Source organism: Psychrobacter pocilloporae, assembly GCF_029872915.1.
In the GTDB taxonomy this organism is placed as follows: Bacteria; Pseudomonadota; Gammaproteobacteria; order Pseudomonadales; family Moraxellaceae; genus Psychrobacter; species Psychrobacter pacificensis.
Genome location: NZ_PGFT01000001.1, coordinates 2,191,515 through 2,249,185 on the forward strand (window position 1 = coordinate 2,191,515; position 57,671 = coordinate 2,249,185).

The 57,671-nt window shown below is 44.3% G+C and carries 49 protein-coding genes, 1 tRNA gene and 1 pseudogene (2 of these 51 cut by a window edge); 30 read left to right on the top strand and 21 right to left on the bottom strand.

Annotated elements, in window-relative coordinates; genetic code table 11:
* The 7 genes and pseudogenes from rlmKL to CUR83_RS09340 all read left to right on the top strand — a co-directional run.
* Window positions 1-1,139, top strand: partial view of a bifunctional 23S rRNA (guanine(2069)-N(7))-methyltransferase RlmK/23S rRNA (guanine(2445)-N(2))-methyltransferase RlmL gene (rlmKL, locus tag CUR83_RS09310; RefSeq protein ID WP_093068083.1) — the 3' portion only. Its footprint begins 1,156 nt before the window's first position; 1,139 of the gene's 2,295 nt are visible here — the last part of the coding sequence; its start codon lies off the left edge, out of view; it ends in the stop codon at window positions 1,137-1,139.
* Window positions 1,140-1,398: 259 nt separating this feature from the next.
* Complete coding sequence (locus CUR83_RS09315) at window positions 1,399-1,974, top strand: TerD family protein (RefSeq protein ID WP_058024753.1); 576 nt, start codon at window positions 1,399-1,401, stop codon at window positions 1,972-1,974.
* A gap of 222 nt (window positions 1,975-2,196) precedes the next feature.
* Window positions 2,197-3,258, top strand: a complete 1,062-nt coding sequence (locus tag CUR83_RS09320; protein WP_284719526.1) for a DUF475 domain-containing protein — start codon at window positions 2,197-2,199, stop codon at window positions 3,256-3,258.
* Between the two features lie 368 nt (window positions 3,259-3,626).
* Window positions 3,627-4,408: pseudogene (locus tag CUR83_RS09325) on the top strand (glutaminase).
* Window positions 4,409-4,891: 483 nt separating this feature from the next.
* The gene (locus CUR83_RS09330) at window positions 4,892-5,467 is read left to right on the top strand and encodes a TerD family protein (RefSeq protein ID WP_284719527.1); all 576 of its coding nucleotides are present in this window, start codon (window positions 4,892-4,894) and stop codon (window positions 5,465-5,467) included.
* 209 nt (window positions 5,468-5,676) lie between these two features.
* Window positions 5,677-6,429 carry a TIGR00266 family protein gene (locus tag CUR83_RS09335; protein ID WP_093068073.1) on the top strand — a complete coding sequence of 251 codons (753 nt, stop codon included), beginning with the start codon at window positions 5,677-5,679 and terminating at the stop codon, window positions 6,427-6,429.
* Between the two features lie 57 nt (window positions 6,430-6,486).
* A complete protein-coding gene (locus CUR83_RS09340; RefSeq protein ID WP_058024749.1) occupies window positions 6,487-7,095 on the top strand; it encodes a TerD family protein in 609 nt (202 codons plus the stop codon).
* 281 nt (window positions 7,096-7,376) lie between these two features.
* Here CUR83_RS09340 and CUR83_RS09345 read toward each other — a convergent pair whose 3' ends face one another.
* Window positions 7,377-8,624, bottom strand: a complete 1,248-nt coding sequence (locus tag CUR83_RS09345; protein ID WP_284719528.1) for a TerD family protein — start codon at window positions 8,622-8,624, stop codon at window positions 7,377-7,379.
* 293 nt (window positions 8,625-8,917) lie between these two features.
* Between CUR83_RS09345 and CUR83_RS09350 the strand changes: the two genes are divergently transcribed.
* The 7 genes from CUR83_RS09350 (at window position 8,918) to CUR83_RS09380 (ending at window position 17,161) form a co-directional block, all read left to right on the top strand.
* On the top strand, window positions 8,918-10,063 hold the full coding sequence (locus CUR83_RS09350; RefSeq protein WP_284719529.1) for an ATP-grasp domain-containing protein: 1,146 nt from the start codon (window positions 8,918-8,920) through the stop codon (window positions 10,061-10,063).
* A 66-nt stretch (window positions 10,064-10,129) separates the two neighbouring features.
* Window positions 10,130-11,353, top strand: coding sequence for a S1 family peptidase (locus CUR83_RS09355; RefSeq protein ID WP_071001915.1), 1,224 nt, complete (start codon window positions 10,130-10,132; stop codon window positions 11,351-11,353).
* A gap of 60 nt (window positions 11,354-11,413) precedes the next feature.
* Window positions 11,414-12,502, top strand: coding sequence for an NYN domain-containing protein (locus tag CUR83_RS09360; protein WP_186474207.1), 1,089 nt, complete (start codon window positions 11,414-11,416; stop codon window positions 12,500-12,502).
* A gap of 48 nt (window positions 12,503-12,550) precedes the next feature.
* Window positions 12,551-13,867: a phosphoribosyltransferase domain-containing protein gene (locus CUR83_RS09365; protein WP_284719530.1), complete on the top strand. Its 1,317-nt coding sequence runs from the start codon at window positions 12,551-12,553 to the stop codon at window positions 13,865-13,867.
* Window positions 13,868-13,909: 42 nt separating this feature from the next.
* Window positions 13,910-14,728 carry an HAD hydrolase family protein gene (locus CUR83_RS09370; RefSeq protein WP_284719531.1) on the top strand — a complete coding sequence of 273 codons (819 nt, stop codon included), beginning with the start codon at window positions 13,910-13,912 and terminating at the stop codon, window positions 14,726-14,728.
* A 102-nt stretch (window positions 14,729-14,830) separates the two neighbouring features.
* Complete coding sequence (locus CUR83_RS09375) at window positions 14,831-16,012, top strand: cysteine protease StiP domain-containing protein (RefSeq protein ID WP_240366182.1); 1,182 nt, start codon at window positions 14,831-14,833, stop codon at window positions 16,010-16,012.
* 69 nt (window positions 16,013-16,081) lie between these two features.
* Window positions 16,082-17,161 carry an HpcH/HpaI aldolase/citrate lyase family protein gene (locus tag CUR83_RS09380; RefSeq protein WP_186474202.1) on the top strand — a complete coding sequence of 360 codons (1,080 nt, stop codon included), beginning with the start codon at window positions 16,082-16,084 and terminating at the stop codon, window positions 17,159-17,161.
* Window positions 17,162-17,290: 129 nt separating this feature from the next.
* On the opposite strand, the gene CUR83_RS09385 is transcribed toward CUR83_RS09380, so the two are convergent.
* Window positions 17,291-18,103 carry an alpha/beta fold hydrolase gene (locus tag CUR83_RS09385; protein ID WP_186474200.1) on the bottom strand — a complete coding sequence of 271 codons (813 nt, stop codon included), beginning with the start codon at window positions 18,101-18,103 and terminating at the stop codon, window positions 17,291-17,293.
* Window positions 18,104-18,475: 372 nt separating this feature from the next.
* Between CUR83_RS09385 and CUR83_RS09390 the strand changes: the two genes are divergently transcribed.
* Window positions 18,476-19,273, top strand: coding sequence for an enoyl-CoA hydratase/isomerase family protein (locus tag CUR83_RS09390; protein WP_093068033.1), 798 nt, complete (start codon window positions 18,476-18,478; stop codon window positions 19,271-19,273).
* A gap of 120 nt (window positions 19,274-19,393) precedes the next feature.
* On the opposite strand, the gene CUR83_RS09395 is transcribed toward CUR83_RS09390, so the two are convergent.
* Both CUR83_RS09395 and acnB read right to left on the bottom strand, forming a co-directional pair.
* Entirely contained in the window at window positions 19,394-19,837 is a 444-nt protein-coding gene (locus tag CUR83_RS09395) for a PACE efflux transporter (RefSeq protein ID WP_201587712.1), read from the bottom strand.
* Window positions 19,838-20,066: 229 nt separating this feature from the next.
* Window positions 20,067-22,670, bottom strand: a complete 2,604-nt coding sequence (gene acnB / locus CUR83_RS09400) for a bifunctional aconitate hydratase 2/2-methylisocitrate dehydratase (protein WP_284719532.1) — start codon at window positions 22,668-22,670, stop codon at window positions 20,067-20,069.
* A 334-nt stretch (window positions 22,671-23,004) separates the two neighbouring features.
* On the opposite strand from acnB, the gene CUR83_RS09405 reads away from it, so the two are divergent.
* The gene (locus CUR83_RS09405) at window positions 23,005-23,415 is read left to right on the top strand and encodes a carboxymuconolactone decarboxylase family protein (RefSeq protein ID WP_186474196.1); all 411 of its coding nucleotides are present in this window, start codon (window positions 23,005-23,007) and stop codon (window positions 23,413-23,415) included.
* Between the two features lie 117 nt (window positions 23,416-23,532).
* Window positions 23,533-24,576, top strand: a complete 1,044-nt coding sequence (gene lipA, locus CUR83_RS09410; protein WP_093068020.1) for a lipoyl synthase — start codon at window positions 23,533-23,535, stop codon at window positions 24,574-24,576.
* A gap of 128 nt (window positions 24,577-24,704) precedes the next feature.
* On the opposite strand, the gene CUR83_RS09415 is transcribed toward lipA, so the two are convergent.
* The 4 genes from CUR83_RS09415 to CUR83_RS09435 form a co-directional block, all read right to left on the bottom strand.
* On the bottom strand, window positions 24,705-26,747 hold the full coding sequence (locus CUR83_RS09415) for a TRAP transporter permease (protein WP_201587703.1): 2,043 nt from the start codon (window positions 26,745-26,747) through the stop codon (window positions 24,705-24,707).
* Window positions 26,719-27,279, bottom strand: a complete 561-nt coding sequence (locus tag CUR83_RS09420) for a DUF1850 domain-containing protein (RefSeq protein ID WP_093068016.1) — start codon at window positions 27,277-27,279, stop codon at window positions 26,719-26,721. The genes CUR83_RS09415 and CUR83_RS09420 overlap by 29 nt, the downstream gene beginning before the upstream one ends.
* Window positions 27,257-28,276, bottom strand: a complete 1,020-nt coding sequence (locus CUR83_RS09425; protein WP_284719533.1) for a TAXI family TRAP transporter solute-binding subunit — start codon at window positions 28,274-28,276, stop codon at window positions 27,257-27,259. Before CUR83_RS09425 ends, CUR83_RS09420 begins: the two co-directional genes overlap by 23 nt.
* A gap of 547 nt (window positions 28,277-28,823) precedes the next feature.
* Complete coding sequence (locus CUR83_RS09435) at window positions 28,824-29,963, bottom strand: alkene reductase (RefSeq protein WP_284719534.1); 1,140 nt, start codon at window positions 29,961-29,963, stop codon at window positions 28,824-28,826.
* Between the two features lie 164 nt (window positions 29,964-30,127).
* Between CUR83_RS09435 and CUR83_RS09440 the strand changes: the two genes are divergently transcribed.
* The 3 genes from CUR83_RS09440 (at window position 30,128) to dapD (ending at window position 33,403) form a co-directional block, all read left to right on the top strand.
* Window positions 30,128-31,012 carry a LysR family transcriptional regulator gene (locus tag CUR83_RS09440; protein ID WP_075106643.1) on the top strand — a complete coding sequence of 295 codons (885 nt, stop codon included), beginning with the start codon at window positions 30,128-30,130 and terminating at the stop codon, window positions 31,010-31,012.
* 365 nt (window positions 31,013-31,377) lie between these two features.
* Window positions 31,378-32,334 carry an alpha/beta fold hydrolase gene (locus CUR83_RS09445; protein ID WP_093068004.1) on the top strand — a complete coding sequence of 319 codons (957 nt, stop codon included), beginning with the start codon at window positions 31,378-31,380 and terminating at the stop codon, window positions 32,332-32,334.
* Between the two features lie 247 nt (window positions 32,335-32,581).
* Complete coding sequence (dapD, locus tag CUR83_RS09450) at window positions 32,582-33,403, top strand: 2,3,4,5-tetrahydropyridine-2,6-dicarboxylate N-succinyltransferase (protein WP_058025115.1); 822 nt, start codon at window positions 32,582-32,584, stop codon at window positions 33,401-33,403.
* 13 nt (window positions 33,404-33,416) lie between these two features.
* Here dapD and CUR83_RS09455 read toward each other — a convergent pair.
* A protein-coding gene (locus CUR83_RS09455) for an IS5 family transposase (RefSeq protein WP_201587701.1) occupies window positions 33,417-34,165 on the bottom strand; the annotation gives its coding sequence in 2 pieces (ribosomal slippage) (window positions 33,417-33,835 and window positions 33,835-34,165; 750 coding nt in all).
* Window positions 34,166-34,455: 290 nt separating this feature from the next.
* On the opposite strand from CUR83_RS09455, the gene queE reads away from it, so the two are divergent.
* The 4 genes from queE to CUR83_RS09475 all read left to right on the top strand — a co-directional run bounded on the left by queE (window position 34,456) and on the right by CUR83_RS09475 (window position 38,006).
* Window positions 34,456-35,187, top strand: coding sequence for a 7-carboxy-7-deazaguanine synthase QueE (gene queE, locus CUR83_RS09460; RefSeq protein WP_093068799.1), 732 nt, complete (start codon window positions 34,456-34,458; stop codon window positions 35,185-35,187).
* Between the two features lie 240 nt (window positions 35,188-35,427).
* Entirely contained in the window at window positions 35,428-36,528 is a 1,101-nt protein-coding gene (locus CUR83_RS09465) for a multidrug resistance efflux transporter family protein (RefSeq protein WP_093068796.1), read from the top strand.
* Window positions 36,529-36,633: 105 nt separating this feature from the next.
* A complete protein-coding gene (locus CUR83_RS09470; protein WP_058025112.1) occupies window positions 36,634-37,269 on the top strand; it encodes a trimeric intracellular cation channel family protein in 636 nt (211 codons plus the stop codon).
* A 71-nt stretch (window positions 37,270-37,340) separates the two neighbouring features.
* On the top strand, window positions 37,341-38,006 hold the full coding sequence (locus tag CUR83_RS09475; RefSeq protein WP_075106649.1) for a trimeric intracellular cation channel family protein: 666 nt from the start codon (window positions 37,341-37,343) through the stop codon (window positions 38,004-38,006).
* Window positions 38,007-38,074: 68 nt separating this feature from the next.
* Here the strand turns inward: CUR83_RS09475 and recJ are convergent, their stop codons facing one another.
* On the bottom strand, window positions 38,075-39,913 hold the full coding sequence (gene recJ / locus CUR83_RS09480) for a single-stranded-DNA-specific exonuclease RecJ (RefSeq protein WP_284719535.1): 1,839 nt from the start codon (window positions 39,911-39,913) through the stop codon (window positions 38,075-38,077).
* Between the two features lie 353 nt (window positions 39,914-40,266).
* Between recJ and CUR83_RS09485 the strand changes: the two genes are divergently transcribed.
* Entirely contained in the window at window positions 40,267-40,782 is a 516-nt protein-coding gene (locus CUR83_RS09485; protein WP_186474184.1) for a hypothetical protein, read from the top strand.
* A gap of 181 nt (window positions 40,783-40,963) precedes the next feature.
* Window positions 40,964-41,353 carry a hypothetical protein gene (locus tag CUR83_RS09490; protein WP_071001935.1) on the top strand — a complete coding sequence of 130 codons (390 nt, stop codon included), beginning with the start codon at window positions 40,964-40,966 and terminating at the stop codon, window positions 41,351-41,353.
* A gap of 122 nt (window positions 41,354-41,475) precedes the next feature.
* On the opposite strand, the gene CUR83_RS09495 is transcribed toward CUR83_RS09490, so the two are convergent.
* The 3 genes from CUR83_RS09495 to uvrB form a co-directional block, all read right to left on the bottom strand.
* Window positions 41,476-41,853, bottom strand: coding sequence for a hypothetical protein (locus CUR83_RS09495; protein ID WP_071001936.1), 378 nt, complete (start codon window positions 41,851-41,853; stop codon window positions 41,476-41,478).
* Between the two features lie 222 nt (window positions 41,854-42,075).
* Window positions 42,076-42,348 (bottom strand): hypothetical protein, encoded by a 273-nt coding sequence (locus CUR83_RS09500; RefSeq protein ID WP_237182787.1) that lies wholly within the window; start codon window positions 42,346-42,348, stop codon window positions 42,076-42,078.
* A 180-nt stretch (window positions 42,349-42,528) separates the two neighbouring features.
* Window positions 42,529-44,640 carry an excinuclease ABC subunit UvrB gene (gene uvrB, locus CUR83_RS09505; protein ID WP_284719536.1) on the bottom strand — a complete coding sequence of 704 codons (2,112 nt, stop codon included), beginning with the start codon at window positions 44,638-44,640 and terminating at the stop codon, window positions 42,529-42,531.
* A gap of 455 nt (window positions 44,641-45,095) precedes the next feature.
* Between uvrB and dps the strand changes: the two genes are divergently transcribed.
* Complete coding sequence (gene dps / locus CUR83_RS09510; protein ID WP_284719537.1) at window positions 45,096-45,578, top strand: DNA starvation/stationary phase protection protein Dps; 483 nt, start codon at window positions 45,096-45,098, stop codon at window positions 45,576-45,578.
* A 189-nt stretch (window positions 45,579-45,767) separates the two neighbouring features.
* Here dps and CUR83_RS09515 read toward each other — a convergent pair whose 3' ends face one another.
* From CUR83_RS09515 to CUR83_RS09530, 4 genes are all read right to left on the bottom strand, one after another.
* Complete coding sequence (locus CUR83_RS09515; protein WP_284719538.1) at window positions 45,768-46,856, bottom strand: cation diffusion facilitator family transporter; 1,089 nt, start codon at window positions 46,854-46,856, stop codon at window positions 45,768-45,770.
* Between the two features lie 171 nt (window positions 46,857-47,027).
* The gene (locus tag CUR83_RS09520; protein WP_071001939.1) at window positions 47,028-47,579 is read right to left on the bottom strand and encodes an acyl-CoA thioesterase; all 552 of its coding nucleotides are present in this window, start codon (window positions 47,577-47,579) and stop codon (window positions 47,028-47,030) included.
* A gap of 154 nt (window positions 47,580-47,733) precedes the next feature.
* Entirely contained in the window at window positions 47,734-48,144 is a 411-nt protein-coding gene (locus CUR83_RS09525; RefSeq protein ID WP_071001940.1) for a DUF2177 family protein, read from the bottom strand.
* Between the two features lie 39 nt (window positions 48,145-48,183).
* Window positions 48,184-49,071: a LysR family transcriptional regulator gene (locus CUR83_RS09530; RefSeq protein WP_284719539.1), complete on the bottom strand. Its 888-nt coding sequence runs from the start codon at window positions 49,069-49,071 to the stop codon at window positions 48,184-48,186.
* Window positions 49,072-49,179: 108 nt separating this feature from the next.
* Here CUR83_RS09530 and CUR83_RS09535 point away from each other — a divergent pair, with 108 nt between their 5' ends.
* Complete coding sequence (locus CUR83_RS09535) at window positions 49,180-50,352, top strand: MFS transporter (RefSeq protein WP_284719540.1); 1,173 nt, start codon at window positions 49,180-49,182, stop codon at window positions 50,350-50,352.
* A gap of 116 nt (window positions 50,353-50,468) precedes the next feature.
* Here the strand turns inward: CUR83_RS09535 and CUR83_RS09540 are convergent, their stop codons facing one another.
* The 4 genes from CUR83_RS09540 to CUR83_RS09555 all read right to left on the bottom strand — a co-directional run bounded on the left by CUR83_RS09540 (window position 50,469) and on the right by CUR83_RS09555 (window position 55,659).
* Complete coding sequence (locus tag CUR83_RS09540; protein ID WP_284719541.1) at window positions 50,469-51,923, bottom strand: class I SAM-dependent methyltransferase; 1,455 nt, start codon at window positions 51,921-51,923, stop codon at window positions 50,469-50,471.
* An 82-nt stretch (window positions 51,924-52,005) separates the two neighbouring features.
* A complete protein-coding gene (locus CUR83_RS09545) occupies window positions 52,006-53,094 on the bottom strand; it encodes a DUF1365 domain-containing protein (RefSeq protein WP_284719542.1) in 1,089 nt (362 codons plus the stop codon).
* 60 nt (window positions 53,095-53,154) lie between these two features.
* Window positions 53,155-54,861 carry an NAD(P)/FAD-dependent oxidoreductase gene (locus CUR83_RS09550; RefSeq protein ID WP_284719543.1) on the bottom strand — a complete coding sequence of 569 codons (1,707 nt, stop codon included), beginning with the start codon at window positions 54,859-54,861 and terminating at the stop codon, window positions 53,155-53,157.
* A 60-nt stretch (window positions 54,862-54,921) separates the two neighbouring features.
* A complete protein-coding gene (locus CUR83_RS09555) occupies window positions 54,922-55,659 on the bottom strand; it encodes an SDR family NAD(P)-dependent oxidoreductase (RefSeq protein WP_093068775.1) in 738 nt (245 codons plus the stop codon).
* A 522-nt stretch (window positions 55,660-56,181) separates the two neighbouring features.
* On the opposite strand from CUR83_RS09555, the gene CUR83_RS09560 reads away from it, so the two are divergent.
* Window positions 56,182-57,384, top strand: a complete 1,203-nt coding sequence (locus CUR83_RS09560) for a pyridoxal phosphate-dependent aminotransferase (RefSeq protein WP_240366165.1) — start codon at window positions 56,182-56,184, stop codon at window positions 57,382-57,384.
* 258 nt (window positions 57,385-57,642) lie between these two features.
* Window positions 57,643-57,671, top strand: a tRNA-Asn gene (locus CUR83_RS09565) (it continues 47 nt past the right edge of the window).

Below are 57,671 nucleotides of genomic sequence, written 5' to 3' on the forward strand. Positions count from 1 at the left end.
ATCCAATGCTTGGCATATTGGCTGCTCGTGTCGAGCAAGTAGATATCCTACCGATTAAAGAACCAAAAACGTTACGCTGTCATAATGGCGCGATCACCGTCTATTTCCGCTACGGAACGCTTATCGCTGGACAGACAGGCAATCTTGTCAGCCGTTTTGAAAAGCGTGAGATCGACGTAGAAGACGGACAAGATTTTGTCAATCGTCTACAAAAAAACCTGACCAAGCTTAAGAAACTGGCGAAAAAAGACAATGTCAGTAACATTCGTGTCTATGACGCCGATTTGCCTGACTTCAAGGTTGCTATCGATTTATACGGCGATTATGCCCACGTGCAAGAGTATGCACCGCCTAAGACTATTCCACCTGAAACAGCCAAAAAACGCTTTAATCTCGCGCTGATGGGTATCCGTGAAGTGTTTGATATTAATCGTGAGCAAATCTTTATCAAAACGCGTGCCCGTCAGTCTGGTAACGATCAGTACAGTAAACAGAACACCACAGAAAAACGCGGCAAGTTTCATGTCGCCCGCGAAGATGGTGCTTATTTTTACGTTAACTTTACCGACTATCTAGATACGGGTCTGTTCATCGATCACCGTAATATGCGCGCCCGAATCAAAAACAACAGTCACGGCAAATCTGTCTTGAATCTGTTTGCTTATACTTGTACAGCGAGTGTCCATGCTGCACTTGCTGGTGCCAAAAAAGTCACGAGCGTTGATTTGTCACAGAATTACCTAGATTGGGGCAAACAAAACTTTGCCTTGAACGGTCTAGACGTCAGCCGCAATAAATATCAATTCGTTGCCGCCGATATTTTTGAGTGGATCAAGGACAATACCGAGCAGTTTGATATTATCTTTATTGATCCACCGACGTTCTCAAACTCGAAGAAGTTCCAAGGCACCTTTGATGTGCAGCGTGATCATGCAGCTCTGATCAATCGGGCCATGAACCGCTTAACCTCTGATGGCGTCTTGTATTTTTCTAATAACTTCACTCGCTTTGAGCTAGATGAGCAGTTAGTCGAGCGCTACGATATTATTAATATCACCCAAAAGACGATCGGCTTTGATTTTAATATCAAAAAACCTATTCATCAAAGCTTTGAGATTCGTCATCGTCAGAGTCTATAGATAAGCATTTATGAGTGAGCAATGCTGCTATACTGGCAAATGCCATGAACAAGGTAGCTATAATGAGTAACGTAACTGCCTGAAACTTAAGTTTTTTGGCCAATGTATATGAAATATAACCATGACCCAATCGGCTTTGATTGGGTCATTTTTTGTTGTTATGATAGAGCATTACTAGGCGATGGATTTGCGCAGTGATAGCGTAAGCATCGCCTTTTATGTCATTAAATCTCTAACGTCTAATAATAAGGATAACACTATGGCTCTATCACTTAACAAAGGCGGTAACTTATCGCTAACGAAAACTGATCCAAATTTGACCAAGCTACTAATCGGTCTAGGCTGGGATGAGCGCGCCACCTCTGGTGCTGAGTTCGATCTTGATGCCAGCGTATTTTTGCTAAATGGTGCAGGTAAAGTGCGCGGCGACCATGATTTTATCTTCTATAATCAGCTGAAATCTGATAATGGCGCGGTCGAGCACACAGGTGACAACCGTACTGGCGAAGGCGATGGTGATGATGAAGTTATCAAAGTAAACTTAACCCAAGTACCTGCTGACGTTGATAAAGTAGTCGTGACGGTGACTATCCATGACGCTGCTACTCGCAACCAAAACTTCGGTCAGGTAGCCAATGCCTTTATCCGCGTTGTTAACGAAGAAACCGGTACTGAAGTGGTACGTTTTGATCTAGCAGAAGATTACTCTGTTGAGACAGCCATGGTATTCGGTGAAGTATATCGCCATAACGGTGAATGGAAGTTCCGCGCGGTAGGTCAAGGTTATTCAGGTGGCTTACAGGCGATGTGTCATCAGTACGGCGTTGATATCTAGAGCCTTATTTTTATTGGCATTTGGGCTATCAGCCATTCCGATTATCACGTCCAAGATATCAAGCGAGCATCGTTGCAAATAGTCACAATTTTTAATGCCCCAATGACTAGTAATGCTTTACGTTTCGTTTAAAATTATGCATAAAAAGTGGTTAGCAATAACCACTTTTTTGCGGCTTGTGTCTATAATAGACCAGCTTTACGCAACCAGATAGGATGTGTCATGAGACATTTTTATTTAGATATTATCTTCACAATCATTGCCTTAGCAATAGCGGCATGGTGGGGATATTCACATGGCGGTATGGGTGGGATGATAACCACGCTATCGATTACCGCTATTTTGGCCGTCATGGAGATTTCGTTATCTTTTGATAACGCGGTGGTCAACGCTTCAGTCCTTAAGGGCTGGGACGAATTTTGGAAAAAGATATTTTTAACCGTAGGTATTTTAATTGCGGTATTCGGTATGCGCTTGGTCTTCCCTATTGTCATCGTTGCGGTTACCGCTGACCTTGGTATGATGCAAGTGATCGATTTGGCCTTGAACAATCCTCAAGAGTACTCAGCCAGATTGATGGCACATCATGCTGAAATTTCAGCATTTGGTGGTATTTTCTTACTATTGGTTTTCTTGAACTTTATTTTCGATGACAAAGATGTCCATTGGTTTGACTGGCTTGAGAGCCGTTTGGTCAAGTTAGGCAAAGTCGATGCGATGAGCGTATTTGTTGCGCTTATCGTCTTAATGATTGCGGTATCATGGGCCAGTGCAGAGCAGTCAAGTGCTGTGCTCATTGCTGGCGTTTGGGGCATTCTAGTATACCTTGGTGTACAGGTTGTCTCTGGTATGCTAGAAGGTGACCTCGAAGAAGACCTAGAAAACGACGCAAGTGGCGCAGCCGCAACCAGCGCTATCATGAAAGGCGGTATCATTGGTTTCTTATACTTAGAAATCCTCGATGCTTCATTTAGTTTCGATGGTGTGATTGGCGCATTTGCCATTACCAATGATGTCATTGTTATCATGCTTGGTCTTGCCATTGGTGCGATGTTCGTACGTTCGATGACTATCTTCTTGGTAGACAAAGGCACGCTTGATGAGTTTATTTATCTTGAGCATGGCGCACATTACGCCATCGGTGCCTTAGCCATCATTATGCTGTTGTCAGTGAAGTTCCATGTACCAGAAATCATTACTGGTCTTATCGGTATTGCCTTTATTGGTTTTGCATTATGGGCGTCGCTGAAACATCGTAAAGCGGAAGCAGCAAGGCTTAATTAGCACCTGTTGTTCGCATGATGCTGTATAGCTTTGAGCAGGTCGTATCATCAGATATGGCCTGCTTTTTTGCGTTATAATGGCAGGGCAGTAGTCACACAGTGAATCCTTACCTATCGCTAAAATACATGCGTATTTTGCTTCACATACAATTTTTTCATCACTACTATACGTTATTCGGTTAGAATCTTCGTCCTTTAATTGCTCACCAAAAATGAGACCCTTCAAGCACTATGCAACAGATTCTTGATGATATTGCCGCACAGATGGCACTTGAAACCGATCGTGGAAAAGTAGCGGACTATATCCCGCAACTGGCCCATGTAGATCCAAACTAGTTTGGTATTGCAGTAGCGACACCTGACGGAAAGATGTATACAGCAGGCAATGCGAGCACTCTGTTTTCGATCCAAAGTATCTCCAAGATATTTACTCTAACCATCGCACTTGGCAAATTGGGCGATGGGCTTTGGACACACGTTGGTCGTGAACCCTCAGGTGATCCTTTCAACTCAATCGTCATGCTAGAACATGAAACTGGTCGACCACGCAATCCATTCATCAATGCTGGTGCCATTGCGGTGGTCGATGCGATCATGATGGGTACGAACCTAGAGAAATATTGGCTGAGATTCTACAGTTTGTGCACTTTATTACGGACGATGAGTCCATCCGTTTTGACCACAAAGTGGCAGCGTCTGAGATGGCGCACAAAAACCGCAACGCCTCGCTTGCGTACTTTATGAAATCCTTTGGTCGTCTCAAGCATGATGTGGATAAGGTGTTGGGTACTTACTTTCATCAATGCTCGATTGAGATGAATTGCCAGCAATTAGCCAGCGCTGGTCTATATTTGGTCTCTAACGGAGTTGATAAGCACTCAGGGGTACGTGTAATTAACGAGCACCGCGCAAGAAGGATTAACTCGCTAATGATGATGTGCGGTCATTACGATGGGTCTGGTGAGTTTGCCTATCGCGTCGGTTTGCCTGGTAAAAGTGGGGTTGGTGGCGGTATTTTGACCATAGCTCCCGGCAAAGGCTCTATCGCTGTCTGGTCGCCAGGGCTGGATCATATCGGAAACTCCAAGCTTGGGTTGAAAGCATTAGAGCTGTTTGTACAAGAAACAGGCTGGTCGGTTTTTGCCGAATAAAACCTTTATCTAAATACTTTTATTAATGGATTATTCAGTACAATATTACGTTTAAATTTTATTGAGTTGTCAAGCTTATAGCGGGTCGTACCAACATATCTGGTACGACCCGCTTTTTTTGGTTATGTCTTTGCAACCTAGGGTAGGTTTCTCTTCATTCTATGGCTTAATCCAAAGGAAACAGTCATTAAATAATTTACCTTTGCATAACAATACGTTAACCACTATTGCTAAGATGATTAAAAAGTATCAAAAATGCAGGGTTATTATGTCGCTTAGTAAGCATATAGTAAGCATATAGTAAGCGCACAAAATACGCCTTGCTTAGTGAGCAAACGCTTAGTATAGTAAAACGTAATGATATGCAGAACGTGGTATACAGCTAGGTTCTTTACCAGTTGCCCTTTCATATCAGTCACTGCACAACTTTTAATTTATTTTTTCGACCCAATCCACTTAATTATTAATCCAAAGGGTATTTGTATGGCTATTAGCTTAACAAAAGGCGGCAACGTAAACTTATCAAAAGAAGCACCAGGTTTAACCAACATCACAGTTGGTTTAGGCTGGGATCCACGCGCAACTGACGGTCAAGAGTTTGATTTGGACGCTATTGCCTTCTTAATCAACGAAGCAGGCAAAGTCCGTAACGATCAAGATTTTATCTTTTTCAATAACTTAAAGTCAGACAATGGCGCCGTTGAGCACACTGGTGATAACCGTACTGGCGAAGGCGATGGCGATGACGAAAAAATCAAAATAAATCTTGCGAGCATCCCAGCTGATGTAAACAAAGTTGCCATTTGTGCCATCATCTATGAAGGCCAAGCACGTAACCAAAACTTCGGTCAAGTTGGCGATGCTTATATCCGTGTTGTAAACGATAATGGCGCAGCTGAAATTGCCCGTTACGACCTATCAGAAGATGGCAGCACTGAAACAGCTATGATCTTTGGTGAGCTATATCGTCATAACGGTGACTGGAAATTCCGTGCCGTCGGTCAAGGTTTCAGCGGTGGTCTTGGACCATTAGCAGCGTCTTACGGCGTAAACGTGTAACGTTAAATTGACGTAAATATCTAGCGAGCCAAGCGTTGCTATCAGTTTTCTGATAGCAACGCCTATGAGCCATCAAGTGTGCCCTTTTAACGCATTTGATGGCTTTAAATTTAATAGGCTCATCAATATAAAAACGCTAAAACACATAGGTCTATTCCCCCCACATTAAGAGCACCTATTAAAGATATCAGAATAAGGATTTGCACCCCATGGCCGCAACATTCAGTTTAATCGGTACTATTGAGCCTTTTTTGCATTGTAATCTCAAAAAAGGTGATTCAATTTATTGTGAAGCCAATGCAATGGTAATGATGGAGTCTAACCTTGAGCTAAAAGGTAAGCTACAAGGTGGACTGATGCAATCGCTTATGCGCCGTTTTGCCAATGATGAATCGTTATTTCAACAGCAGATTGAAGCAGTCCATGGCGAAGGCGACTGTTTGCTTGCTCCCACACTAGATGGCGATATGCAAATCATCGAGGTGGGATCACAGCAATATACCTTGAGTGATGGTGCTTTTGTCGCGGCGCAAACTGGCGTTGATATCAGAGCCAATATTCAGCGTAATCTAGGCGGCGCGGTATTCGGTGATACTGGTGGCTTTATGGTCATGCAGACGCAAGGAAAAGGTCAGGTTGTGGTATCTGGTTTTGGCTCATTGTTTGAGATTGAGGTCACCCCAGACAAAGATGTCATTATTGATAATGGTCATGTGGTTTGCTGGGATTCGAACCTCGATTATAAACTGTCAGTCTCGACCAGTAAGAAAAAAGGCATCATGAGTAATATCATCAATTCCGTCACCAGTGGCGAGGGTATGGTGCTAAACTTCTCAGGAAGCGGTAAAGTCATTATTTGCTCGCGCAATCGTGACAGCTATCAAGGATGGCTGCAGAGTGTCTTAGGAACGAGCTCAGGTGGACGCGGCGGCGGCGGTGGTTTTTTAGATAATATCTTATAGCGTTTTTTAGAACTATGTTTAAGCAGTTTTACTCACAATTATTATAAGGATACTCACATGGCAGTTAGTCTACAAAAAGGGCAGAAGATCTCCCTAAGCAAAGAAGCAGGCGGCGAGCTGACTCAAGTCAAATTAGGTCTAGGCTGGGATGTTGCTCAAAATCCACAAGACAAAAAAGGTGGCTTTTTAGGTAAATTATTCGGCGGTGGTAGCGGCGGCGATTCTATCGATTTGGATGCTTCGTGCATTATGTTTGACGCAAACAAACAAGCGGTCGATGCTATCTGGTTCAGTCAGCTTAAATCAAAAGATGGCAGTATCGTCCATACAGGCGACAACCGTACTGGCGACGGCGATGGCGATGATGAAGTCATCAACGTTGATCTCTCAAGAGTCCCAGCCAACGTGACTTCGCTAGTGTTTACGGTCAATAGCTTTACGGGTCAGACGTTTGAGACAGTCGAAAACGCGTTTTGCCGTATCGTTAATGCCAATAACAACAGCGAAGTAGCTCGCTACAACTTATCAGCGCAAGGTGGACATACTGCCATGGTGATGGCAAAAGTCTATCGGCATAATAATGAATGGAAAATGCACGCTATTGGCGAGACTGCGTCTGGTCGCACCTTCCATGATTTAATGCCTGCAATTACGCCGCACGCATAATTGAGTTGAGCCTTTAACTGGAGTATTACTAGGGCGTGTTGAATAATTTATTTCAAAAAAGAGCGGCCCATCTATCAATAGATGGGCCGCTCTTTTTATCAATGGGTTTTTACACTATAGCCAATCCTAAATAAAACAGATACATTATATATCAAGGTGGAACTGGTCTAAATTTTCCTTGCGTGCTGTGCCTGCGCTGCTCGATGCTGCGAAAAATTTATCCCAGTCCCACTGTATCGCTTTTATACTGAATTCACTATAAAAGAGTATTATTAACGCTGTTATTTACGACCACGCTTCCAGCTAAAGCCCCAGTTAAAGGCCTTATCCATCTCCTGATGCCCTTTAAAATACTGATTGATACGCTCGACATTGATACTGCCTTGCTGATTGACCAAACGCGCGATGGCACACATCGGCAAGTTACTAGCCCCTTCTGTTAAACGGGTCTCAATCGGTGACTGATCGGGTACATGAATGGTCACGACGCCATCGGTTTTTTCCCAGTTTGGCGCGCCCTCATAAATAAAGGCAAAGATAAATACCTCCTCAATCTGTGACCACTGCTTACCATTGATATCGAGCCACTCACCGCCACTCACCTGCCCCGTTCTATCATCGGCTCGCAAGCATACATAAGGCGCTGATTGCAGGCTACCAAAGCGATTACCCAGTGCTTGAATCAGGGTTTTTTCGCCGTTTTTTAGATGAATCATCGCGCCAACATCCAGATCGATACCGCTTGATTGATGCTGTTTGAACAGATCACCCAATAGGCCTTTCTTGGGAGCGGCCTTATTACCATCTGAACGTTGGTTCCAGTCTAAGTTCACTGAGATTTTGCCAAAATCATCGCGCTTTTTCAGATTGATGCTGGACTGATTTTTGGTTAAAGTGATTTTGTTTAGGTTGACCGACGGGGTCGCAGGAATCGGTGGCGGAGTACTCGCTTGAGAGGTATTGTCTGCTTTTTGCGTATTAATCAGCTGAGCCTGATTTTGCGTTGTATTTTGGGGTGCTGGCGCATCATCAGCAATCTCAACGCCAAAGTGCTCCGACAACGGTTTTAGGCCGCCATTAAATCCTTGCGCGATAAAGCGAAACTTCCAGTTGCCTTGTCTGCGATAACACTCCGCCAAAATAATGGCTTTTTCATTACGCCCAGCACTGCTCAGCTGACAAGTCATCAATACCTGACTGCCTTGTAGTACCTGAATATCGACATCGCCGACTTGTGCCAGCGTTTGCTCGCTAGAGAATGCCAAAGCGATTTTTTCAATACTCGCAGGCTGCGCGGGCAAATTGATATCAAAAAATCCGTCACTGTCGTGACCACGAAAACTAACATTGCCATCATCGCTACGTTTCTGACCATAAAATATCATGTCACCATCGCCGCGTACTTTGCCATCAGTCGTCAGACGATAAGCGGCGCAATCAATGGCGTTTTGGCTTAAGATGCGGACACTAATATTATCAGTTGGTAATGGTGCATTGGCACCTGCGATCAGTTGCTGAGGTTGATTCATCATACGTCCTTTAGATTCTTTATTATGTTGTCGTTGTTGTCATTGGCATGCTCACTATCGTCATATAGTAGCATGAATATTATGAACATTTTAAACCGACCAACCGCGCTACTAGCTACAAGATCACTCTTACAAATCCTTTTGCCTATTTCATCAGGGGCATTTATAACCTGTGCCATTTGTATATAATATATGCTGCTGAATGATCAAATTTTGACTATACTGCCGCCAGTTTTCAATAACCGTATCCACTCATCCAACTCCCTACATATGATAATAACGCTGAGAGAATTATGACTAACCTTGCTAACGATAGCGTCCACTCCACATCAATAGCTGCTTGGTTAGCTGAGGGTCAATCCAGCCAGCGCGATATGTTAGAGAGCTTACAGAACTTAAAAAGCAAATCTAGCACCCCTTTTAATATTATTGCCTCACACCGTCATAACCGACCTGAGATTTTTGAATTTGCTGATAGGGTCTATCGCGAACCATATCCAGAAAAAGCAGCCATAGAGGATGAGGCACAAGAGACAACTGAGCCTGTTATACCTCGCTGGCAATTCGTCTTGGAACACGCCAAAGAGCACAACGTCAAAGTATTATTAACGGGGCGCAATGGGGTCGATTATGAAGCGCATCGTGAGGCGTTTGATGCCGCTGGTATTCGTTTGCTTACAGGCGCAACCAGCGTAGCAGCACTAGAGTCGATCGAAGATAAGTTTGCCTTTATGCAGCAGTGTCACCAACACAATATCCCTGTCGCTGATGCTTGGCGCTTTGATAATGTGACAGAGCTGGAAGCATTACTTGCCGAACACGGTCATCAGCCCCTATGTGTCAAACCAGTTGTTGGTATTTTTGCTCAAGGATTTTGGCGCTTGGACTCAGGTAAAGAACCTGATGAACACTACGATAGTTTTGAGCATTTGTACTTTACCGAAGAGAAAAAAATCAATACCGCGCAGTTTATCAATGCGTATACCAACAGTCTAATGGTACGTGAGCGCCCTATTCCTATGCTGCTTATGCCTTATCTATCAGGGCAGGAATACTCTATCGATGTGGTCTGCGAATACGGTGAGGTCTTGGCCGCCGTCACGCGTTATAAAACCGGCAAAATCCAGCATATTGGCTATGAGCAATCCGTCATGGATGTGGTGATTCCATTGATTAAAGCCTTTGGCTGTGACGGTATCGTCAGTGTGCAGACCAAAGCTGATGATGACGGTCAGCACCGTGTGCTTGAGATCAATAGCCGCCCGTCTGGTGGTATTGGTTACACAACGCATAGCGATGTGGATTTGACACAGGTCGGATTTGGCTATTGGCTTGGCTTGACCGATAAGCCACAATTGACTGATATCATACAGCAAATAACGCCCTGTCAAGTACGCTCTATTATGGTCAGCGTGAAAATTGAAGATACTGCTGAATAAGTAAAAATAAGCAGGCAACATAAAGAACGACTGACAACCGAGTATATATCCAATAAAAGGTAGACGATGACAGCACAGACCACACTCGTGTTAGGCGCTAATGCTGTTATCGCAGACGTGCGCTGCTCGGTCGCATTTTCTAGCACTTCTCCGCTTAAGTTTGGACAGCAGCTTGGGCTACTTTGGTTGCCATTAGATGCCAATCGTCAGGCTGTTTGTAGCCCTGCTTATTTACATGAGCCCAAAGACTGGGCAACGATAGATGATGCCAATAACCCAAGCAAATGGCAGCTTAATCTACCCAAATTGTTTGAGCAACAAGGTGTGCATTTTTTACAGCTGATTGCTTATGCTTACGATGAGCCTAGCCTGAACTTGCCTGCGGTTGAGCTAAGCAATGTTTGCTTAACACTGAATGATGGCGCACTTCGCTACGACTTTACAGCGCGCGAACGCCACGTCAAAGCTGCGATTATATTAGAGATATATCAGCGGAATGGACAGTTTAAATGTCGGGCGCTTGACGAAGCTTCGACCCAAGGTTTGACGAGTCTTGAGCAGCGAGTACAAGTCAGTCTTGATGTTCGTCCACCCAACACACATGCACGTATCCAAGCAGCACAGCAACAGCAAGCCTGCCCTCACAATGAAATGCGTCCGCCTCGTCACGTGCAGGCAGGTGAGACATGGACAGGGACGGCGTTTGCCATTGATCCGCACCACTTGCTCACCTGCTATCATGTGATTGAGTCCGCTCAAATGATTGGCATACGCCAGCAAGGTCAGCCTGATCGCGAGGCACAAGTCGTGCTCAGTGATATCGGTAGCGACTCCGCTATTATCAGAGTCAGTGACCCCCTGCCCAGCCATATACCATTGGCACAGCAATGCAGTGACATATTGGGTGAGACCATTACTACATTAGGATTTCCATTATCAGGGCTAAGCAGTCAACTACAAGTCACACAAGGCTGTATCTCAGGGCTAACGGGCTTAAACGATGATATTCGTTATCTTCAGTTTACCGCACCCATTCAGCCTGGCTCTAGTGGTAGTCCTTTACTACTACCAACCGGTGAGGTCATCGGCATGGTGACTGCCAGTCTCGTTCATGAACACGCCCAAAACATGAACTATGCGGTGAAATTTCAGTTATTATCTGCCTTAATTGCGAGCGCTGGGATCAGTTTGGAGAGTAAGGCTGATTCGTCAAGCGCCACGCTTCTGACCACGCCGCAACTGAGCAAGCAAAGTCGCAGTGCATTATGGCTGGTAGGCTGTCAGGGTTAACGACATACTACAATGATAAGATCAAAAGAAAAACGGTATTAATCAAGGACTGTTATATCAATGAAACTCAACAACATAGCCGTTCTTATCGATGCCGATAATGCTTCAGCTAATAACATTAATTATATTTTACGTAAGATAGAGAGTATCGGTAATGTTACTTGCAAAAAAGTCTATGGTGACTGGGGCAATGTACATATTCAAGGTTGGCAAGAAGCACTCTTAAAACACGCTATCGACCCAATACAACATTTCGCCTATGCTAAAGGTAAAAATACGACTGATATTGGTCTAGTTATTGAAGCTATGGACTTATTACATAGTGGTCATTATGACGGTTTTTGCTTAGTATCTAGTGATAGTGACTTCACTGCTTTGGCGTTACGCATACGAAAAAATGGTATCAAAGTCTTTGGTTTCGGTAAAAAGCAGACCGTTAAAGCATTCACACAAGCCTGTGACAGTTTTTACTACGTGGAGGATCTAGTACCTTTACCAAAAGCACTGCCCATTAGCGAGCACAAAGACACGCCTAGCTTTGATACTAAGACAAAACCATTGCTGCCTGTCGCCGAATCCAAAACATCACCCGAAAAATGGACAACCAAAGCACTTCAAAAGCAGACACATCTTATTAGCATATTAAACAAGCTGATAAAAGAAGACCCAAATTCTGCCAAAGGCTGGTCAAATTTATCTTATCTTGCCAGCCAGATTAAACAACACCATACAAATATCAAGTTAGATAGATATGGCTATGCAAAGTTTTCAGAATTAATTATAGCAATGGCGTTATATGACATCCGTACTGTGAACAAAGTCATTTCTATTAAACTAAAAAATGGTACATTGCCAATTTCCAGTGTAGCACCAAACGGCAATGTCACGTCAACATGGAATGAGAGTCGCCTAAAATGTGATACAAAATTATTAAATAGTCTGCGTGCTTCCATTATCGATCACCCGAAAGCCGACCACGAGCGCTGGGTGAATTTCGGTTTGATTGGCAACGCCATAAAAACACACTACCCAAATTTCGATCCTAAAAATTACGGTTATGCCAGACTCTCTAGCATGATTAGAAATATCGGAATATTTGAAACCAAAACGGTAAACTCTACGCTCTATGTACGTCATAAAGCTAAGTAAACACTAGCAACAAACAAAATCTGATAATACATAGGACAACAAGAAATAATGAATGATACAAATCAAGATATAACTTCTAACAAAACCTATAAACGCAGCATCACCCTACCTCGCGGCACCCTTGATCTGACCTATCAGACCAACTCAATGGCTAACAAAAATAGCCTGAAACAAAACGACAGTTATCAATTAGAAGATCTGCTTGGTTTTGCTCAGCGTATTAATCCAAAACGGGCGTTTTTGTTTGTCTCAAAAGTATTGGGCCGTCATATCCCCGTGGCACCCAGCACGATGCGAGATGCGTTTACTGACTTGGCCAATTTAGTTCCTAGCGATTTGCCCAAGCCAATTTTAGTTATTGGTATGGCAGAGACAGCAGTGGGTCTATCCGCTGGCGTGCATCAAGCGCTACAAACACGTTATCCAAATGCGTTATTGCTAAACTCTACGCGTCACACGCAGCATAGTGACAATAACTCCGAAGCGTTACTAACAACGTTTAATGAAGATCACAGTCATGCCAGCCAGCATTTAATTTATCAAAGTACAGATAGCGTCACGCAAGAGCAGCTACTCGCTAGCAAAACGCTGATTATGGTCGATGATGAAGCATCAACAGGCAATACTTGTGTCAATGTCGTCACGGCCTTACGTGATGCAGGGCTCACTCAGCTAGAGCAAGTACATCTAACGACTTTGGTTGATTGGTCATTGGATCAAGAAAATACAAACCAGCAGACAGATGACATTATGCCTGCGCGTATGGCAGATCGCTTAACTGGTATTGAGTTTCATCGCCATCACTTACTGTCTGGCGCTTGGCAATGGACAGACGCGCCCAACCCAGAGCCTATCACCATGCCATCGGTTGATACCACTGCCGCTGGTAGTCAAACGCTTGGATTTACAGGTAACTGGGGACGTTTTCCCACATTAAATAGCACAGATGGCTTTAATAACTATCTTTCGAGCTTTCAGGCTGCATTTGCAAGCTTCCATAATCAAGACAGCTTTGATGTCACTCAATTGCCCAAAAAAATATTGGTGTTGGGTAGCAATGAGTTTGTTTGGTTGCCGTTTTTGTTGGCGGAATGGCTTGAGACAACATCTCAAAACCTCAAAGCTGACACAAATGCTATCGTGAAATTTAGTGCATTAACTCGCTCACCGATTGCGCTTGGCGCCGCCATTACTACCATGCTGAGCTTTCATGATAATTATGGGCTGGGCATGACCAACTTTGCTTATAATGTTGACCCTGACGAGTGGGACTTGATTGTGTTGTGTGTGGAGACAGCTGCTGATAGCGTCGATGCGATGTGGCGCGGTTTGAATAATGTGTTGGTGGTAAGTCCGACAATTTAAACCATTCTTTAACTTTCATACTTACTGTTTATGGACGACGTCATGACTATCCCATTTTTCAAGCCCAGCGCCGATATTATAAAACCCTATGCCTTAATGGATTTGGACGATACACTTTTTCAAACCCAACGCAAGATTGATGCTTGGCAAGTCCCGACTGCAGAGCCAGAATACTTAATTTGTGCGACGGTCAATAAGCAAAACGAGCCACTAAGCTTTATGAGTCAGCGCCAAGCGACTTTTTTTAATTGGCTACTCAATAGCACTGAATTAATCGTAGTAACAGCACGTGACCGCAGTGAGATCAAACGCGTGAAACTGCCATTCGACAGTTGGCAAGTATTGACCCATGGCGCCATTATTTTAACGGCTGATGGGCAGTTACTAAGCGCGTGGCAGCAACATATGCATAGCAAGCTTGCACCGTTGCAAGATAAGTTAAACCAACTAAGCGAGCTGTTTGCTAGTCATAGCAAAAGTGAGCAGAGTCATTTGGTATTTACGCCGCATGTCGATAGCTTTAATAATGGGTCTGTAAATGAAGAATTAACGATTTATCTAGCGATCAAACACGCGCAAAAAGACCATCAAGCATTAGTTGAACTGGCCAAAAAACTGCCCACGTTAATACGCGATTTTGAGCAAGATTTTTATGTGCATGTGAATGCCAATAATCTAGCGATATTACCGCACGCGGTACACAAGCGCCATGCTGTACAGTTTTTGTTAGACAATCATTTAGACCATCAGCGTCCCAGTTTTGGCTTTGGTGATAGCTTAGCAGACTTGCCTTTTTTGCAGCTGCTTGACTGGTACGGTATGCCAAGCCGCGGTCAGATGCATGAGCAGTATCAGCCTTAGCCATCTGTCTAATTATTTGGGCTAGAACATCAGCCCAGAAAATCAGCCAAAAAGCAGACACAGAACCTCTCTTTTATCATCACGAGTGCTATTATTCATACTATGACTTTACCTAACATACAGACCAACAGAGCCAATCTAAACAATTACGGCTCAGGTAGCTACCTTGCCAGCGATGTGACCGTCCTGCTCGATATCGTCGATAAAGACGCTGTTGCTGATGTGCCCGTCAGTCAAAAAGAGGCACTCATTCAAAGTGGGCAACGTCACTACTCTGATATGTTGACCTTGGAGCAAGCGCCTACCGCGATGCATGAAGAGCTATACCAACAGGCACTAGCGCAAGGTGGTAAGAGAGCCGCAACTGATATCGCACGCTTAGCGCATACCCTACATCATGTCTTTTGTCATGATGTCAGTGACGAGCATCCGCTAGTCTTGATTAGCTTGGTACGGGCAGGTCTACCGATTGGTGTGCTATTGCAGCGTGCGTTATCTGACACAGATAGCAGCTATCATTTGCCAAGTATACATTATGGCATCAGTATCATTCGTGATCGCGGGCTAGATCCTGTGGCGCTGCAAATGCTGCTTGACGCTTACCCAAACAGTCCGATTGTATTTGTCGATGGCTGGACAGGTAAAGGCGCGATTTATAAGGAGCTGGCTCGTAGCTTAGAGACATTTAGCGATCCCATTCACACCAGCTTTGCCAATATTTTTCATCAAGGTGCTGATGTCATTCCACTACTGACCCTTGCCGATCCGGCGGGCGTTGCTTGGCTCGCCGCGAGCGCGGAAGATTGGTTAATTCCATCGGGTTTGTTAAATAGTACCGTATCAGGACTGATTTCACGCAGCTTATACACCGAGCCGTCATCTGGTCTACACCGCAGTGTCTTTTATGAGGATTTGATAGACGCAGATCATAGTTTGGCATTTATCGATCATGTTGATGCAGCCAGACGCTCATTGACTATGCTGCCAGAGCATTTGCCAACCTATCAGCAGCCGCGCTACCAGACGGCAGCATTAATAGATGCGCTCGCCACGGACTATGACATTACCAATCGCAACCGTATTAAGCCGACTATCGCCGAGGCGACGCGCGCGATACTACGCCGCGATCCAGAGCGTATATTGCTCGCGACCGCGGCGCATCCCGATACCGCACTACTGCGTCATTTATGTGCGCAGCGAGGCATCACTATTGAGGTATTAGGTGATAAAATACACCCTTATCAAGCCATCACCCTTATCAAGCAACGAGCCAAAGACAGTTAATGCTTTTGGCTTGAGCACCACTAGCGCGATTGAACGCTTGCCCTTTACACTCTATTTATGATGCCAATTATGTCAGATATAACAAACAACGAGTCAGCGACTTACCTTGACACTCAGTCCTATGATACCCTGTCTTATGCGCATCTGATTACTGAGCGTCATGCGATGGTCAGACCGCACACGCACCATCCCTACCAACTAGGGGCGAGCCTCTATATGCCTGCCACTCGCCAAGACATCTGGCAAGTGATTAAGCGTGACAAACTACCAACGATCAATAGTATTATTATCTGTTTAGAAGATGCCGTCAGTCATGAGGATGTGGAGTTGGCGCTTGAGCGTTTGCGCACGCTGCTGGGTACGTGGGCTGAGCATGTCAATAGCATCAATGATCCATCCCGAGCCGCTGCTATTCACGCACAGCACCCAACGCGTCCACTGGTTTTTATACGTCCGCGTAGCCCAATGATGCTACAGCAATTGGCTGATTATGCGCATATTGATCTCATTGATGGTTTTGTCATGCCAAAAGTCGATATGTATAGCTTATCCAATTGGCGCATGGCTTGTCAGAACCTCAGCGTTGATCATCTGCTGATGCCGACGCTCGAAACGGCTGCATTATTCAATCCGCATCATAATCAAGAGCTGGCGATTGCCTTTAAAGAAGCGTTTAGTCAGCCAGTATTTGCGCTACGTATCGGGGGTAATGACTTATTTGCCGCATTGCGCCTGCGTCGTCCAAAGAATAGCATTGTCTATGATACGCCTATCGGCACCCTTGCCTATCAGCTGCTTGGCTGCTTTGTACCGCATGGTTTTTATCTCACCGCACCTGTATTTGAGTATTTAGATCAGCCAACCCTTTTTATGCAGGAGCTAAATCATGATGTCAGTTTGGGACTGGTCGGTAAAACGGTCATTCACCCAAGCCAAATTGCACTGGTGCAGCAAGCCTACTGTGTGCCGCTAAGTACATTGGATGAAGCACAAGCGATTCTACATAGTGAGGCCAAGGCCGTATTTAAGTACAACAATACCATGCTAGAACCTGCGACCCACCGGGCATGGGCAACCGAAATCGTCAATCGTGCAGAAGCATTTGGCACTATCGATGATGGCCACAGCCAATATAGCTCACGGATGTAATCGTCAGTATTGAGCATAATAGGATAAAAAAAGCCGCTATCAATGACTGGTAGCGGCTTTTCTATGAATTGTTATAACCTACTGCCAAAACAGTCTGACTTTATGCGAATTTGCCTCAGCAGCTTAGCATTACACACAGCTTGTCAAAAACTGACTGAGCACTCGGTTCACTTGATCAGGCTCTTCCACTGTCGACGTATGGCCAGCGCCTTTAATAATAGCAAGCTTCGACCCAGCGATAGCAAAATGCATGCGCTCAGACTTTGCGTAAGGCGTTGCGGCATCTTCATCACCCACGACAATAAGTGTCGGTGTCGTGATATTACCCAATTGCTCATAAGTGCCAGTGCGATCGATGACCCCCATTGTCGCCTTAACGACACCACCCTTACGATTACTTTGTAGCATCGTCAGCCACTGTTTGCGATCAGATTTGCGCAGCTTGTCGGCCAAAAAAGTACTGCCAAACATAATGGGCATGACTTTTTTGCTCACACGCTTCATCCCTAGCCAACGAATGGCTTTGACCAGTTTGCGGTACTCAGGAATGTTTTTTGGGTCTTCAGGATCAGCTGATGTCTCAAGTAGCGCGAGTGATAACAGCAAATCCGGTCGCTTAAGCGCAATACGTTGAGCGACAAACCCGCCCATGGATAACCCAACAAAATGACATTTAGCAATAGCGAGTGCGTCAATTAGGCCAAGTGTATCCTCAGTCAATGTCTCCATATCATAGCCAGATTTGGTAATCTGTGACTGACCCTGCCCTCGAAAATCAAACGCAATGCAGCGATAATCGGTTTGAAAATACTCTACTTGCTTGTCATACATCTGCGAGCTCCACAGCAGACCATGGGCAAACACGATAACGGGTTTTTGCGTGTCATTGGGCGCGCTGTCTTCATAATAGATATCGACATCGTTGACTTTTATCGTTGGCATAATCACTTCCTTGTTTGGTGAAAACTTTGATTAATCAGTTGGGCTGCGCATGACCTAGCGCGCTACCTGCATAGTAGCATAATCTATTAATAAGTCAGGAACTCACCTTTTTATGAACCATGCGTATTATCTGTATCTTATTCATACACTCTTTTTGTTCATACAGGCGCGGCAGTTTATACGAGCAACTCAAAGAGCTAACCGCCATGTAGATGTGTCCTAAGCGCCCACAAAACCTGCTTTTATAATGCGCGCAAGCTGCTATAGTAATCAGCATTGCGTTATTTATTACCATCAATTTGTCCCGCTGTCTTTTATACGGGTACCAAAAATCGCTGCTTAACACAGTCATTGAAAATAAGGAAATCTCAAATGTCACAGTCTATCGTTGATTATCAAGTGAATAATCACATTGCCACCATTACGTTTAACGATCCAAAAAGCTTAAATGCGTTTGGCACGCCACTAAAAAACAACGTGTTAATAGCGCTAGATAAAGCAGCGGCTGATGATCAAGTACGAGTCATTATCTTGCAAGGCGCTGGTGGTAATTTTTCAAGTGGCGGCGATATCAAAGAGATGTTATCTGAAGGATTGGACAAGGACATTATTTCAAACAAACTAAAGGGCATGGTAGAAGGCGCAGGCGAAGTCAGCTTAAAGCTACGTAATGTCCATAAACCCATCATTGCCAAATTAGAAGGTGCCGTAGCAGGGGCTGGCATGAACTTAGCGCTTACCTGTGATTTTCGTATCGCAGCGGATAATGCAAAGTTTGTCCAAGCCTTTGTCAATATTGGTTTAGTGCCAGATGCAGGCGGTATTTATTTATTGAATCAATTGGTTGGTACAGCAAAAGCCACTGAGCTTGTGATGCTGGGTGATAAGCTAAAAGCAGAAGATATGGCACGCTTAAATCTCGTCAATCAAGTGGTTAGTGCAGAAGAGCTAGACGCCACCGTTCAAGCATTGGCTCTAAGATTGAGCCAGCTGCCAGGTAAAGCCCTAGCCTCTATGAAACATATGTTCAATGTGCACGCGTTTATGGGTTTGAACGAGGCATTAGATATGGAAGTGGAGCAGCAGACCATGATGGCAAAAACCGATGACTTTATCGAAGGCGTCAGCGCCTTTATTGAAAAGCGCAAACCAGTTTATCAAGGTAAATGATTGAGTAGTAAGCGGGTTGATTTGACGGCTAAATTTATTCATAACCAAATAACTCGCTATTTATAGTATCAAAAAAAAGGGCTGCCAATATGGTAGCCCTCTTTTCGTTTATGTCTGCGGTTAAGAAGCAGATACTGACTTATAGTGATACGGTAAGGTAAATATCTTGTCAAAAATAAAGGTGAATACGAAATTATAAATTAAGAAAAACACTAGCAAGGCAGCTTCCATCATAAACGCTTGGAGCAAGCCAACGTGATACCAAACCATATATAGTGGCAAGCAGATCAACACCAGCCCACCTTCAAAACCAAACGCATGAGCACTACGTATCCATAACGTACGACACGCAATATGCCTGCGACGCTCCCATGCTTCAAAAGCAGTATTATATAGAAAGTTCCAAATAACGGCTGCTAGAGAGACCATCATCGCAACGGGCAATGATTCTGACGCATCGCTATTGCTCAGCTTCATTAATACAAAGGTAGACAAGATGATTGCGACAATCTCGAAAACAGCCACATAGACAATGCGGCGTTTGAGTGGGGATAAAGTAATCAACCAAAACTCCAAAGCACCTGTATTTAAACAAAGAAGTGCGTATCAAAGTATCGGTCCGTCCCGAGATAGAAAAGATAAATTGAGTGCAGAGCCACGGTTTCCGCCTGCACTTATATTATACATAAGATAGTATAAAAAATCAGCTGGTGCCTTCATAACAAAAACCCCGCATCATGACGATACGGGGTTTTGTTTACTTAAAAACGGCTAACTCAATTTTTAACCAAAATTAGGTCAACTGAGCAACGTTGATTTTGTCTGCTTCTTCCGTATAGTCTTCCATACGGTCGAAGTTCATGTATTGATAGACTTCATCACCCATGCTGTTTAGCATGCCAGCGTACTGCTGATATTCATCATTGGTTGGCAGTTTACCGAGTACTGCAGCGACTGCTGCAAGCTCTGCAGATGCTAGGTATACGTTCGCGCCTTGACCCAGACGGTTCGGGAAGTTACGCGTTGATGTTGATACCGCAGTCGATTTCGGTGCGATACGTGCTTGGTTACCCATACATAGTGAACAACCTGGCATTTCAGTACGAGCGCCGGCTTGTGCGTAGACGTTGTAATAACCTTCTTCCATCAACTGGCGTGCATCCATCTTAGTAGGCGGTGCAATCCATAGACGAGTCTTGAGGCTACCTGCTGGTACGTCTTGTAGCAATTTACCAGCGGCACGGAAGTGACCGATGTTGGTCATACATGAACCAATGAATACTTCATCAATGGTATCACCAGCCACGTCTGCCAAGGTCTTGGCATCATCTGGATCGTTCGGGCAGCAAAGGATAGGCTCTTTGATCTCGCTCATATCGATAGTGATGTCGATAGCATATTCAGCATCATCATCCGCACGCATGAGGCTTGGGTTCGCAAGCCAGTCTTGCATTTGCTCGATACGGCGGCTGATGGTACGCGCGTCGCCATAACCTTCAGAGATCATCCACTTAAGTAGGGTGATGTTTGAGTTTAGGTACTCAGTCACCGACTCTTCAGATAGCGTGATGGTACAACCAGCAGCACTACGCTCAGCTGAGGCATCAGATAGCTCAAACGCTTGCTCAGCCGTTAGGTCTTCTAGACCTTCGATCTCAAGGATACGACCGTTGAATTCGTTGATTTTGCCTTTTTTATCAACCGTCAAGTAACCTTCTTTGATGGCTTGATAAGGGATGGCATGCACCAGGTCACGTAGCGTGATACCAGGCTGACGCTCACCGACGAAGCGGACACGCACAGACTCAGGCATATCTAGTGGCATCACACCAGTGGCTGCAGCAAAGGCTACCAGACCAGAACCCGCTGGGAACGAGATACCCATTGGGAAACGAGTATGCGAGTCACCACCAGTACCCACAGTATCTGGAAGGAGCATACGGTTAAGCCATGAGTGAATGATACCGTCACCTGGACGTAAGCTCACGCCGCCGCGGTTCATGATAAAGTCAGGTAGTGTGTGCTGAGTCTCAACGTCAACTGGCTTTGGATAAGCAGCGGTGTGACAGAATGACTGCATGACGAGATCCGCTTGGAAACCTAGGCACGCCAAGTCTTTTAGCTCATCACGCGTCATTGGACCTGTAGTATCTTGAGAGCCAACGGTAGTCATTTTTGGCTCACAGTACATACCTGGGCGTACGCCTGGTAGACCACACGCTTTACCGACCATTTTTTGCGCAAGGGTGAAGCCTTTACCAGTATCAGCTGGCTCTTCAGGTTTTGCGAATACGTCTGAATGACCCAGACCCATGTACTCACGCGCACGGTTAGTCAGACCACGACCAACGATCAATGGAATACGGCCACCAGCGCGCACTTCATCAAGTAGCGTTGGCGAGTTTAGTTTGAACTCTGAGATGATCTCGTCTGAGTCATGCTTGGTGATTTTGCCGTCATGCGGATAGATGTCAAACACATCACCCATGTTTAGCTTATCGACCGCTACTTTTTCGATTGGCAAGGCGCCAGAGTCTTCCATGGTGTTAAAGAAGATCGGTGCGATGTTGTTACCCAGTACCAGACCGCCGCCGCGTTTGTTTGGTACGTTCGGAATATCTTCGCCCATCAGCCATAGCACTGAGTTGGTCGCAGACTTACGGCTAGAGCCGGTACCGACGACGTCACCAACGTACGCAAGTGGGTGGCCTTTTTCTTTGAGCTCATCAATAAGCTTCATTGGACCGCGCACGCCCTCTTCGTCAGCAGTAATGCCGTCACGAGAGTTTTTGTGCATAGCAAGTGCATGCAATGGGATATCAGGGCGGCTCCATGCGTCTTGGGCTGGTGACAAGTCGTCAGTGTTGGTCTCGCCTGTGACTTTAAACGTCGTATAAGTTGATTTCTTTGGTACTTCTGGGCGATTCAAAAACCACTCAGCGTCAGCCCAAGACTGAATTACTTCTTTTGCAAAAGCGTTACCCGCTTCGGCTTTTTCGGTGACATCGTTGAATGCATCAAACACGAGCAAGGTTTTCTTTAGCGCATCAGCTGCTTCTTGAGCAACCTCTTCGTCATCAAGCGCGGCGACCAATGGCTGTACGTTGTAGCCACCTTGCATCGTACCTAGGATTTCGACCGCTTTTTTCTTACTGATAAGTGGTGATGAGGTTTCGCCCTTTAAGATAGCAGCCAAAAATGCAGCTTTAACGTAAGCAGCTTGGTCAACGCCAGCAGGAATACGGTTTTCTAGCAGGTTCATTAAGAACGCTTCTTCGCCTGCTGGTGGGTTTTTTAATAGTTCAACCAATTCTGCTACTTGCTTTTCATTCAGTGGTAGCGGTACAGTTCCTAGCTCGGCACGTTCTTCGACATGTTTACGATAAGCTTCTAACACAATAGTCGTCCTCGTCAGTTGGGGTTAGCACAATACGTGGGTAGTCAGCATGACCGCCTGCGTCTATATACTATAGAAAATAATTATCCGTGCAATCATAGCTTAAAACGCTCTAAATGTTAATGGCTGAGCCTTCAAAAGGCTCATAGTAAGGCCATATCCAACATTTATTATAAAAATAGTCCCATCAATAATATGATTGCACACCTTATAATCGCTCGTATTTACGTACCTGCACTGATTGATAAAAACTTGCTTTATGAGTGCGCAGACACCATATGACTGTTATACGCTTTTATCAGACATTTCTATAAGACATCAAAGGACAGCCAATATGGATAGCAACACCAACTATGATAATGGCCTCAGGGTACGCACAGAAGTGATGGGTGAAGCACATGTCAAACGCTCGCTTGATACGGCGACTGGATTTACTCAGCCGCTGCAAGACTGGATTATAGAGCACGCGTGGGGCAGCACATGGCAAGATGAGTCAGTACTACCACGCAAATATCGCTCACTGATTACCATTGCTTTTTTAATTGCGCAAAAAAGCCCAAATGAGTTAAAAGGACATATCCGAGGTGCCATCAACAATGGCGCTAGCGTCGCTGAGATTCGCGAAGTGCTGATGCATAGCCTCCCATACTGCGGCGCACCTGCCACGCAAGAAGCGTTTCGCGCGGCTATCGAAGTGTTTAATGAGATGGGTATAGATATTGACAACTTAAACAAAAAGCCATAGCACAAAAGGTTGAATAATAAACCCTGAGCGCAATATCTGTTATAATAAAGACACCTATAAAGCATGCTGATAATTCCATAAACCCTTATACTATAAAGGGTTAAGAGATCATTGATTATGACTACTGCCGTACAAACCCATATTCCTGCGCCAAGAGTAAAACCAAAAAAAGCCATTCAAGGTGAAAAGCTGCGTGGCTACGATAAAGTCGCCCGCATCCCAATTAAAGTAATCCCGACAGTCGAAGCGAAGAAAAAGCCGGATTGGATTCGAGTAAAAATGTCCTCACCTGCCGAGGTGGCGCGTATCAAAGCCAAACTACGCGAACAAAAGCTCTATACTGTTTGTGAAGAAGCTGCTTGCCCGAATCTTGCGCAGTGCTTTGGTGACGGCACCGCCACCTTTATGATTATGGGTGATATCTGTACTCGCCGCTGTCCGTTCTGTGATGTCGGTCATGGTCGCCCGAACGAGCTAGACAAGGATGAGCCACGTCATACCGCTGAGACCATTCAAGGCTTGGGTCTTAAATACGCCGTGATTACGTCTGTTGATCGCGATGATCTAAAAGATGGCGGTGCTGGACATTTTGTAGAAGTGCTAAACGAGTCAAGAGCGCTTAGCCCAAATTGTTTGATCGAGATCCTTGTACCCGATTTCCGTGGTCGTATGGATATTGCATTGGACTTACTGACAGAGACTGCGCCAGATGTGTTTAACCACAATATTGAAACCGTGCCACGTCTATACAAAGCCTTCCGTCCAGGTTCTGATTATCAGCATTCACTCGACTTGCTTAAGATTTATAAAGAACGTCGCCCTGATATCGCGACCAAATGCGGCTTTATGGTTGGCCTCGGCGAGACCGAAGAAGAGGTCTATGCGCTACTTGATGATCTAAAAGCGCATGACGTCGATATGATCACGATTGGTCAGTATCTACAGCCTAGTAAGAACCATGCCCCTGTTGACCGTTATGTCCATCCAGACGAGTTCCAACGCTATATGGACTACGGCAAAAAGATTGGCTTCTTTAACATTTGGGCAGGCCCAATGGTACGCTCAAGCTACTTTGCTGATCGTCAGTACTATGGCGAAGATTGCCCAGCACCTATCCGCAGCAAAAAAGCATTAGAAGCGGAAGGCAAACTTGGCTGCTAATTGCTGATTTGATTGTTGTTAAACCAATATCAAAGTACTAAAGATAATAGCTAAAAATATAAAAGGGTGAATAACATATTTTGTTATTCACCCTTTTTTATGACTTACTCTAATATCAGTGGCTAAAACTAAACACTCACTGTCGGCGTTGGTGCCGCACTTGTCTTTATATTGAATACCGCAATGCTAAGTACAATCACACCGCCTACGATACCTGTCATCAACTCAGGATAAATCAATAACAAGGCACCAATCGCTAAGATGATACGGGTTATGGTATTCATCTCACCTCTGAAGTACCCCTCAAGCGCTGAGCTTAATGCAATCACACCTGTCACTGAGGTCACAACGACTGTGATAATATCCAAAATAGGCGGTAGCGGGAAATCTTTTGCCGTGACAGCCAGCCCCGTCGGATCTATCATGAGCATCGTCGGACTATAAATAAACATAAATGGTACGATAAATCCGGCAAGTGCCAGTTTGAGCGACAAGAACCCTGTTTTCATCGGGTCGCCACCGGATATACCCGCACCAGCAAAAGCAGCCAGACACACAGGCGGAGTAATATTGGCAAAGATACCAAAGTAGAAGACAAACATATGCGCTGACAAGATTGGAATATCAAACCCTGCCAATGCCGGGGCTGCCATGGTCGCGGTAATGATATAGGCAGGAATAGAAGGTAGCCCCATACCCAAGACCATTGATGCGAGCATCGTCAAAATAAGCGTAAAGAACAATGACCCTGCGCCTAAGGTCACGATAGAAGATGTCATTACCGTACCAAAGCTGGTCAGACTGACCACACCAATGATAATACCGACGACTGCACAAGCCGCCATAACCGCGAGCGACTGGCGCGCACCGTCTTCTAATGCACCCAAAATATCAGAGAAGCTCATACGTGTTTCAGCACGTAGCATACTGATTACCACGGTAAAACCAATCGTATAAGCAGCTGCATATCCCACAGGTACATTTCTGATTAATAAGAAAATCAAAAAGACAATCGGTAATAGCATGTGACCGCGAGCTTTTAACACTTCTTTTACCGCGGGTAAGCTCTCTTTGGCGATACCTTTTAGGTCACGACGTCCAGCGCGAAAGTGCACTTGTGCAATGACCCCTAAGTAGTACAATATCGCAGGCAATAAAGCGGCAAGCGCAATCGTACTATACGGCAGACCAGTGGTCTCCGCCATAATGAACGCACTGGCTCCCATAATCGGTGGCAAAATCTGTCCGCCAACCGAGGCACTGGCCTCAACCGCGCCTGCAAAATCTTTATGATAACCAACCTTTTTCATCAATGGAATGGTAAAGGCACCCGTACTTACCACGTTTGATAATGCAGAACCATTAATACTGCCCATAAAGCCACTAGAAATCACCGCGACTTTTGCAGGTCCTCCTTTTTTGTGACCTGCGATGGCTAATGCCAAATCATTAAACAGCTGTCCCATTCCTGAGCGTGCCAAGAATGCACCAAAGAGAATGAACAAAAAGATAAAGGTCACTGACGCGCCAATCGCAACAGAATAAAGACCTTCGGTTTTTAGGAATAATTGACCAAAAATATCGCCCATGTCATAAGGACGAGTCAGCAATCTATCAGGCATGAAATCCATGTGACTGACAAACGGATAGGCCAAAAATATCCCTGCCAATATTGGCAAAATCCAACCGGTGATACGGCGACTGCCTTCTAGCACACAGACCACCGTGATCAGCGAAAATATCACGTCAAGCGGATTGGCCATGCCACCACGTGAGGTCACAATGTCTTGATATTCGTAGATCAAATAGCTCATACCAGATAAAGACAATAAAAACCAAATCCAGTCATACCAAGCGACTCGACTGCGACTGCTATTTTTACTGGCGGGAAAAATCAAGAAAATTAAGGCAAAACCAACACCGACGTGTACAGAGCGCTGTAGCAATGCAGGCATCGGGTTAAAGGTAATATAAAGATGAAAAAGTGAATAGAGTATACAAATACCAGCAATGAAATACTTTACTGGCCCTTGCGTAATATGACGTGTGATTGACTCTCGGTCATATTTTTCCAGTACTGCTTTGTTGATCGCATCTGCATCAGCATCTTTATCAACATTGGCATCTGGCGTGGTATTCACGCTACCGTGATCCGTCACTTGGGAGTTCATGACACAAGTCCTTTTTAAATCTATCAATTAAACCATACGTCTTAGGCATGATCACCACTTCAGAATAATCCGGCACCCACTGATGAATCAAAAAACGGTGACCAGTATAATCGATCTCGCCTTTGGTCAGTCTAGAGACTACCCAATTTAGGCTAGGTAGTTTTTCATTGATTTGGTAACCCAGATAGCCAAGTTTTTGTATGGGGGCCAGGGGTTCGGTCGAAGGCGTACCAGCACCAAATGCTTCAAAGTATGTGGTGGTGAGGAGTAGCATAGCCTCTTCTGTGCTGCTTTTTTCTATGCGTTGGTACTGCTCTTCCCACCACTGCTTTTCTACAGAATGTATCCAGCGCAGCTGAAAGTCAGGGTCAGTGAAATAACATACCTTGTCGTCGCTACCCGCTATCGCAACACGCACTTCGACCACAGACTGACGCGCGACACCTATCCATAGGGTCAAAAAAACCAGCGCGGCAAGTCCTGCAGCGCCAGTCGATAACCATAATAAATTATTTGGCGGCTTGTTCGTCATAGTACTTTTTAGCGCCAGGATGGATTGGGGCAACCATACCGTCACGAGCGGTTTCTAAACTGATATCGTTGGCCGCTTGGTGTGCCGTTTTTAGACCGTCCAGATTATCAAATAACGCCTTAGTCAATTTGTAGCCATCAGATTCAGACAGATCAGAGTTCACCAATAGCGCATTCATGATTGCGGCAGTTGGAATCGCAGCATCATTGCCATAAGTACCAGCAGGAATCTCAAAGGTATTGAAATAAGGCTTGGTTGCAATGATTTCTTTTAGCTTGTCTTGATCAATAGTAACCAACTGCAAATCCACGCCTTGCTCTAGCTCCATAAGCGATGAGTTTGGCAGACCACTACTAAAGAATGCGGCTTCAATCTTGCCCGCTTTCATACCATCAGCTGCTTCAGCAAAGCCCAAGTAATCGACAGTGATGTCATCATAAGTGATACCAAACCCTTCTAGTAGGGTTCGCGCATTGACTTCGGTACCAGAGCCTTGATCACCAACTGCGATGCGCTTGCCTCTCAAATCTTCAATATTTTTGATACCCGTGTCTTTCGTGGTCACGATTTGCACGACGTTAGGATACAAAACGGCAATTTGCTGGATGTTGTCAATAGGCTTATCGAAGTTATTTTTGCCTTCGACCGCGTCCGTGACCACATCACTGAGCGCCAAGACCATATCGACTTTGCCTTGGGTCAATAGATTGACGTTTTCGACCGATGCGCCCGTGGTTTGTGTCTTTGAGTTAACGCCAAAGTTTTTTACATAGACTTCGGACAATGCAGTGCCGATGATGTTATAAGGGCCAGACGCACCGCCTGTGGCAATGGTTAGGAACTTAGTATCGAGTGTATCGGTAGCCGCATCAGCTGACGTACTATCCGCAGCAGCCGTCTCATTGCCTTCTGAGCTTGGCGATGAGCAGGCGGTTAAGCCTAGCATGGCGCTTAATATCGCTGAAAAAAGTAAGGGAGATTTTAGAGAAGTGAGCATTAAGTTCATCCTTGAAATAATCGATTTAATACAATAAACGGCATTAATATATAGGTATTAATCCGTTACACCTGAGTAATAATATAGCAATTTTTGTGATAAATAAACAAAAGACTGTTTTCTCTTTTGCTTTCAATGCCTTATATTTCAGGCTTTTTGAGAAAATACTTGCATCTTTTATCATAGCCAAAACTTATATTGTTTCGCTATGTGAAACTTAGTTTCAACTTTATTTAACCAAATTTCGATGCTGTTGTAAACCTTTATCACGGTTTATGTGCATGCATTACGCTGTATATAGTCAATCCACTATAAAAGCGTTACAGCGTTAACCTCGCTTGAAGTATGACATAGATATTAAGTTCTAGTAATATAGGTTTCAGTCTTGTCCAGTGTTCATCTTTGAACATGGTGCGAGGCATAGCGAACGATATCTTTTTTGTGTGAGAACTTAAAGATTAACCGTTCGCCATTTTCGATTATTTTCATAATCCAGTATTCACTTTATAAAAAAATAAGGCCACGAATGGCCTTATTTTTTCAATAGCTACTTTTGATAATAAGGATAATCGCTATAGCCTATTTCCGTGCCACCATACATTGTGGCTGGATCTACCTCATTGAGCGGCCAATGATGAGCTATGCGCTCCGGTAAATCAGGATTAGCAATAAAAGGACGACCAAAAGCAAATAAATCACCATAACCTTTAGATAACATATTGAGCGATTTCTCTACAGTGTATTTTCCCGCATAAATAATACGTCCTGAAAACTCAGCTCTAACCGCTTGATAAAAGGACTCTGGTAAATCAGGTGCATTATCCCAATCAGCTTCTGCAATGGACAAATAAGCGATGCCCGCTTTCTCAAGTACTTTAACCGCTTCAATATAAGTATGATGAGGATCTGATTCTACCAGCCCTAAGTACACACGATCCTCACCGGTACTAGCAAACAAAAGCGCAAAACGGACGCCTAAACGATCAGCACCGACCACATCACTCACAGCAGCAACCACTTCTTTTAGGAACCGCAAACGATTCTCTAGCGAGCCACCATACTGGTCATCACGTTTATTGCTATGCTCAGAGATAAACTGGTTCACTAAATAACCATTGGCACAGTGCAGTTCTACCCCATCAAAACCCGCTTCTAAGGCGTTGCGAGCGGCTTGAGCGTACATCGTTATCAACTCGCTCACCTCTTCTGTGCTCAGTGCCCGCGGCTCACTTGGATCAGCTAAAGCACCTTCGCCTGGACCTGTTTCAATGAATACTTTGACATTATCAGCAGTAATAGCAGAGGGCGCTACAGGCTGATTTTGGTTGGGTTGTAAGCTAGTATGAGACACACGGCCAACGTGCCATAGCTGAGCAAAAATAATACCGCCCTTGGCATGTACCGCTTGCGTGATTTTTTTCCAGCCTTCAATTTGTGCTTGCGTATGAATACCTGGCGTCCATGCATAACCTTGGCCTCTAGGTTCGATCTGTGTCCCCTCCGTCACCATAAAGCCTGCAGAAGCACGCTGGGCATAATAACTTGCCATTAAATCATTAGGAATATTGCCAGGTTGCGTGCTACGAGAGCGCGTCAATGGTGGCATCACAATACGATTTTTAAGCGTATAAGGCCCAAGTTTTACAGGCGAAAACAGTGCACTGGTATTAGGAATAGTTTGTTTCATAATATTCTCTTTTATAGCAAACAGATAGGCTTATTACTTGAAATTTATCCGTTGTTTTAAGGTTTTATTGATCACTTAAGTAATATGAGTAATCATAAAGTTTTAGAGGTACAATTAGAAACAACGTTTTCTTGTTGAAGATACAATTATTAATGGTACAGATGATGAATGGTATAAATCGGCTTGATATCAAACAGCTCAGAGTGCTACAGGCATTGCTTGATCTAAAGAACCTATCAAAAGTTGCACGCAAAATGGGCTTAACCCAACAAGCTATCAGTGAGCAGCTGCGTAAGCTACGTGATCTATTTGATGATCGTCTGTTTATTCGTCAAGGAAATAGCATGGTGCCCACACCAAAAGCACTATCGATGCAGCAACCTATTAACGATATATTAAGACAGTTAGAGGTGCTCTTGGAGCCGGATGTGTTTACGCCGCAAACCTATAAAGGTGTTTTTACGATTAGTGCGACCGATTATGCGACGCAGGCATTATTACCGCAGTTGTTTAATCTAACGCGCCGTGAAGCGCCTAACTTAAAATTGATAGTGCGAGATTTTGCCTCAGACAACATCAATCAGCTTATTGCGGCAGGCGAACTTGATTTACTGCTTACCTTTCCAGAGTTTATCCCTGATAATTTATCTTATGTCACTTTGTTTGAAGAACAACATTTATGCATTACAGGTTATAAAAACGAGTTCGCAACAAAGGTGTTAACACTGGCACAAATTGCAGCACACCCGCAGCTGGTGGTATCGCCTTCGCGTGCCAACTTGCGCGGTTCTCATGATCAGTGGTTTGCCGAAAAAGGGCTTAAGCGAAACATTGTGATGTCAGTGCCTAGCTTTTCAGCTGTGCCAGATATTTTGCATACCACTGACATGATTGCTTTTTATCCCGCGCGACTACTGCCAAACAGTAAAGTTAAAGCGCTTAAAGTAGAAGCCCTACCGCCTACCTTTAAGATAATAGCCGCTTGGCATCCACGTACCAATGACAGTGGCATTCACCGTTGGCTAATCGAGCAATTACGAGATTTATAATGGGTAGGAGTAGTTAGTATAGCCAATCCCACTTAAAAATGGCGTAGAGAATATTGATCACATTCATTTTTGTCGTTAAATGGTGCTAGCAAATATAGATTTCATTACCCTGTCACGTGACACAAAAAAATAAGGTAAAATGGTCGACCAATCAGCGCCTAGTAAAATAAAATCATAACGACGCCACCTAACTGATCGACATTTTTGAAATAACGATCCATAAAAAATATATAGTTGATCCAATTTAAGAGCGGTACAAGGCAACCGAGTGCAGATGTATCTGTCATAATTCAAGCAAGGTTAACGCTGTAACGCTTTTATAGTGGATTGACTATAGACCATTAAAACCTGTCAAGGAAGCTTATATGAGTAACACTCTCGATACCAGTAATGATAACATTCTCTCCTCCGACAACACTCACTACTTGCACCACAACTTTTTTGAGCCAAGTGACAAAAATATTGCCATCAGCGCGACGCTATTGATTGTGCATGGGATGGCAGAGCACAGTGGTCGCTATGCAGATTTTGCACAGTTCTTGGCGGACAATGGCATCGCTGTCGCAACCTATGATCATCTTGGTCATGGTCAAACCATCAAAACCAAAGCAGATTTAGGGTTTTTTGGTGAAGAGCATCCCGTGCAGTCGCTGCTAAAAGATGTGATTGTCATGGCAGATAGCCTAAAAGCACGTCACCCCGATGTACCGCATTTTGTGATGGGCCACTCCATGGGCTCGTTTATCGTGCGTAACGTACTTAAGCATCATGCGCATAATTTTGCAGGCGCAATATTAATGGGCTCAGCAGACGTCAATCCATTGACCAAAGTTTTGCTACCTATCAATAAAGTATTGGCAAAAGTAGCACCTAGACAGCCGAACTCAGTACTTGCCAATACCATGAATAAGGTATTGAACAGTCAACTAAAGGAACGCACCGCATCCTCACAGTTTGCTTGGTTGAGTGAAAATACTGCAAATATTGAAGCCTATGAAGCTGATCCAAAGACTGGTTTTGACTTTACCAATAATGGCTTTATGACATTATTTACTTTGATGGATACTGGACTAAATAAAGGCTGGGCCACCACCATTGCCAAAAACTTCCCAATGCTATTTATCAGCGGTGAAGATGATCCTATTGGTAACATGGGACGCGGTATTCGCCGCGTGGTCAAACGCCTACATAAACAAAAATTTAACCATGTTGACATTCAACTGTATTCCAATATGCGCCATGAAGTATTACACGAAACAGACAATCAAACGGTTTATCAAGACATTTTAGCGTGGATAAAAAACATTGCACCAGACGCTTAAAGCACGATAAACAATTCATCTTGAGCAGTCTTGTGAGCGCTTTTCCTCAAGCACTGCCATAATGAAATACTGAACTTGTTTGCTAAAAGTGGTCAAATTAGCGACAATATGGCAAGCAAGTTTTTTGGCCCAGTTATCTTGTACAATCGTCCATATTTTACAAGTATTGTATTTTAAGCGGGTCCGCCCAAGTTATGTCACTATAAATACGAGTCACCTCTCCCTTTTACTTATTTTAGGAATCTTTATGTCATTACAACAAACCATCGAACAAGCTTTTGAAAACCGCAACGAATACAGCCCAAGCAACATGCCACAAGACGTGCGTGACGCAATTGAGCAAGTACTCGAGCAGTTAGATAACGGCAGCCTACGCGTTGCCGAAAAGAAAGATGGCGAATGGGTCGTCAATCAGTGGGCCAAAAAAGCAGTACTGCTATCGTTCCGTTTGAACGACAACTACGTTCAAGCAGCGGGCGAGCATGTGCAGTTCTATGACAAAGTGCCAACGAAATTTGCAGATTGGACCGAAGCACAGTTCAAAGAAGCAGGCGTCCGTGTGGTACCACCAGCCGTTGCTCGCAAAGGTTCATATATCGCAGCGGGTGCGGTATTGATGCCTTCTTATGTCAACATCGGTGCGTATGTCGATCAAGGCGCGATGGTTGATACGTGGGCGACCGTTGGCTCATGTGCGCAAATCGGCAAAAACGTGCATCTATCAGGCGGTGTTGGTATTGGTGGCGTATTAGAACCGTTACAAGCCAACCCAACCATCATCGAAGACAACTGCTTTATCGGTGCGCGCTCTGAAATCGTTGAAGGCGTGATCGTCGAAGAAGGCGCTGTCATCTCTATGGGTGTCTATATTGGTCAATCTACACGCATCTATGACCGTGAGACTGGCGAGATCCATCGTGGCCGTGTACCAGCAGGCTCTGTTGTCGTACCAGGTAGCTTACCATCAGAAGACGGCACACACAGCTTGTACGCTGCCATCATCGTGAAAAAGGTAGACGCGCAAACGCGTGCAAAAACTGCTGTGAATGAGCTATTACGTTTAGACTAGGGTGTGTTGACAATTACCGTAAATGGATAATCGTCGCTGCTAAATAGATATTAGCAGCAAACGACTCATCCGTTTTTTCAGCACGCATGGCAATTTTCTTGAAATCTTTCAGCTTACAGAAGAAGTTCTCGATTAAGTGACGCCACTTGTACATTTCTTTATCGAAATCTCGTTGCTTTAAACGAGAGCTTTTAGGGGGTATGACCGCTTTGCTACCACGCTCTTCTAAGTCTAGCAGTAGCCAATCCGTGTCAAAGGCTCTATCAGCAAGCAATGTACCAAACTCTTTGTCTTTAATTAAAGGTTTAACGCCAGCCATGTCATGCTGTTGTCCTTTCAATAAAGTAAAATCAACAAGGTTGCCTAATGCATCAACCATTGCCATGATTTTAGTGGTCATACCGCCTCTTGATTTGCCAATTGCCTGATGACAAGCCCCCCTTTTGCGCCTTGTCCATGACGATGTACCTTAACAATAGTGCCATCAATCATGGCATACTCTAAATCTGAGTCATTCAGAGCATTAAATAGCTTGCTGAATCTATCGCTTTTTACCCATCGACGGTAGCGCTTATAAACACTGTTCCAGTTACCAAATTCAGGGGGTAAATCTCGCCACGGACTACCTGTTCGGACAATCCATAGAACAGCTTCGATAAATAGTCGATTATTTACCGCTGTTCTACCAACATCGGTCTCTTTACCTGCACAATACGGTGCTATCTTTGCCCACTGGGCATCACTTAGGGTTAATCTAGTCATAACACTATGATTATCAATTATTCTATATATGTCAACACACCCTAGTATTTTTAATATTTATAGCCTCGTACCTGAACGGTACGGACGTCGATAAATCATAGTTACTAAAGACGCTGAAGAAAACTTCAGCGTCTTTTTTGCACCCTAATGCAGAGCGTTGCGTTATAATCCGTTTTTTGGTTTTGTTTTATCCAAACATAAAACGACAAATACCACAGCCTGCCTTCTTCTTTATTACGATTGATAACCGCTTGATCGCCTTATCAACCTTCAACTGTATTTGACATATTATGAGTGAATCACTGTTGCGCACCGCCGCTATCCCCGTCACTGACCCTGAAGCGGGGTTACGTTTGACTGAGATTTTTTATTCCTTGCAAGGTGAGGCGCTGACTTCTGGCTTGCCGACGATATTTGTACGTCTAACGGGCTGTCCGCTGCGCTGCGTCTACTGTGATACCGAATATGCCTTTACGGGCGGCGAGCGTCAGTCATTAGAAACCATCATAGACACGATCAAAAACTATCCATGTAAGCGCATTTGCCTGACTGGTGGTGAGCCATTAGCACAGCCAAATGCGATTGAGTTGATGAAACGTCTGCTCAGCGATGGCTATGAAATATCCCTTGAAACCGCAGGCGCGCTCTCGGTACAAAATGTACCACCAGCCGTCAGCAAAGTGATGGATCTCAAAACACCAAGCTCAGGCGAAGTGGACAAAAACTTATGGTCAAATCTCGATCATCTTACCGAGCACGACCAAATCAAGTTTGTCATCATGAATCGCACAGATTACGACTGGGCAAAAGAAAAATTAGTCGAGCATAAGTTAAATGAATTGGTCGGTACCGTTTGGTTTTCGCCGATGTTCAACGTGGCAGATGATGTCGATGAAGCGCTCAGCCCTGAGGTACCTGTGTTGGCAAGAGAGCTTGCTGAATGGATGCTGGCAGATGCCTTGCCCGTTCGTTTTCAGCTGCAACTACACAAAATTATTTGGGCAGATGCCAAAGGCAAATAAAAAGACAAACCATACGCTAGTCACTGATAGAACATCCATTTAGAACAATAAATATAAATATAAATACGCCAATCTCAACTTATCGTAGGCCTTTGATTTTTATAGAATTTAAAATTCTAATTGTTTTAACTGAAATTTTAAAAACTAAGTAAACCAATACCTTAGAAAAATAAGTTGAGAGTGGGGTATATAAATATAAATACAAATCCATATACAGGCACGTACTTTCAAGGAGGAAACATGATTCGGCTGATCTTACTAGGGTTACTATCAGGTGCGTTTTTTAGCTCAACCTTTGTATTAAATGAGCTGATGAGCGCTGCTGGTGGGCATTGGTTTTGGTCAGCGAGCTTGCGCTACGTATTTATGCTACTACTACTGACGGCAATGATTGCTGTTCAACACGGTATGGGACGCATCAAAGAGCTTTGGACGATTTTTCGTCAACATATAGGCTTCTGGTGCATTACTGGTAGTATTGGCTTCGGCGTGTTTTATACTGGCATCTGTTATGCAGGTGATCACGCCAGTGGTTGGGTTGTGGCGGCGACCTTTATGTTTACCGTCGTGACCAGTTTGCTTGTCTTACTGGCATTCGGACAACGCTTTGATAAAAAATTCATTTTTTATGCCCTGATTGTCTTCGTAGGCGTGGTACTGGTCAACGTCAGTGAAGGTTTGCACGCGCCTAGTGATGCCAATGCCATACCACTGACGCAAATGCTACTGTATGGCGCGCTGCCAGCACTGATCGCGGCGTTTAGCTACCCTATTGGCAATCAGTTGGTTTGGCAGGCCTCTTACAATGCCAAGCAGCACAAGGCCAAACTTCAAGACAGTGAGCCGCATTCTCAGCCGATGCGTGCAGAAACAGCGCTATTGGCCAGTGCTCACGATGCTACTGATACGCATAGCGCTGACCGTGATACTGCGAACAACTCCACACTGCAAACCCTGATCAGACGTATTCCTGTTATCGAGACGGATCTGTTACAAAATGCCTTTAACAAAGTGTGGTTGATGACCGTAGGGAGTTTGCCATTTTGGCTCGTTTTAGGCATCATGGTGCGCCCTGAGTTACCGGGCAGCGCGCAGGTGTTTAACACGCTACTGGTCGCCTTGTTATCAGGGGTGGCCGCGACCAGTCTGTTTTTATATGCGCGTGAGCAAGCGGTGACCTCAAGCGAGGTTGCGGGCGTTGACTCGACCCAAGCCAGTGAAATCATTTTTGCTTTGATTGGTGGTATGATCCTGCTGGGAAATCCACTACCCTCAGCCTTAGGTCTGGTCGGTATTGTACTGATTATCATCGGCTTGATACTGTTTGCAAAAGATGGCTAGACGACAATTTAACAATGGGCTGATTTTGTTTGGCTCATCTACAAAACACCCATTTAAAACGAGAATACCCATCATTTTTTATGATCAAGAATTGGCAATATAAGTATGGTTAATGATTTAATTTTTCCTGATATTCTATTATATTTATTGGACATGGTGGGTATCATCGCCTGCGCAATTGCAGGGACATTGCTCGCTCAGCACAAAGGCTTCGATATTGCTGGCTGCATCTTGGTTTCGATGGTCAATGCCATTGGCGGCGGTACGCTACGTGACATGGCACTAGATCGTCACCCACTATTTTGGATGACGGATCTCAACTATGTGATCGTCATTACCGTGACGTCTCTTATTCTACAAATATTCTTTCATCTATATCACAAGATCGACAATGCGCTTAAGCTTTTTGATGCCATTGGTCTCGCGGCATTTAGCGTGATTGGCTTTAAGGTCGCATTGACCCAAGGCATGTCACCTCTTATTGCTATTATGATGGGCGTCTGGACAGCCATTATTGGTGGGATGCTCCGTGATATTATCTGTAATGAGATACCATTAGTATTGCAGCGTGAGATTTATATCACGGCCAGTATCGCAGGATCTGTAACGTATTTATGCCTACAGTATGTCGGTGTCAGCGCTGGCATCAATGAGTTTATTATGTTGTTTGTCATCTTTGCGGTACGCATGCTGGCGCTCAGATTCGACTGGCATTTGCCCTCTATCCGTTTGGTTGCTTAAATAGCTGATCAAAAATGCAATGCTTTTTGTACATAAAAGCTGACAATCATCAAAAATAGTGAGAATGGCTTATGTTGGCTATCGCGTTGGATCCTACAGCTCTAATCACTACTTTTGACCCGCGCTCTTTGATCTATTTTTTTGATATGATTGGGATTATCGCCTGTAGCGTTTCAGGGACGATACTGGCCAAGCATAAGAACTTTGATGTCTTTGGTTGCCTACTAGTCTCTATCGTCACAGCCATCGGTGGCGGCACCGTACGCGATGTGATTTTGGATCGTCATCCGCTGTTTTGGATGGTAGATATGAGCTATCTGACGCTCATTACGCTCTCTTCGCTTGTGATGCAGATATTTTTTCATCCAAACTCAAGACGCGTTGATAAGTTCCTCAAACTGTCCGATACCATCGGTCTATCCGCCTTTACGCTTATAGGTATCAAAGTCGCTGATAGTATGGGTACCAATGTGCCAGTGGCACTGTTATTGGGCGTGATCACCATCATCGTTGGTGGCATCATTCGCGATATGATTTGTAATGAGATTCCACTGGTATTGCAGCAAGAGATTTATATCACTGCGGCGTTAACTGGGGGTATTCTATACTTTGCTCTAAAGAACTTAGGCGTTGCTGATTGGGTTGCTGATGTTTCTGCAATGAGTACGATTTTTACCTTGCGTATGCTGGCTATTCGTTATGATTGGCAGTTCCCCACTCTTGAGTGGAAGTACTGATGTTAAGTCAAAAAGTAGCAAATAGTATCAGCACACTCAAACTTGACTGTACTGATAGCATTTAAGCCTTAACCTTGCTCTACCACAGCCAAGTCTTTTACCATCAGCTGTAAGCTTTGTTTGCCATTCCATTCATTGATATCTAGCTGAAATAGTAAATGCACTTTTTTGGCACGATAATCCCAAGCGTCATTATCAAAGTTAAAACAGATTGCCTCGATTGGATATTGGACGTCTGGATAACGCAGCGATAGTTTAAGATGCTTGTCTTTTAATATCTTAAAACTCAATACCTCAAACACACCGTCAAATATCGGCGGTGCAAATCCATGACCCCAAATGCTAGCATCTGCTAAATGTTCAGCAAACCACAAGCTAAAATCTCCCGCTTGCAAAGGTCCATCAGTGAATTTCTGCTCTGCAAACACGTCATCATCCATTTGTGCCATAACTTCGTTAAACGCGGCGACAAATGGCTCAAAATTACGACGCTTGAGGGTCAGACCTGCTGCCATCGCGTGACCGCCAAAATGACTGATGAGATCAGGCTGACGCTCAGCGACTTGCTCAATCGCATCACGAATATGCACGCCAGCAATTGACCGTGCTGATCCCTTAATCGCATCGTCTTCACCAGTCTGCTCCGTATCTGCTGGCGCAAAAACAATGCTAGGTAGGTAATGACTTTCTTTTAAACGTCCAGCGACAATACCAATCACCCCTTGATGCCAATCATCCTGATACAGAACGATACTACGAGTGTCTGTATGGCTTGTCTTATGAGTAGTGGCGAATTGAGTATTAACTTCCTGAGTAATGTCATCGCCACTGTCGCTTGTATTTTCATCGACCTCAATATCAGTTTCAGTAGCCAATGTCTGTACAATACTATCTGCCTGCGCACGCATCTCGCCTTCTACATGACGGCGTGTACGGTTTAGTTGCTCAAGCTCTTGCGCCAAACGCTGGGCGGTGCTCCAGTCTTCGGTCAATAGGCACTCAATCCCGATACGCATATTATCCATACGTCCAGCCGCATTGATACGTGGCCCTAACACAAAGCCAAAATCCTGTGCGTGTAATTGCTTGGGGTCACGGCCTGCTTGCTCAAGTAGCGCCAATATACCCATACAACAGCGACCTTGACGAATAGCAGATAGCCCGTGATGTACTAAGATACGATTGTTTTTATCGAGTACGCCGACATCTGCGATCGTACCAAGCGCTACCAAATCTAAATACTGACTAACCTGTACCGTAGACTTGCCAGCGTCGCGGCGCAGCTTTGCCAATCGTCCGAGCACATAAAACGCGACCCCTACCCCGACCAGTGCTTTACTGGTGAAATTGCAATCAAGCTGATTGGGATTGACGACGGCTTCAGCAGGTGGTGTCTCTTTGGTCGTGAGATGATGGTCCGTGATAATTACCGTAATACCATCTGCTTGGGCGCGCGCCACACCTTCATGACTGGAGATACCGTTATCGACCGTCACTATCACGTCCGGCTGAAAGGTTGCAATGCCCAATTCGACAATCTCTGGCGTTAGCCCATAACCATATTTAAAACGATCGGGCACCAAAAAATCGACGACTGCCCCCATCTTTGTGAGTGCGCGCATCATCAGCGCGGTACTGGTTGCGCCATCACAGTCAAAGTCACCAACGATAAGGATACGCTGACCGTCATCAATAGCGATGTCCAATAGACGCACGGCTTCAGTGATACCGTGCAGCATGTCAGCAGGCAACAGACCAGATAAACCAGTCTCCAGCTCATCAGGTGCAGTGATACCTCGGCCTGCATATAAGCGAGCAAGCGTCAATGATTGGGCGGCAAGTGGTTGCAACGCGGCGGGCAACTCGTCAATGCGAGTGCTGGTATTACGGGGGGTTAAATTTAGCATGAGCGTATTTTACTGCCTTTAAGGCAGGGTCACAACGACAATTTATATTGTCGCTGTGTAGCCATTTATATTGTACTTATTCACAAAATACATCACCTCAATCTGTCGCTTAGTAGAATCCATCACGGCTTAGTAGTTCATCTCATCCAGCTTGTTACTGGCAACTAAGCTCCTACTCCTCATATGATCTCTTACTTACAAAAAGGATGCATAGTGACCGTACTTTTCTGCATTTTGCTACAAAGCAATGATTGTATGGCGCCTATAAATTCATAGAATAGTAAACAACTGAGAGACTTGCTAATTATTGACGGTTACATCATCAATATTTTAACTATTTATAAGGATACTTTATGAAAACCACACCAGCTGCTGAAAAACTACCAAATACGATCGATCCTAGCTTAGATCTTGATAAAGTCAAAAAAGAATGCCTCGACATGGTAAAAAAACGCGCCAGAATATCTGCTGGTGTTGCCATCGTGCCTGTACCGTTCTTTGATGTGGCGGTTGATGCTGGTATGCTGACGCAATTGCTCCCTGAGATCAGCGAACGTTTTGGTTTGATTGAAGACCGTCAGTCAGCAATCGATCTTCAGTCACGCGAAGTGCATTGGAGTGCTGTCAAAGATCGCACTGTAGATTTTGCAGGATTGATGGCAACGCGTGGTATCGTTAAGAAAACCATTCAAGGCTTTGGTGGTCGTATCGCCGCCAAACAAGTCACCAAATTTGTCCCATTAGGCGGTCAACTGGTTGCTGCGACCATGGGTTATACGATTTTTAAGAAAATCGCTACTGACCATATCAACGAATGCTATAAGCTTGCAAAAGACATTCAGCAAAAACAACATGGTAAAAATGTCTAATAAACATTAGGCAACGCCATATCCATATATCCATAAGGCCAGCTATGAGATTTTTTAGCTGGCTTTTTTGTGAGTAAGCGCATTGTAGACTGTCTCAGGCGACGGGTTAATGATGCCATTACTATATTTTACTGATAATATAGCACTTTAGAGATTATCAAATACCTTAAAGGATTCACTTATGAAAAAACTTTTGGCATCGACCGTTATGCTGGCTACTGTCGCGCTAGCAGGCTGCACCACGACGGGTGCTACAAATGACGGCACAGGCACAGCAATTGGTACCGCAAATGAGATTGGCATGAATGTCTTTAAAGCGGCGATCGACAACCAATGCCGTAGCCAAATTGAAAAACAAACCGCTTGGCGTGTTGCAAGTGTCGCCATGACGGAAGCGCAGCAAGAGTCTGTTAAAAGTAACGTTTGTGGTTGCGTGAGTGAGCAAGCCCCGCAGCAAGTGACCATCGTTGAATTGGGTAATGCCGCTATCGATTCTCAGTATCGCGCTCAACTGGTCACTAGAGTTGTCGCCAAATCGCTTCAAAGCTGCTATGCCAGTTTTGTCAAATAGAGCACAATATTAATAAATAAAAAACGTCACGAAAAAAGGGGTACGCTACCAATAGCACTCCCCTTTTTTTGACGCTTTATACTATCTACCTACTTACTACCTACTTACGTTATCGCATTTGCCTAAAATTTGTTTGAATCAGCTGGGTTTTGGGATAGAGCAGCTGTAAAAGGCAATGTCTGGCTGCGCCGGAAATACTTAGAGGAGCCATCAATAATTTTATCCACCTCTTTTACTAATTCGGTAATAACATCATCATAAACACCATGATACAGCTCTTTTTCAAATGCGGTAAAAGGATGCTTGCGTGACGCTGAACCAACCTCAGTTACCCCTTCCTTGCTATAAAAAATATCTACACGCCCATCACTATTTAACACACAGTTTAGTTGACCACCTTCAAGCTCCATCTCTACCCGCTCAGGCATAAAAATATAATCGTCCACGTTGATAAGCTTTTTTTCTACTTCCCGCTTAAAAAACGACTTGATATCAAACATAAGTACTTCCCTAACTTTATAATTATAAAATACAAGAGCATGCCTACTTCTATTGCTGTAATAAAGCTTTTATGTATATGCTGAGTAGATCATGCTTTATGCGGCTATTCTATAAGATAGAGAGCGATTTTTTAAGGTGCGATATGTAAAACTGCGTTTGATGTTGGTAAAAATAAAGAGCTTGCCTCAAGTCTTATCATGACACTATCCTATTTATAGTGATTAAACCCAGCTTTGTTCACGAAATGATTTGAGCACCTCAACGAATACTGCCATCTCATCAGGTCTGCCAAGCGTTAGACGATTGAAACCTGTGATGGGCGCAAACTCGCGACCAACCGCAATACCATGCTCGTGCATTCTGTTGACATAGGTTTGTACGTCCCCCTTTACCTCATGAAATATAAAGCTGGCTTGTGAGGGTAGATATTGGTAAGCACCATAAACAATACGCCTAAATTGTGTCGATTCCAAAAACTCCGCTGCATATGGCAAACTACCGAACCCATCATGAGTCAATGCTTTGGAATGCTGTATGAATTATAAGATTGATACCGATATGGTAAGTGGCACTGGGTTCTATTCCAATCTTTGTCAGCGCCCTCTTATCGAATAGACCAAAAAAATGAGGTGCTCAGTGCGCACCCCATTTTTTATATTATTTAATACAGACAATCAGCTCAAATGTGCTTTAAGCTCCAGCACTTTATCGCGGGTCTTCGCCGCCTCTTCAAATTTCAAATCACGCGACATTTGCTGCATTTGCTTCTCAAGACGTTTGATTTCTTTGGCCAATAAATCAGGACTACGCAAGATATTGATATCGACATCAGGCAAATTGCTCTTGACTGGGATAGCCTGATTGTCATTGGCATCTAGGCTTTCGCCTGTATCAATCTTATCAGTGATGCTACGGCGCGCGCCTTTTGGCGTAATATTATGCTCAAGGTTAAAAGCAATCTGTTTGTCGCGGCGACGTTCTGTCTCATCTATCGCCTTTTGCATACTTGGAGTAATGCTATCTGCATAGAGAATGGCCTTGCCGTTCAAATGACGTGCTGCACGACCAATGGTCTGAATAAGTGAACGCTCAGAACGCAAAAACCCTTCTTTATCTGCGTCGAATATCGCCACCAATGAGACCTCAGGCATATCCAAACCTTCGCGCAGCAAGTTAATGCCGACCAACACATCATACTTACCAGTACGTAGCTCATGAATGATCTCCATACGCTCTACCGTGTCGATATCTGAATGCAGATAAGCGACCTTGACACCATATTCTTTTAGATAGCTGGTCAAGTCCTCTGACATGCGCTTAGTCAGGGTGGTAATCAATACGCGCTCGTCTTTTTCACGGCGTTTGGTAATCTCAGACAGCACATCATCGACCTGTGTCAAGACCGGACGTATCTCGATCTCAGGATCAATCAGACCCGTTGGACGTACAACCTGCTCTACCACCTGCTCACTATGTTCAAGCTCATACAGCGCTGGCGTGGCACTGACATAAATGGTTTTGGGCTTAATGCGCTCCCATTCTTCAAACTTCATCGGGCGGTTGTTCATCGCACTTGGCAGACGAAAGCCATAGTTGACCAAGTTCTCTTTGCGTGATCTATCCCCTTTATACATTGCACCGATCTGAGAGACGGTCACGTGTGACTCATCGAGGAACAGCAGAGCATCTTCTGGAATGTAATCAAACAACGTCGGGGGCGCTTCCCCTGATGGACGACCAGAGAGATGCTGTGAGTAGTTTTCGATACCATTACAGTAGCCAAGCTGCTGAATCATCTCAAGATCATACTGAGTACGCTCTTTGAGACGCTGTGCTTCAATCAGCTTGTTGTTTTCACGAAAATACTCCAAACGCGACTCAAGCTCAGCGCGTATGGTTTCACTGGCCGCTTCTAACTTATTGCGCGGCGTCACATAATGTGATTTTGGATAAATGGTAATACGCGGCACACTACGTACGGTCTTGCCCGTTAACGGATCAAACCACGTGATTTTCTCCACTTCATTGTCAAACAAATGCACACGTACCGCCAGCTGCTCAGACTCAGCAGGATAGATATCTAGCAGTTCACCACGCAAACGATAAGTACCACGGCCAAAATCTAACTCGTTACGGGTGTATTGCATTTCAACCAAACGCTTAATAGTTGCGGTACGATCTATCTGATCACCAACCACTACGTGCAATAGCATTTTTAAATAACTTTCTGGATCACCCAAGCCATAAATACACGATACCGATGCGACGATAATCGCATCACGACGCTCAAGTAGTGCACGAGTGGCAGACAGACGCATTTGATCAATGTGATCATTGATGGCGCTGTCCTTTTCGATAAAGGTATCGCTAGCAGCGACATAGGCCTCTGGCTGATAGTAGTCATAGTAACTGACAAAATACTCAACCGCATTGTTTGGGAAAAACGACTTAAACTCGCCATATAGCTGCGCGGCAAGGGTCTTATTATGCGCCATGATGATGGTTGGGCGCTGACATTCAAAGATGACCTTAGCCATGGTATAAGTTTTACCAGAGCCCGTCACACCTAGCAATAGCTGTTCATCCATACCAGAATTGATACCATTGACCAGCTTTTCGATGGCTTGCGGCTGATCGCCTGCTGGCTCAAAATCGGTGACCATCTCAAAGGCACGGCTGGATATTTTCGTCCCAGACGCATTGACACCACTGATTTCAGCTTCGCCTTGGAGCTGAGCGGCCAATTGGTTTAACTGACGCGATGAGCGCGGTTCAGGCATTCTCATAGTAATTTTCTTCTTATTAAAGTTTATAACAATATGGAGTCTGAGCAGCGGTTTTTAAAGGCTTTTTAACGGATAATGACGAGTCTTATCTTATACATATTGCCATATCGCGCTACACAAAATATAAGTCTGTAAAGATACTATTTATCGATAAATAAACCTGCCGTTGTTATAAAAAACGCACATAGACTTTGATAAATTTACAAAGATTTTCATGGTTAACAAACCCGTTACACGACCACCTAACAAAGCCTAACACTGAGGGGTTCCAACATCGTTTTAAGCTGCTATTATCGATCATGAATTAACAAGCAGGTGACTTATCAGCCGGTAGATAGAGATATTTCTGATATTTATTTTGGATTGATTGTCATCAAGTAAGAGTAAAAGACTAATAACAATACATTGAGATTTTCATTCAATATAATAATTTTAAATAAATAACGGAGTAAAATATGAGAGAACGTTACGCAAGTGGAATTTCAGACGATACCGCAAAACAAATGATTGATTTGCTAAACGCTAACTTAGCAAACGTGATTGATCTAACCCTAGATGGCAAACAGTGTCATTGGAACCTACAAGGTACTGGTTTCATCGGTGTGCATCAGTTGTTAGACGAAACATCAGATCGTATCCTTGAAGTATCAGATACTATTGCTGAGCGTATTGTGATTTTGGGTGGTCAACCAAACGGTCTGGCAAGTCGTGTGGTAAAAGAGTCTATCTTAGATGATTACCCAACTGATATTACTGAAGTAGATCAACACGTACGTGAGCTAACTAACCGCTACAAAAAAGTAGCAGAGGCATTAAGAGAAGCCATTGCTACTGCTGGCGACGCTGGTGATGAAGATACCGCTGACCTATTCACTGAAGCTAGTCGCATCATTGATAAAGATGCTTGGTTCATCGGTGCGAATGCGCCAAAGAAATAAGTATCCGTGAATTAATGAGTATTTTAGACTCATAATTACGAATAAAAAAAGCCGTCATTATTGACGGCTTTTTTGTGTCTTACACTTTTTCGTGTCTTACACAATGAATGATGTATCGAATATTTAACAATCTACCTGCTGTCAATGAATCCGTCTACTGTATTTCCTTTTATTGACTTGCTGTATAGCTCAAATATCTTCTAATTTCAGAATATCAGCATTTGGTGCCGATAGTGTCAAAATTGCCTCTTGGAATACAGGGTTATCTCGGAACAAGTTTTCAATCTCCTCAAACTTTTGAGCGACATGTTCTTCTTTCTGATTGCCTGCGATATCCACTGCGGCGACCATAAAGATCTTTTTAGGACCAACCCACTCTAGGTGTAGATAGGACACACTATCGATATCTGGATGATTTAGCAGTTCGCTCAAGACGTATTCGTGCATACGGTCAGTGACTCTATACCCCACCAAAAAATCACGGTTACGGCTAATCAAAAATATCGCGACCACCCCCAGTAATAAGCCTACAATGATAGAACCAAGCGCATCCCAATAAGCCTCTCCAGTATAGGCATGCATGCCCATAGCGGCGGCGGCAACCACCAAGCCAATAACGGCAGCTAAATCCTCAAAAAACACACCACGCAAAGTCGGATTGGAGGTATCCACCACATAGCCAAGCGCACTCACATCCAATGCTTCACCATGCTTTTTACTCTGTCTATAAGCCTGAACCAGCGAAAACCCCTCAAGCACAAAGGCGACTGCTAAAACGATAAAAGCAATCGTATAATTGGTCTCAGATTCAGTAGCGTTCCACTCCTTAATACCCGTATAAATAGACACAATCGAGCCTGCCGTAAATACACCGAATGCAGCAATCATCGACCAGACATAGGATTCTTTGCCGTATCCTAGCGGATGGCTCTTATCAGCAGGTTTAACAGATTTTTTTTCGGCGACAATGAGCAACGTACCATTGCCCGCATCCGCCCATGAATGCGCTGCTTCAGCAATCATGGAAGCAGATCCTGTCATAAAAGCGGCCACTGTTTTTGCAATGGCGATAATGATATTGGCCCCAACAGCAATCAACACCGTAATGAGTGAGCCTGAGTGCTCATCATTGGTCTCAGGACTCTGATTTAGGACATGCTCTAACTCGGAATCATTTGGGGTCTGCAGACTGCTAGCACCGCGCGCACGATGACTCGGCACTTTAGAAGAAGCTGACGAATGATGTTGGGGATTAGCAACGGATGGCTTTAGACTCATACTAAACTCACTGGAATAACATGTTGATAGTGAATATATTCACCATGGACGAATGGCTTGAAATACCTATCAGCTTAAAGTAAGCATAGCAAAATATCAGTGTCTTTTTAGTGAGTCGCTGTAGCGTAAGGCCGTTATATCATCAACATCTGATAACCAGATCTATTGACTCTATTTGGCAATATCTTCAGGCTCGCCAAAATTTTGATTCAAGCTTTCAATATCACAGCTGGGACGATGTGCGCTTTCCATACGCAGTTTTTTTCGCTCTATCGCTGCATCTGCTCGGCATTGCTGTAATTTATTTTTGATGACAAGCGGAGGGACAGGAGTTGGCTTGCCATTATCATCGATAGCAACCATTGTAAAATAGCAGCTATTGGTATGGCGCACGGTACGAGCACGCACATCTTCTGCCTCAACACGAATGCCAATTTCCATTGAGGTATTTCCCACATGATTGACACTGGCTGCAAAGGTTACTAATTCGCCCACATAAATAGGCTCACGAAACATAACTTGGTCCACGGACAATGTCACGACATAGCTACCACTATAACGACTGGCACAAGCGTAAGCGACCTGATCGAGCATCTTTAGCAAATCACCGCCATGGACATTACCGATAAAATTTGCCATATCAGGCGTCATCAATATCGACATATATAGTTCATGATTCAGTGGGGCTTTTTTGGCAGTCGAGCTGGTATTGTATTGCGGCATAACGTTCCTTAAATGGTTTGACACTTATTTGTTGTGCCTACCATTTATACAGTAGGACACCAAATAGCGCAAACAGCCCTGTGTCTCTAATCGGTCTAGGTTATGTAAATTAGAGCTATATAGGGCCAGCTTTTATGAATAAGAGCGATCTTGGTTAGCTCAACCAATGAAATCGATAAGCCAGCCAAGCGACAATCGCGCTGACTGAGCCCGTTAAAACACCGCCCCATACAAAGTCAACGAGTGCGGTATCTAGCGTAAAGCCCTTGTATAGTGCCAAATTGGTAAAGTCATATGTACCGTAGGCCATTAGACCAATCAAACCACCAAGTAAGAAAATATGACCAACTGATGCCCCTGCTTTGATTTGTGGATATAGAATCAATATGCAGAGTGCCAAGATATAAAACATATAAAAGATACCAGCTGCCATCATGTTAGGCTCATCCGCCAATAGATGACCGATGCGCGACTCATAAAAAGCCCCTTTCATGGTCGTCAGCCAAACAGCATCCACTCCTAGAAAGATAACCACCGCGGCAAGATAAATAAAAACGTAACCCATGATAATACCCCTTATAAAATGAATAAAAACGGATAAAACTTATAATGTCAGTCGTGGCTGAATAAAATCTAAAAATGCTAAAATACGCGATGATACGGCACTATTTTTGTAATAGACCGCCTGTATGGATTCGCGATTGTTTGGTGTTACTATCGCCTCAGGCAACACCTCAACCAATCGTCCAGATTTCAAATCGTCACCAATCATAAAATGTGACAGTAAAGCGATACCTTGATGATTTAAACACAGCTGACGCAAAGTCTCGCCGCTACTGCCAGTCATATGAAAGTTCAGTTTCACTGGTGTTTTTAGTGGCCAGCTATTTAGCTTTGACGCATCGTTAAAGCCAATTAATTTATGAGTGCTTAAATCATTAATATGAGCTACTTCATTATGCTGATATAAATATTCAGGACTGACTACTAGCCGCAGCTGACTTTTACCCAATAGACGCGCATGCAAGTTTGAGTCTTTTAAATCGCCAATTCTGATAGCCAGATCCGTCTTGTGCTCAAGCAAGTCGATGATATTGTCATGCGAGGTCAAATCAAGCGTAATATGCGGATACTGCTGCACAAAATCACCAACCAAAGGCGTCAGCTGATGCAATACAAACGGACTCGCAGCGTCAATTCGTAGATGCCCACTTGGCGCTTGTTTTAACAGCTTAATTGCCTCTTCACCGGTATATAACGTATTTAAACTCTCACGCGCATATCTAATAAAGACATGCCCTTCCTCCGTCAGCTCTAAGCGCCGTGTCGTTCTATTTAATAGCGTGCATTGCAGCGTATCTTCGAGTCTGGACACCGCACGAGATACTTTAGCGACTTGCTGATTCAGCAAGTTGGCAGCGCCAGTAAAACTGCCCGTATCCACTACGGTCAAAAATATCTCTATATCTTCTGTTTTAGCATGTCCCATCATCATGATGACCTTTACAAAATTAACAAAGGTATTTTGTCATTTGTGCTGTTTTTTGCAAACTATAAATCGGTCAAACTACGCGCATTATTTAATTATTAGGATGTCGTTATGCCACTCGCTTTATGGGCGCTTACTCTAAGCGCATTTGCAATTGGGACAACCGAATTTGTCATTGTTGGATTGGTACCAACTATTGCCACCGATTTGGGCGTGAGCTTGCCTTCAGCAGGGTTGCTCGTCAGCCTATATGCCGTTGGTGTCGCTATCGGTGCCCCTATCCTTACTGCACTCACTGGTCGCTGGAATCGTAAAATAGTACTGATGAGCCTAATGGGTCTGTTTGTCATCGGCAACTTGCTGGCTTGGCAAGCACCCAGTTATGAAACCTTAATACTTGCCCGTATCTTGACTGGTCTGGCACATGGTGTGTTTTTCTCTATTGGTTCCATGATAGCTACTAGCCTTGTCAGTAAAGAAAAAGAAGCCAGTGCAATTGCCATTATGTTTACCGGACTCACTGTGGCGCTCGTCACTGGCGTCCCCCTTGGTACATGGATTGGACAGCATTTCGGTTGGCGCGCTACGTTTTTGGTCGTCTCAGCACTGGGCTTAATCGCTTTAATTGGTAGCGCGATATTAGTACCAAAAAACCTAAAAAAATCTATCCCTGCAACCTTCAAAGAGCAATTACAAGTCATTGTAAAACCGCAATTACTACTGGTCTATCTAATGACTATTCTCGGCTATGGCGGTACGTTTACGGCATTTACCTACCTAGCACCTATCTTAGAACAGCAAACCAAATTTGCGCCATCAGCCATTGGTCTTATCATGCTCGTATATGGCGTGTCCGTTGCTATCGGTAATATCTGGGGCGGCAAACTTGCAGATAAACGTGGCCCTATTAGTGCGCTTAGCATTATATTTAGCGCCTTAAGTGTCATTCTTTTATTATTTACCTTTACTATGCAATCCAAGATCGCTGCTGTACTCACTATTTTGGTATGGGGCGCTTTTGCCTTTGGTAATGTACCGGGCCTACAAATCTACGTGGTCAAACAAGCTGAAAAATATACACCGAACGCTGTCGATGTCGCTTCTGGATTGAACATTGCTGCATTTAATATCGGTATTGCACTGGGCTCAGTCATCGGTGGTAGCGTGGTTGAAAATATGTCACTGCAAGATACAGCTTGGATCGGTGCTGTTATCTCTTTAATGGCATTAGTGGTCACACGCTATTCAGGTCTGCATGATAAGCGTGGCCTGCAAGCATCATAGAACCTTTCAATGTAAAACTTTTCAATATACAACCTCTCAACATAAGGGTCTCAAACTGTTTATACAGTATGAGACCATATAAATGTTATGAAAAAGCCGTACCTATATCACTTAACTTATACTGTCGCTGTGTCTGCCATATCTGCGTCATGAAAGGCCGTCTCATCGTTCGAAACCGTTTCGTTTTTTAAGACCGCACTTGGTAAATCGGAAAAATGCAGCGTGTCGATATTGTTAGGCTTCACCGCAGTGACTTGAACCACACCGATGGTACGCTCCAAGAATCCCCCTTCGCAGTAACAAAAATAAAACGCCCATAGGCGGATAAAGGCATCGTCATAGCCAAGCGCCTGAATCTCTGCTCGCTGTGCCATAAATGCAGCACGCCAATCACGCAGCGTGTATGCATAATCAAAGCCATAATCATGTAGTTGCTTGATGACCATGTCCGTCTGCTCAGTAAACTGTGTCGTCAGCTCTTGGTTGGATAGCAGACAGCCCCCTGGGAATATATGTGTCTGGATAAAATCGACCGAATCGATATAGTCTTGATAATTCTGATCATTAAAAGTGATGGCCTGCAATACCATAAGACCCGTTGGTTTGAGCAAGCTATTGCACTTGGCAAAGAACGTCGGTAAGTACTCATGTCCCACCGCCTCAATCATCTCGATACTGACCAGCTTGTCGTACTCTCCCGTCAGCTCGCGGTAATCTTGCTTAAGAAGCGTGATCTTATCAGACAATCCTGCCGCTTCGACTCTTCGCTTCGCTTCATCATATTGCGCATCAGAGATAGTCGTGGTAGTCACATGGCAGCCATAATGAGTAGCTGCATAAATCGCAAAACCACCCCAGCCTGTACCAATCTCAATGACACTATCATCAGCACTCAGCTGTAATCGCTGACATATGAGCGACAGCTTGTGCTGCTGAGCATCGCTAAGCGTCACGTCAGGCGTCAGATATACGGCTGACGAGTACATCATCGTATCATCCAAAAAACGCTGATACATATCATTGCCCAAGTCATAATGCGCTAGGATATTGGATTTAGAACCAGATTTGTCATTACCACGTAGCTGGTGCTTTGCTTTCTCAAATGCTTTACTGACACCTGCAAAACGGTTTTCTAATTTGTTAAGCACTTCAAGGTTACGCGCCGCCAAACGGATCAGGCCCGTCAAATCATCCGTGTCCCATTCGCCATCGATATAACTGTCTGCCAAAGCGATAGAGCCACCAAGCAGCAGTTGACGATAAACCGCACTATCATGAATCTCTAACGTGACGTTTAGAGAATGTCGACCTACTGCTGAACTACTTGCTACCTGAGGAGTGACTTTGCCAAAGCTAGTTGTCTTTGCTGTTTGCTCACCAAAGGTCTCAATCAAAGTAAGACTGCCAAACTGGATGTGCTGTAATGCGCGAAATATAAGCTTTCTAGCTAAATGATTCATCCCATCGCTGACGGGTTGTAGTACGGCACTTTCGTTAACCACTTTACTCATGCGAGCGGTTAATTTCTCTAATTTTGTCACTGGTGCTCGGTCGGTCGGTCGTACTGACATCGTATGGTTGTCCTTGTCTAGGTTCTTTTATTTTGAAATTGACTATATAAAATGTGTTGCTGATTTTTGGATTTCTAGATTATCAATCGTTTAAAGTTTCGTTTTTTAAAGAGGCAGATGTTTTCTGATTACTATCGGTCAATTTTTCATCATAATTGATATAAGGCACCTTTTTGATCGCATAGAGTTTAAAGGCTTGCCCATAAATACGTGCTAACGAGGTCATGTTCATCAGTGGGTTTTTTCGTAAGCTATTGCGAACGGTGGTTTCTGTCAGCGGCACCCCTGATATCTTTATACCCGTTCTTAGGACCTCACCGCGCTCATCACTGATATTGATCGCAATACGAACTTGCAAGCCTGTGCTTGACTGCTTATCTGCCGTATGTTGTTGTGTACGTTTTACCGTCACCTGCCAGCGGTATAGCTGATCGATAGGATTAAAAGGTGACACATGAAAGTCCTTGTCATGACAAAACTCAGTCTCTTCTCCTTCTAACAAAAACCCATAGTAATGACGCTTGTCCCAAGGTGTATTGGATACTTCAGCCAATAAGTGCGTCGGCGTCTGCTGCTCATTAAACCCTAAGTAAAAATTGACTGGGCTAAAATACATACCTGCATTACGGCATACGAGTAATCCCACCATATCTCCTGTAGGACTGCTACCTGCATGTTTGATAAATGCTTGGCTCAGACGCTGCTCTAGCGCTTGATTAGACGGTAAGTTGCCATCAATATCTTTATTGTCACTTATGTTCTCATTGTCACTTATGTTCTCATTGTCATTTAGGCTTTCATTACTACTTAGGCTATTGAAACCCTCTAGATAATCATTAGGGCAAAATTGTTGCAGCGCTTTTGTCTTAGCTGAAAATAAAGGCAATCCCTTTGCCAATAACTTCTTTGGTAATATCTTGCTCAGGTGTGATACGCCTAAAACCTTATGCTCACCAAAAGCTGCCGTGTCTATTTCTGGAAGATCCTGTCCTGCCGCCAATGCACCGATATTGATGCCCCAATAGCGATACGGATAAACAAAATTATTCACATTAGGTAGCAACCGACTATGCCATGTCGTGCCCTCAAGCAATTGATGCGCTAATGCAGTAGTATCACAAGCTAGCTCATGACGTAACATATCATTAGTAGGTTTGGTGGACACGGTCATAGACACTCTCTTCGGTAAAGGCACATGATGATAGAAAAATTTGCAATATTGCTCGCAAGGCTATTTGGCTTTACGGCGAGCAAATAAACCACGTTTTTTATTTTGATTATTATCATCAGCCGCACTCTGTAAGCGCTCAGCATACTCAACCAGCTCCTGGTTGGTGGTCGCAGTGTTAATCTGACGCTTATCAAGGGTGCGTGCTTTTGTGTCAGCTTTTACTGGCAAGTCTTTATAACGAAACGGCGTATGTGCGCTATCCGCATTAGGCAAATACGCTGGATCAACCTCGTCTTTTATATCCATATCATGACCGAGCGCCTGACACACACGTAGACCGCTGCGTACGCCATCTTCATGAAAGCCATTAAACCAATATGCTCCGCAAAAATGCGTATGCAACCCTGTGCCAGAGATACTTGACCATTTGGTTTGCGCCTCAATCATCTTTAGATCGAACACTGGATGGCTATAATCAATGCTTTTGACGATTTGCTGATCATCTATCTCATGGTTAAGCGTAACCAAATAATTATGCTTCTTGGTCAGACGCTGCAAGATATTCATATGATACGTTAGCACGGGTTTTGCAGGTGCTTGTGTATTTACGCTAGCTTGATTCTTGTCTGTCACATTGTCTGAAGTCTTTCTATCAATAAGGTAGTTCCAGCTTGCCCATGCCAGTGGCTTCTTGGGTAAGACGCTCGTATCGGTATGCAATACAGCCGTGTTTTCGGTGAAGCGGAAGTGACTCAGCACCTCAGTTTCAGTGGTACTGGCATCTGTTAGAATCTTCAGTGCGGTGTCTGCATGACAGGCAAAAACAACCTCGTCAAATACAAGGTTCTCGATGTTGTTAGCATCACCTTTGTTCTGAACCGTCAACAGCACTTTCTCACCATCACGTGTCACAGACTGTACTGGACTATTGACTCGCACTTTGCCACCCGCTTTGATAAAGCGTGGAATCAGTTTATTAACGTATTGTTTTGAGCCGCCTTTAATCGTGAACCACTGCGGACGATTGACCACATCGAGCAAGCCATGATTGTCAAAAAATTGCGCAAAAAACACCAGTGGGAAATCTTGCACCTCATCCAGACTGGTTGACCAAATGGCAGATACCATGGGCAGCAGATAGTTATCAGTAAACAGCTGACCATAGTTTTGTTGAGCCAAGTAATTACCTAGCGTCTGCTCAGTAAATCCGCTAATGTCTTGCCCCGCAGCACGCGCACTATCATACTCTTGACGGAGCTGCTTAATGTGTTTATTAAACTGCAAGATATCTTTGATAAACTGCCAGAACTTTGGATTGAGTACGTTTTTGCGCTGCGATAATAAGGTGTTGAGCGTATGCCCATTGTATTCAAAACGACGTGCGGTATTTTTGACCGAAAAGCTCATATCCGTCGCCTGAAATGGCACTTGCAGATCGTGGAGCAAACGGAAGAAATTGGGATAAGTACGCTCATTAAAAACAATAAAACCGGTATCTATGGCGCTACTCTCTACGTTACTAGTCTTTGCTTTTTTGCCGTCCTGTAGTGCCACATCAATGGTATTTACATGCCCGCCGATATAATCATTGGCCTCAAAAACGGTCACCTCATGTTGCGCGCCTAAATAATGCGCACAGGTCAGTCCTGACACACCCGAGCCAATAATGGCGATACGTTTTTGCGCTGCCTGATGGTCAGCATTTTTGGCATCATTGCTGTCCGTAGTTTTTTGGTTATTTGCACGCTTGAAACGAATAAACGGCATAAAAGCATTCCCTGTTATATTTTTGCGGTTGTTATCGTGGATGATCTGCTTATCAGTAAGTTATTTCTTATTGAGTTTCTCACTCACTTGCTGCCAGACCAAATCAGGCAATGTGCCCAATGCTTTTAGTGGCATCGTTAATTTTTTGGGGAACTCAATAACCTCGTGCCCGCTTTCTATGCCATCACGGATGGCTTGACTGGCCTGCTTTGGCGTCTGGATAAACGGCATAGGAAAATCATTTTGCTCAGTCATTGGCGTTTCAACAAAACCCGGTACGACCAAGCTCACCGACACATCGTGTGGTGCGAGGCTAATCTGTAATGTTTTCATCAGATAATGGATAGCAGCTTTTGAGCTACCATAAGCTTCAGCACGGGCAAACGGCACGTAAGCAGACGCTGAACCGATACCGACTAGGCGACCTTTAGACGCAATGAGCTTTGGCAATACGCCTTCGATGGCATGAGACAACGTACCCATATTGACTGACATCACTTTCATAAATACTTCGCTATCAAAGTTTGGCATATCTAAATACTCACACATGCCAGCACCGCAAATCGCCAAATCAATGGTGTCGACTTTTTCAAACGCTGCAATGACTTTTTCACGATCCATCAGGTCCAAATCAATCGTCTCTGCGCCGAGCGATTTTAGCTCAGCCAGCGCCTCGTCATCACGGCCGACAGCATACACGGTATGGCCCTCTAGCAGATAATCCTTGGTCAATTGATTGCCAATACCAGAGGTCGCACCAGTAATAAGAATGTGTTGTTTTTCAGCAGAATCTGTCATCGTGAATATCCTTTTTAAATGTTCTTATAATATGAAAAGCGTATCGCTCAACAAAGAGCTGAATAGAGCTGTTTTTAAATTCGGATGCAAGCTTTCATCTGAGCGTATTTGTGCTCTGTTATATGGCTTGTTTTTATTAACCTATACGCCATCTTATTTAACAAACCTAAATAGTTATAGTAGTCGGCTATAGGTTTATTGTTGTGTCTTCGCAATTGCCACAACGAAACCATCTTATCTTTGCTGTGGTCTTCATATTTATACAGTGAGTCATGCTAAAAGACAGTCTGCAATGTTTTGTTATCGGGGTAATAAGACAGCGCTATATCAGCATGCTACAATATTAAAATAGCCGCGCAGACATGGATGAGCGTCTCATTTATGATCGAATTGTGGCTATCTTCACGACAAGATGAGGTGATTGTCTAAACTGCCCGATATCTTGTCCTGATAGTGATAAAAGCGTTATATAATTAATATCGATTTTTACCAATCCCACTCCCATATAAAAAAGGAACTCTCATGAGCGAGTTGCAACTGTCTGACCGCGTCAATAGCATCAAACCCTCTCCTACGCTAGCGATTACTAATAAAGCAAAAGAACTAAAAGCAGCTGGCAAAGACATTATCGGTTTGGGTGCAGGCGAGCCTGATTTTGATACCCCTGACCACATCAAAAAAGCAGCAATCGATGCCATCAATAATGGCTTCACCAAATACACCGCTGTTGATGGTACGCCAGAACTCAAAAAAGCCATCATAGAGAAATTCAAGCGCGACAATGACATCAGCTATGAGCCAAACGAAATCCTAGTATCGGTCGGTGGTAAGCAGTCATTCTTTAACCTTGCCCAAGCGTTTATCAATCCTGGCGACGAAGTCATCATCCCAGCACCATACTGGGTGAGCTATCCTGATATGGTTATCATCGCAGAAGGCGTACCAGTCATCGTAAAATGCCCCGCTGAGCAAGATTTCAAAATCACCGCTGAGCAGCTAGAAGACGCCATCACTGAAAAAACCAAACTGTTGGTATTGAACAGCCCTTCTAACCCGACTGGTATGATTTATACCTTGGATGAGCTAAAAGCCATCGCTGAAGTATTGAAAAAGCATCCACACGTGTATGTGGCATCAGACGACATGTACGAGCACATCCGCTGGACGGGTGATAAGTTCTACAATATCCTCAATGCCGCGCCTGAGCTAAAAGACCGTGCCATTATCCTAAACGGTGTGTCTAAAGCCTATGCGATGACAGGCTGGCGTATTGGCTATGCTGGTGGCCCTGCCAAACTCATCGGCGCGATGAAAAAAGTACAGTCACAGTCTACTTCATGCCCAACCTCCATCAGCCAAGTGGCTGCAGAAGCAGCCATCAGTGGCGATCAGAGCGTACTTGAGCCAATGGTAGCGGCATTTGAGAAGCGCTGCGACCTAGTCGTTAATGGTCTAAACGCCATCAAAGGGATCACTTGCTTGCGCCCTGACGGTGCGTTCTACGTGTATCCTGAAATCAAGCCACTCATCAAAGCCGCTGGCCTATCATCATGTACTGAGTTTTCAGCATGGTTACTAGAAAAAGTCGGTGTCGCGGTCGTACCTGGTGATGCTTTCGGTCTTGGTGGCTATATGCGTATCTCTTACGCGACTGATGAAGCCACATTGCAAGATGCCTTGTCACGTATCGAAAAAGCCATTGCTGACTTGGACGTTGCCGAATAAGTCACAAAGCATCGTTAGCCTTACAAGTGCTTTAACAAAAAAGACGCCGCGTCGTTTCTATGCGGCGTCTTTTTTATGGTTGTTTTTGCTATTTATCCGTAAAAGCCCTCTCCCTCATCATTAAAGTGATATTTTTTACGAGTTATGAAAAAAAACGCTTGACGTATTTTTTATCTTTGCTAGAATACGCCCCACTTAGCAAGAACTCGTTAGAGACTTCTAAGGCTCGTTGTAAGCGATTAGTTACTTACAACCTATTCTCCAATAGCTCAGTTGGTAGAGCAACG

What these genes read in the sequence shown, in the direction of transcription:
- CUR83_RS09330 (WP_284719527.1), top strand. Translation starts at nt 4,892, where the DNA reads ATGGCTATTAGCTTAACAAAAGGCGGCAACGTAAACTTATCAAAAGAA.
- CUR83_RS09420 (WP_093068016.1), bottom strand. Translation starts at nt 27,279, where the DNA reads ATGACGAACAAGCCGCCAAATAATTTATTATGGTTATCGACTGGCGCT.
- recJ (WP_284719535.1), bottom strand. Translation starts at nt 39,913, where the DNA reads ATGCTAAATTTAACCCCCCGTAATACCAGCACTCGCATTGACGAGTTG.
- CUR83_RS09445 (WP_093068004.1), top strand. Translation starts at nt 31,378, where the DNA reads ATGAGTAACACTCTCGATACCAGTAATGATAACATTCTCTCCTCCGAC.
- CUR83_RS09560 (WP_240366165.1), top strand. Translation starts at nt 56,182, where the DNA reads ATGAGCGAGTTGCAACTGTCTGACCGCGTCAATAGCATCAAACCCTCT.
- uvrB (WP_284719536.1), bottom strand. Translation starts at nt 44,640, where the DNA reads ATGAGAATGCCTGAACCGCGCTCATCGCGTCAGTTAAACCAATTGGCC.
- CUR83_RS09385 (WP_186474200.1), bottom strand. Translation starts at nt 18,103, where the DNA reads ATGCCAACGATAAAAGTCAACGATGTCGATATCTATTATGAAGACAGC.
- CUR83_RS09315 (WP_058024753.1), top strand. Translation starts at nt 1,399, where the DNA reads ATGGCTCTATCACTTAACAAAGGCGGTAACTTATCGCTAACGAAAACT.
- CUR83_RS09495 (WP_071001936.1), bottom strand. Translation starts at nt 41,853, where the DNA reads ATGTTTGATATCAAGTCGTTTTTTAAGCGGGAAGTAGAAAAAAAGCTT.
- CUR83_RS09475 (WP_075106649.1), top strand. Translation starts at nt 37,341, where the DNA reads ATGTTGGCTATCGCGTTGGATCCTACAGCTCTAATCACTACTTTTGAC.
- CUR83_RS09530 (WP_284719539.1), bottom strand. Translation starts at nt 49,071, where the DNA reads ATGATGGGACATGCTAAAACAGAAGATATAGAGATATTTTTGACCGTA.
- CUR83_RS09525 (WP_071001940.1), bottom strand. Translation starts at nt 48,144, where the DNA reads ATGGGTTACGTTTTTATTTATCTTGCCGCGGTGGTTATCTTTCTAGGA.
- CUR83_RS09520 (WP_071001939.1), bottom strand. Translation starts at nt 47,579, where the DNA reads ATGCCGCAATACAATACCAGCTCGACTGCCAAAAAAGCCCCACTGAAT.
- CUR83_RS09340 (WP_058024749.1), top strand. Translation starts at nt 6,487, where the DNA reads ATGGCAGTTAGTCTACAAAAAGGGCAGAAGATCTCCCTAAGCAAAGAA.
- CUR83_RS09320 (WP_284719526.1), top strand. Translation starts at nt 2,197, where the DNA reads ATGAGACATTTTTATTTAGATATTATCTTCACAATCATTGCCTTAGCA.
- CUR83_RS09470 (WP_058025112.1), top strand. Translation starts at nt 36,634, where the DNA reads ATGGTTAATGATTTAATTTTTCCTGATATTCTATTATATTTATTGGAC.
- CUR83_RS09390 (WP_093068033.1), top strand. Translation starts at nt 18,476, where the DNA reads ATGTCACAGTCTATCGTTGATTATCAAGTGAATAATCACATTGCCACC.
- CUR83_RS09540 (WP_284719541.1), bottom strand. Translation starts at nt 51,923, where the DNA reads ATGTCAGTACGACCGACCGACCGAGCACCAGTGACAAAATTAGAGAAA.
- CUR83_RS09465 (WP_093068796.1), top strand. Translation starts at nt 35,428, where the DNA reads ATGATTCGGCTGATCTTACTAGGGTTACTATCAGGTGCGTTTTTTAGC.
- CUR83_RS09370 (WP_284719531.1), top strand. Translation starts at nt 13,910, where the DNA reads ATGACTATCCCATTTTTCAAGCCCAGCGCCGATATTATAAAACCCTAT.
- queE (WP_093068799.1), top strand. Translation starts at nt 34,456, where the DNA reads ATGAGTGAATCACTGTTGCGCACCGCCGCTATCCCCGTCACTGACCCT.
- CUR83_RS09360 (WP_186474207.1), top strand. Translation starts at nt 11,414, where the DNA reads ATGAAACTCAACAACATAGCCGTTCTTATCGATGCCGATAATGCTTCA.
- CUR83_RS09355 (WP_071001915.1), top strand. Translation starts at nt 10,130, where the DNA reads ATGACAGCACAGACCACACTCGTGTTAGGCGCTAATGCTGTTATCGCA.
- CUR83_RS09490 (WP_071001935.1), top strand. Translation starts at nt 40,964, where the DNA reads ATGAAAAAACTTTTGGCATCGACCGTTATGCTGGCTACTGTCGCGCTA.
- CUR83_RS09555 (WP_093068775.1), bottom strand. Translation starts at nt 55,659, where the DNA reads ATGACAGATTCTGCTGAAAAACAACACATTCTTATTACTGGTGCGACC.
- CUR83_RS09440 (WP_075106643.1), top strand. Translation starts at nt 30,128, where the DNA reads ATGAATGGTATAAATCGGCTTGATATCAAACAGCTCAGAGTGCTACAG.
- CUR83_RS09545 (WP_284719542.1), bottom strand. Translation starts at nt 53,094, where the DNA reads ATGACCGTGTCCACCAAACCTACTAATGATATGTTACGTCATGAGCTA.
- dapD (WP_058025115.1), top strand. Translation starts at nt 32,582, where the DNA reads ATGTCATTACAACAAACCATCGAACAAGCTTTTGAAAACCGCAACGAA.
- CUR83_RS09550 (WP_284719543.1), bottom strand. Translation starts at nt 54,861, where the DNA reads ATGCCGTTTATTCGTTTCAAGCGTGCAAATAACCAAAAAACTACGGAC.
- dps (WP_284719537.1), top strand. Translation starts at nt 45,096, where the DNA reads ATGAGAGAACGTTACGCAAGTGGAATTTCAGACGATACCGCAAAACAA.
- CUR83_RS09515 (WP_284719538.1), bottom strand. Translation starts at nt 46,856, where the DNA reads ATGAGTCTAAAGCCATCCGTTGCTAATCCCCAACATCATTCGTCAGCT.
- CUR83_RS09380 (WP_186474202.1), top strand. Translation starts at nt 16,082, where the DNA reads ATGTCAGATATAACAAACAACGAGTCAGCGACTTACCTTGACACTCAG.
- CUR83_RS09535 (WP_284719540.1), top strand. Translation starts at nt 49,180, where the DNA reads ATGCCACTCGCTTTATGGGCGCTTACTCTAAGCGCATTTGCAATTGGG.
- CUR83_RS09435 (WP_284719534.1), bottom strand. Translation starts at nt 29,963, where the DNA reads ATGAAACAAACTATTCCTAATACCAGTGCACTGTTTTCGCCTGTAAAA.
- CUR83_RS09335 (WP_093068073.1), top strand. Translation starts at nt 5,677, where the DNA reads ATGGCCGCAACATTCAGTTTAATCGGTACTATTGAGCCTTTTTTGCAT.
- CUR83_RS09375 (WP_240366182.1), top strand. Translation starts at nt 14,831, where the DNA reads ATGACTTTACCTAACATACAGACCAACAGAGCCAATCTAAACAATTAC.
- CUR83_RS09345 (WP_284719528.1), bottom strand. Translation starts at nt 8,624, where the DNA reads ATGAATCAACCTCAGCAACTGATCGCAGGTGCCAATGCACCATTACCA.
- CUR83_RS09405 (WP_186474196.1), top strand. Translation starts at nt 23,005, where the DNA reads ATGGATAGCAACACCAACTATGATAATGGCCTCAGGGTACGCACAGAA.
- CUR83_RS09365 (WP_284719530.1), top strand. Translation starts at nt 12,551, where the DNA reads ATGAATGATACAAATCAAGATATAACTTCTAACAAAACCTATAAACGC.
- CUR83_RS09485 (WP_186474184.1), top strand. Translation starts at nt 40,267, where the DNA reads ATGAAAACCACACCAGCTGCTGAAAAACTACCAAATACGATCGATCCT.
- CUR83_RS09425 (WP_284719533.1), bottom strand. Translation starts at nt 28,276, where the DNA reads ATGCTCACTTCTCTAAAATCTCCCTTACTTTTTTCAGCGATATTAAGC.
- CUR83_RS09350 (WP_284719529.1), top strand. Translation starts at nt 8,918, where the DNA reads ATGACTAACCTTGCTAACGATAGCGTCCACTCCACATCAATAGCTGCT.
- CUR83_RS09415 (WP_201587703.1), bottom strand. Translation starts at nt 26,747, where the DNA reads ATGAACTCCCAAGTGACGGATCACGGTAGCGTGAATACCACGCCAGAT.
- lipA (WP_093068020.1), top strand. Translation starts at nt 23,533, where the DNA reads ATGACTACTGCCGTACAAACCCATATTCCTGCGCCAAGAGTAAAACCA.